At 38.6% G+C, this 44,907-nt stretch carries 44 protein-coding genes and 1 riboswitch; of the genes, 13 read left to right on the top strand and 31 right to left on the bottom strand.

The genetic code is table 11. The features are described 5' to 3' along the window. Positions 1 to 251 precede the first annotated feature (251 nt). The gene (locus tag ACFX4X_RS19305) at positions 252 to 416 is read right to left on the bottom strand and encodes a hypothetical protein (protein WP_377385447.1); all 165 of its coding nucleotides are present in this window, start codon (positions 414 to 416) and stop codon (positions 252 to 254) included. Positions 417 to 717: 301 nt separating this feature from the next. Continuing rightward, entirely contained in the window at positions 718 to 1,173 is a 456-nt protein-coding gene (locus ACFX4X_RS19310; RefSeq protein ID WP_377385450.1) for an SRPBCC family protein, read from the bottom strand. 204 nt (positions 1,174 to 1,377) lie between these two features. Between ACFX4X_RS19310 and ACFX4X_RS19315 the strand changes: the two genes are divergently transcribed. Further along, complete coding sequence (locus tag ACFX4X_RS19315; RefSeq protein WP_377385453.1) at positions 1,378 to 2,640, top strand: ATP-binding protein; 1,263 nt, start codon at positions 1,378 to 1,380, stop codon at positions 2,638 to 2,640. Positions 2,641 to 2,799: 159 nt separating this feature from the next. Here the strand turns inward: ACFX4X_RS19315 and sspL are convergent, their stop codons facing one another. Beyond that, a complete protein-coding gene (gene sspL, locus ACFX4X_RS19320; RefSeq protein WP_061464729.1) occupies positions 2,800 to 2,931 on the bottom strand; it encodes a small, acid-soluble spore protein L in 132 nt (43 codons plus the stop codon). A 198-nt stretch (positions 2,932 to 3,129) separates the two neighbouring features. On the opposite strand from sspL, the gene ACFX4X_RS19325 reads away from it, so the two are divergent. Further along, complete coding sequence (locus tag ACFX4X_RS19325; protein ID WP_377385458.1) at positions 3,130 to 3,345, top strand: DUF3951 domain-containing protein; 216 nt, start codon at positions 3,130 to 3,132, stop codon at positions 3,343 to 3,345. 104 nt (positions 3,346 to 3,449) lie between these two features. On the opposite strand, the gene ACFX4X_RS19330 is transcribed toward ACFX4X_RS19325, so the two are convergent. Then, positions 3,450 to 4,367, bottom strand: a complete 918-nt coding sequence (locus ACFX4X_RS19330; protein ID WP_377385461.1) for a response regulator — start codon at positions 4,365 to 4,367, stop codon at positions 3,450 to 3,452. After that, on the bottom strand, positions 4,364 to 5,635 hold the full coding sequence (locus tag ACFX4X_RS19335; protein ID WP_377385464.1) for a sensor histidine kinase: 1,272 nt from the start codon (positions 5,633 to 5,635) through the stop codon (positions 4,364 to 4,366). Before ACFX4X_RS19335 ends, ACFX4X_RS19330 begins: the two co-directional genes overlap by 4 nt. A 200-nt stretch (positions 5,636 to 5,835) precedes the next feature. Here ACFX4X_RS19335 and ACFX4X_RS19340 point away from each other — a divergent pair, with 200 nt between their 5' ends. Continuing rightward, positions 5,836 to 7,107, top strand: a complete 1,272-nt coding sequence (locus ACFX4X_RS19340; protein ID WP_377385467.1) for a cation:dicarboxylate symporter family transporter — start codon at positions 5,836 to 5,838, stop codon at positions 7,105 to 7,107. Between the two features lie 1,372 nt (positions 7,108 to 8,479). Here the strand turns inward: ACFX4X_RS19340 and ACFX4X_RS19345 are convergent. Both ACFX4X_RS19345 and helD read right to left on the bottom strand, forming a co-directional pair. Beyond that, positions 8,480 to 8,695 carry a hypothetical protein gene (locus tag ACFX4X_RS19345; RefSeq protein ID WP_377385470.1) on the bottom strand — a complete coding sequence of 72 codons (216 nt, stop codon included), beginning with the start codon at positions 8,693 to 8,695 and terminating at the stop codon, positions 8,480 to 8,482. A 79-nt stretch (positions 8,696 to 8,774) separates the two neighbouring features. Next, complete coding sequence (gene helD / locus ACFX4X_RS19350) at positions 8,775 to 11,111, bottom strand: RNA polymerase recycling motor HelD (protein ID WP_377385473.1); 2,337 nt, start codon at positions 11,109 to 11,111, stop codon at positions 8,775 to 8,777. A 602-nt stretch (positions 11,112 to 11,713) separates the two neighbouring features. Between helD and ACFX4X_RS19355 the strand changes: the two genes are divergently transcribed. From ACFX4X_RS19355 to ACFX4X_RS19370, 4 genes are all read left to right on the top strand, one after another. Then, entirely contained in the window at positions 11,714 to 11,980 is a 267-nt protein-coding gene (locus tag ACFX4X_RS19355) for a hypothetical protein (protein WP_377385476.1), read from the top strand. 305 nt (positions 11,981 to 12,285) lie between these two features. Continuing rightward, the gene (locus tag ACFX4X_RS19360) at positions 12,286 to 13,140 is read left to right on the top strand and encodes a DUF1835 domain-containing protein (RefSeq protein ID WP_377385479.1); all 855 of its coding nucleotides are present in this window, start codon (positions 12,286 to 12,288) and stop codon (positions 13,138 to 13,140) included. A 791-nt stretch (positions 13,141 to 13,931) separates the two neighbouring features. Then, complete coding sequence (locus ACFX4X_RS19365; RefSeq protein ID WP_377385482.1) at positions 13,932 to 14,381, top strand: hypothetical protein; 450 nt, start codon at positions 13,932 to 13,934, stop codon at positions 14,379 to 14,381. Positions 14,382 to 14,583: 202 nt separating this feature from the next. Next, positions 14,584 to 14,829: a type 2 periplasmic-binding domain-containing protein gene (locus ACFX4X_RS19370; protein WP_377385485.1), complete on the top strand. Its 246-nt coding sequence runs from the start codon at positions 14,584 to 14,586 to the stop codon at positions 14,827 to 14,829. An 83-nt stretch (positions 14,830 to 14,912) separates the two neighbouring features. On the opposite strand, the gene ACFX4X_RS19375 is transcribed toward ACFX4X_RS19370, so the two are convergent. From ACFX4X_RS19375 to ACFX4X_RS19395, 5 genes are all read right to left on the bottom strand, one after another. Next, a complete protein-coding gene (locus ACFX4X_RS19375) occupies positions 14,913 to 15,470 on the bottom strand; it encodes a competence protein ComK (protein ID WP_377385488.1) in 558 nt (185 codons plus the stop codon). Positions 15,471 to 15,625: 155 nt separating this feature from the next. Beyond that, positions 15,626 to 16,657, bottom strand: a complete 1,032-nt coding sequence (locus tag ACFX4X_RS19380) for a DNA sulfur modification protein DndB (protein ID WP_377385491.1) — start codon at positions 16,655 to 16,657, stop codon at positions 15,626 to 15,628. Further along, positions 16,644 to 17,750 carry a DNA sulfur modification protein DndB gene (locus ACFX4X_RS19385; RefSeq protein WP_377385494.1) on the bottom strand — a complete coding sequence of 369 codons (1,107 nt, stop codon included), beginning with the start codon at positions 17,748 to 17,750 and terminating at the stop codon, positions 16,644 to 16,646. The genes ACFX4X_RS19380 and ACFX4X_RS19385 overlap by 14 nt, the downstream gene beginning before the upstream one ends. Before the next feature lie 343 nt (positions 17,751 to 18,093). Further along, complete coding sequence (locus ACFX4X_RS19390; RefSeq protein ID WP_377385497.1) at positions 18,094 to 18,411, bottom strand: protealysin inhibitor emfourin; 318 nt, start codon at positions 18,409 to 18,411, stop codon at positions 18,094 to 18,096. Positions 18,412 to 18,443: 32 nt separating this feature from the next. Continuing rightward, positions 18,444 to 19,502, bottom strand: a complete 1,059-nt coding sequence (locus ACFX4X_RS19395; RefSeq protein WP_377385500.1) for a M4 family metallopeptidase — start codon at positions 19,500 to 19,502, stop codon at positions 18,444 to 18,446. Positions 19,503 to 19,885: 383 nt separating this feature from the next. On the opposite strand from ACFX4X_RS19395, the gene ACFX4X_RS19400 reads away from it, so the two are divergent. Further along, on the top strand, positions 19,886 to 21,229 hold the full coding sequence (locus ACFX4X_RS19400; protein WP_377385503.1) for a PepSY-associated TM helix domain-containing protein: 1,344 nt from the start codon (positions 19,886 to 19,888) through the stop codon (positions 21,227 to 21,229). Between the two features lie 27 nt (positions 21,230 to 21,256). After that, entirely contained in the window at positions 21,257 to 21,727 is a 471-nt protein-coding gene (locus ACFX4X_RS19405) for a FixH family protein (protein ID WP_377385506.1), read from the top strand. Positions 21,728 to 22,160: 433 nt separating this feature from the next. Here ACFX4X_RS19405 and ACFX4X_RS19410 read toward each other — a convergent pair whose 3' ends face one another. The 4 genes from ACFX4X_RS19410 to ACFX4X_RS19425 all read right to left on the bottom strand — a co-directional run bounded on the left by ACFX4X_RS19410 (position 22,161) and on the right by ACFX4X_RS19425 (position 25,449). Next, positions 22,161 to 23,066 (bottom strand): DUF4405 domain-containing protein, encoded by a 906-nt coding sequence (locus tag ACFX4X_RS19410; RefSeq protein ID WP_377385509.1) that lies wholly within the window; start codon positions 23,064 to 23,066, stop codon positions 22,161 to 22,163. A gap of 294 nt (positions 23,067 to 23,360) precedes the next feature. After that, the gene (locus ACFX4X_RS19415) at positions 23,361 to 24,560 is read right to left on the bottom strand and encodes a phosphoglycerate dehydrogenase (RefSeq protein ID WP_061464770.1); all 1,200 of its coding nucleotides are present in this window, start codon (positions 24,558 to 24,560) and stop codon (positions 23,361 to 23,363) included. Positions 24,561 to 24,702: 142 nt separating this feature from the next. After that, a riboswitch (ZMP/ZTP riboswitch) is annotated at positions 24,703 to 24,781 on the bottom strand. A gap of 230 nt (positions 24,782 to 25,011) precedes the next feature. Then, positions 25,012 to 25,191 (bottom strand): hypothetical protein, encoded by a 180-nt coding sequence (locus tag ACFX4X_RS19420; RefSeq protein WP_377385512.1) that lies wholly within the window; start codon positions 25,189 to 25,191, stop codon positions 25,012 to 25,014. 48 nt (positions 25,192 to 25,239) lie between these two features. Then, positions 25,240 to 25,449 (bottom strand): ATP-dependent metallopeptidase FtsH/Yme1/Tma family protein, encoded by a 210-nt coding sequence (locus tag ACFX4X_RS19425; RefSeq protein WP_377385515.1) that lies wholly within the window; start codon positions 25,447 to 25,449, stop codon positions 25,240 to 25,242. 187 nt (positions 25,450 to 25,636) lie between these two features. Here ACFX4X_RS19425 and ACFX4X_RS19430 point away from each other — a divergent pair, with 187 nt between their 5' ends. Together ACFX4X_RS19430 and ACFX4X_RS19435 are read left to right on the top strand one after the other, a co-directional pair. Continuing rightward, positions 25,637 to 26,416 carry a VOC family protein gene (locus ACFX4X_RS19430; protein ID WP_377385518.1) on the top strand — a complete coding sequence of 260 codons (780 nt, stop codon included), beginning with the start codon at positions 25,637 to 25,639 and terminating at the stop codon, positions 26,414 to 26,416. 39 nt (positions 26,417 to 26,455) lie between these two features. Further along, positions 26,456 to 26,971: a GNAT family N-acetyltransferase gene (locus ACFX4X_RS19435; RefSeq protein ID WP_377385521.1), complete on the top strand. Its 516-nt coding sequence runs from the start codon at positions 26,456 to 26,458 to the stop codon at positions 26,969 to 26,971. A gap of 356 nt (positions 26,972 to 27,327) precedes the next feature. Here the strand turns inward: ACFX4X_RS19435 and ACFX4X_RS19440 are convergent, their stop codons facing one another. The 4 genes from ACFX4X_RS19440 to ACFX4X_RS19455 form a co-directional block, all read right to left on the bottom strand. Continuing rightward, on the bottom strand, positions 27,328 to 27,744 hold the full coding sequence (locus ACFX4X_RS19440; protein WP_377385560.1) for a VOC family protein: 417 nt from the start codon (positions 27,742 to 27,744) through the stop codon (positions 27,328 to 27,330). A gap of 242 nt (positions 27,745 to 27,986) precedes the next feature. Then, positions 27,987 to 28,478 carry a PTS sugar transporter subunit IIA gene (locus ACFX4X_RS19445; protein ID WP_317778255.1) on the bottom strand — a complete coding sequence of 164 codons (492 nt, stop codon included), beginning with the start codon at positions 28,476 to 28,478 and terminating at the stop codon, positions 27,987 to 27,989. Positions 28,479 to 28,544: 66 nt separating this feature from the next. Beyond that, positions 28,545 to 28,970, bottom strand: coding sequence for an iron chaperone (locus ACFX4X_RS19450; RefSeq protein WP_377385524.1), 426 nt, complete (start codon positions 28,968 to 28,970; stop codon positions 28,545 to 28,547). 135 nt (positions 28,971 to 29,105) lie between these two features. Continuing rightward, positions 29,106 to 29,753, bottom strand: a complete 648-nt coding sequence (locus ACFX4X_RS19455; protein WP_377385527.1) for an alpha/beta hydrolase — start codon at positions 29,751 to 29,753, stop codon at positions 29,106 to 29,108. Positions 29,754 to 29,978: 225 nt separating this feature from the next. Between ACFX4X_RS19455 and blaOXA the strand changes: the two genes are divergently transcribed. Both blaOXA and ACFX4X_RS19465 read left to right on the top strand, forming a co-directional pair. Beyond that, positions 29,979 to 30,770, top strand: coding sequence for a class D beta-lactamase (gene blaOXA, locus ACFX4X_RS19460; protein ID WP_377385529.1), 792 nt, complete (start codon positions 29,979 to 29,981; stop codon positions 30,768 to 30,770). A 228-nt stretch (positions 30,771 to 30,998) separates the two neighbouring features. After that, positions 30,999 to 31,640, top strand: a complete 642-nt coding sequence (locus ACFX4X_RS19465) for a DUF1796 family putative cysteine peptidase (protein ID WP_377385532.1) — start codon at positions 30,999 to 31,001, stop codon at positions 31,638 to 31,640. 354 nt (positions 31,641 to 31,994) lie between these two features. On the opposite strand, the gene ACFX4X_RS19470 is transcribed toward ACFX4X_RS19465, so the two are convergent. The 11 genes from ACFX4X_RS19470 to ACFX4X_RS19520 form a co-directional block, all read right to left on the bottom strand. Next, positions 31,995 to 33,752 carry a SulP family inorganic anion transporter gene (locus ACFX4X_RS19470; RefSeq protein ID WP_377385535.1) on the bottom strand — a complete coding sequence of 586 codons (1,758 nt, stop codon included), beginning with the start codon at positions 33,750 to 33,752 and terminating at the stop codon, positions 31,995 to 31,997. Between the two features lie 31 nt (positions 33,753 to 33,783). Beyond that, positions 33,784 to 34,362, bottom strand: coding sequence for a beta-class carbonic anhydrase (locus ACFX4X_RS19475; RefSeq protein ID WP_377385538.1), 579 nt, complete (start codon positions 34,360 to 34,362; stop codon positions 33,784 to 33,786). Positions 34,363 to 34,734: 372 nt separating this feature from the next. Continuing rightward, positions 34,735 to 35,469 (bottom strand): PepSY domain-containing protein, encoded by a 735-nt coding sequence (locus ACFX4X_RS19480; protein ID WP_377385541.1) that lies wholly within the window; start codon positions 35,467 to 35,469, stop codon positions 34,735 to 34,737. A gap of 27 nt (positions 35,470 to 35,496) precedes the next feature. Further along, positions 35,497 to 36,840 carry a sensor histidine kinase gene (locus tag ACFX4X_RS19485; protein WP_318681861.1) on the bottom strand — a complete coding sequence of 448 codons (1,344 nt, stop codon included), beginning with the start codon at positions 36,838 to 36,840 and terminating at the stop codon, positions 35,497 to 35,499. After that, complete coding sequence (locus ACFX4X_RS19490; protein ID WP_317778246.1) at positions 36,837 to 37,538, bottom strand: response regulator transcription factor; 702 nt, start codon at positions 37,536 to 37,538, stop codon at positions 36,837 to 36,839. The genes ACFX4X_RS19485 and ACFX4X_RS19490 overlap by 4 nt, the downstream gene beginning before the upstream one ends. A gap of 181 nt (positions 37,539 to 37,719) precedes the next feature. Next, complete coding sequence (locus ACFX4X_RS19495; protein ID WP_377385545.1) at positions 37,720 to 38,601, bottom strand: PhzF family phenazine biosynthesis protein; 882 nt, start codon at positions 38,599 to 38,601, stop codon at positions 37,720 to 37,722. A 167-nt stretch (positions 38,602 to 38,768) separates the two neighbouring features. Beyond that, positions 38,769 to 39,071, bottom strand: coding sequence for an EamA family transporter (locus ACFX4X_RS19500; protein WP_377385548.1), 303 nt, complete (start codon positions 39,069 to 39,071; stop codon positions 38,769 to 38,771). Positions 39,072 to 39,217: 146 nt separating this feature from the next. Next, a complete protein-coding gene (locus ACFX4X_RS19505) occupies positions 39,218 to 39,448 on the bottom strand; it encodes a DUF3953 domain-containing protein (protein ID WP_061464794.1) in 231 nt (76 codons plus the stop codon). A 235-nt stretch (positions 39,449 to 39,683) separates the two neighbouring features. Continuing rightward, positions 39,684 to 40,133 carry an NUDIX hydrolase gene (locus ACFX4X_RS19510; RefSeq protein WP_377385551.1) on the bottom strand — a complete coding sequence of 150 codons (450 nt, stop codon included), beginning with the start codon at positions 40,131 to 40,133 and terminating at the stop codon, positions 39,684 to 39,686. Positions 40,134 to 41,061: 928 nt separating this feature from the next. Further along, positions 41,062 to 44,229: a bifunctional cytochrome P450/NADPH--P450 reductase gene (locus tag ACFX4X_RS19515; protein WP_377385554.1), complete on the bottom strand. Its 3,168-nt coding sequence runs from the start codon at positions 44,227 to 44,229 to the stop codon at positions 41,062 to 41,064. Between the two features lie 171 nt (positions 44,230 to 44,400). Next, a complete protein-coding gene (locus tag ACFX4X_RS19520; RefSeq protein ID WP_377385557.1) occupies positions 44,401 to 44,700 on the bottom strand; it encodes a TetR family transcriptional regulator C-terminal domain-containing protein in 300 nt (99 codons plus the stop codon). Positions 44,701 to 44,907: the final 207 nt, after the last annotated feature.

Consider the following 44,907-nt stretch of genomic DNA (forward strand, 5'->3'; position numbering starts at 1 on the left):
TCCAAGACGGACACATCCTCTCAAAAATCATTGTAAGGACTTAACTAAAATGTGTCCATGAAACTATACTAACTCCACTATTCTAATCAAATATTAACATATAAATTATGTATAAAGTTACATAAATTGTATTTATTGTATATTTGGACATTAATGAAACGGCTCGGAGGAATTTGCTTAGGATTGGTGTGCTAACAACTAAGCCTAATTGATCTATAAGTCCATCAAACACTAATTCATGTATGGTTCTCTTAAAAGGTGTCAGCACCTTCAAGTTCCTCGAGTAAATCCATAGGCAAATCATCCATATTTTCATTTACATCATTACTTAAATTTGTCTCTGCCAATACAGCATTTAAATTAAACATACTCAATAAAACACATAAACTCCCTACCCTCATCAACTGCTTTTTCATTTTCTTCTCCCCATTTTTAATTTTTATTCCTATAATGGCATAATAGCCAAAAATTCAAATTAATCGATCCCAAAATTGAACTCAGGATTTTCATATTCGGAATATTTCTCCTTAAAAATAGTAGAGGGGTTAAAAAGAGGTGAACCCATTACACCTCTCATGTGATACCTTTTTCCCCACAAAAAAAACTGGCACCAGAGGTGCCAAGGTTTGAAAGATTAATACACTAATAAAAAGAATCCATCTTGAAAAAATTGTTCAAGTGGATTCTTATGCACAGATTTTAAGTAAACTTAAATCATTACCTACCCGTTTCTGCTTCAGCTACATTTTTGACACGTTCTAAAAATTCAACTACCACTTTATCGGTGGCAAATAATAAAAGTAATTTCAAAAACCACTTTATCGGTCGGCTGGTGACTGTATATGTAAAGGAAGTCTTATTATCATTGATTTTTTTTAGTTCATAAAAAGCTGTAATTTCAAACATTTTAGCAAGTGTAAAGCCTACTTTTAGCTTTTTTTCATTAGTTTCATTCAAATATTCTAATGTTTCTATATCATACTCTTCTGTACGTTTTCCTTCTCGATATTTTTGGCGATATACGCTTCCAACCACTTCTTCCGTTATTTTAACGGGCTTGTGTTCAACTACTTGAGACATGATTTTTTGCATATTTTCTACAGAACCATCAAGAAACTTCCAAACCTGTTCAATTGGAGCGTCAATTTCTGTTTCTCTTGTCCATCTTTTCAATGAAAATCACCTCTACCTATATTATATTTCCTTTATTATGTAAAACAAAATTTACAATTGATAAATCGGTAAATACCTAGAGGCGCTTTAAACAACTTTTTTTGAATTTAAATGTCCTTCTGTAAATAAATCACTTTATTAAACGCTCCTTTTTAGTGTTATTCTTGTATAATAGACCAAACTGTTAATTTCCGGGAGAATCCAATGAATTTTATTAATCAAAACATATTAGATAATCTCTTTTATATTTTAGTAAGTATTTTGATTTATTATACTTTATTAGATCATGTCAAAAAGTTAAGTCAGTACCCCAAGACCCTTATCACTGCATGCATGAGCATTCCTATTATATTATGTATGAAGTTTCCTATTTATATAGATGAATACTGTATCCATGATCTCCGGCAAATTCCTTTTATAATAGGGACACTTTATGGTGGTTGGCCTGTAGGGGCTGCCCTGTTAGTCATAATATTAACTCTTAGGTTTGCTTTTTATGGTTTCAATTCCCTTACGTTAATTGTTTATATGGTTATATTTATTATAACGGCTCTATTTTCTTCAAAATTCAATACTTTTAATAGAAAAAATAAGCTAAATAGCTCCATACTATTAATTTTGTTTCTAGGAATACTTACCAGCCTTATTTCACTCATTATGTCTGAATATTTTCAAATAACGGAGGCGTATGTATTTTACTTTATTATCCTCCCTCCTTTCATTATCGGTTTGGCTGTGTATATCATGGAAATTTTAAAAGATGCGATTTTAATCCGAACACAAATGATAAGGCTTGAAAAAATGGAGGTAGTCAGTCAGCTTGCTGCAAGTATTTCACATGAAGTTAGAAATCCTTTAACAGTTGTGAAAGGATTTGTTCAACTGCTAAAGGCTCCTGATCTAACTCAAGAAGTAAAAGAGCAATATATACAGCATGTTGTTAGAGAGCTTAATAGTGCAGAATCCATTATTTGTGAATACTTAGCATTTGCAAAACCTGCAATCGAAAAGGTGGATAATATTTCAATTAACCGTGAAATAGGATATGTAATTGAAATGATAAAACCATTGGCTAGCATGAATTTAATTACTATATCTGAACAGTTGACTCCAGGCATTACCCGGGGGAATATTCAGCATTTCAAGCAATGCTTCCTAAACCTAATTAAAAATGGTATAGAAGCAATGCCAAACGGCGGGGAACTTAGTATTGTTTCCTATGTAAATAATTTCGACATCATTATCGAAATAAGTGACAATGGAATAGGAATGAACAAGGAACAAATAAATCGTTTTGGCGAACCTTATTACAGTTCCAAAGAAAAAGGAACAGGGTTAGGATCAATGGTAGCTGTTAAGACCATCCAAACAATGAATGGAACACTTCATATAACTAGCCTTTTGAATAAGGGAACAACGATTTCAGTAACACTTCCCGTTTATCATGAAGAGTATTCTGCAAAATAAATGAAGAATCACGCCTCATAAGCCTAAATAACCAATATTCAATGTAGGATATTTTTATAATTCTATGCAAATTGAGCCTTCTTATAGAATATAAAAGCCCCTCTCGTCTAAGAGAAGGGCATTCTTTATGAATTATGACCATATTTTTGCCCAATGCGCTTATTTTGTATTGGACTTTTTTGCCTTGTTTTCAAGCTCGCTTTTTGGCTCAGTGGAGAATTCCACATCTTTTCCATGTCCCTGCGGGTTAACACTTGGTGCGATTCGACCTCTTCCTGTCTTTTTGCTCATTTGCTTCACCTCCAAGTATATTATGTCCGAACTGTTCTAAATTAAAAACGAGTCCTTCTTTGTAATCCGTAATTCCACTGCTCCTTATCTGTACATGCAATAAAAGATATAGAGTAAAATTGGCCCTTTATCATATGTTATAATATGGTAATTACACTTATCTTATTTACTGCATAGATAAGTTCTGGAGGGGCTTGTATGGTTTCGTATCTATTTACTATTATTGTAGTTGGCAGTATCGGATTGATTGGCTACAGGATGATTTTCAAAAAGAAAACTCCTTCTAGCATGTATACACCTTACGATGACATGATTATGGGGAAAAAAGATGATGTTAAAAGAAACTACCATGAACAAGATACAAAACACTATATCGAATATGAAGAAAAAAGCGATAAAGACAAAACCATTTGAACGGATTTGTCTTTATCCTACAATTAATTGTTTTGTAAATTTTCAATCTATTCGGCTTGTGTTTTTGGTTTCAGTCACGTTTTCGTTGTTTAATTTAGGGTTTATTATTTTACCATCTGTCTCGCTTCCATAAACAACACCTGGATAAACTTTTTCAGGTTATTGCGGCTCTGGTTGCTTACTTTTTTGCTTTTGTCTTCTAGCTCCAGCATTTTCTTGCGGACTTCCGAGAAATCAAAAAATGTGGAAGAATAGGCTTCGAATTTTGGATTCAGATAATCCGTCAATCCTAATGATGCGATATGGATGAGCGCCTGGTGAAGAGCGCGGCGGACACGCTGCTCAGAGGCTTTCATTTCTTTCTGGATTTCGGCCTCTCCAGCTTGATCTCCCAGCTTTTCAACAGCGATTCCTGCAAAAATTTCCTTTAAATATGGAAACGTGTAGGCAGAACCGAGTCTTTGCTTTTCATTTTGGAGGAATCGTAAAATGTTTAGTAAATCTTCGCTTCCCACTTCCCCAATCATACCTAAATCGGAAATTAAGGAACGTCCGGCTTCCATTATATTTTTTGTATGTGAGGGGGACACGAACGTTGACTTCGGGGCTGTAAATAAGTTCAACGATTGTTGAATGCCCTGGATCGATTGATCCACCAGTACCCGCTTGTTTACTTTTTTTAATATGTATGAAATTTCAACTTGGTTCAGCGGTTTTGTAATGTAGTATTCCGCCCCTAATTTATACGCCTCTCCAATCAGGTCCTTCGCCTCCACTTGCGAAATCATCACAAACTTTCCTTGAAATCCATCAGCAAGAGCCCTGATCGTTTCAATTCCGTCCCTTATTGGCATGAGCAAATCAATTAGGACAACGTCTGCTTTTTTTAAAAACAACAAGCTATTATTCACTAACGATCCGTCTTCTGCTTCACCCACCACTTTTCCTAAGTCTTCGTCTTCAATCATCTCTGTCAGCATTTCTCGAATGGCAGGATCGTCATCTATAATGAAATAATTCATCTCGTTAACCCTTTCTCTATAATCGCATTAATCGGAAGTTCCACGATGAATACGGTTTCTTTATAGTTATCCATAAGCCTTATATGTCCTCCAAATTTTTCAACAGTTTGTTTCACATATGATAAACCGATACCCGTCGAAGGGTTTCCCGCCGCATCAAATTTCTTTGTAAACCCTGCCGTAAAAATGACTTCCTTCTGCCTCGGTGCAATGCCGGGTCCATTGTCACTGATGCAAAACTCCACGGATTGATCTTTCCTTTTCACATGCAGCGATACGTATCCCTCTTCTTTAATGGCTTCCACTGCATTGGCCAACAAATTATTTATTAATGATAATACCATAAATACATGGTAGGGAGGATGATCCCCATCTATATGCAAGGAAAATGAAATATCTTTGTGAAGGGACTCTGCATATCGTCTATTGGACACGACCATTATGTTACAAAGCTGTCCGATGTTCATATATTCCTGCAGGTTTTCGGTAGACATGAGTTCCGATAACCCCGCATAAATCCGCTGGTTGTCTTTTTTGATTTCATGCACAAGACCAGCAATCTGCAGCGCCGTTTGCGCATCGGGGCCGTTCGTCTCGTCTGATTTTAACCGACGATAAAAATCATAACATGTGCGGGTGATTTCTTCTGCATCTTGCATCGTTTTCTTCAGTTGAACCGTTTCTTCATACAAACTTGAAATGAAAAGCAGCATTTGTTCCTTTTGCATGCGCTGCTCTTTTTCTGCGAACTTTGCTTCTCTCAGCTTTAATATATTAAAAAAACCGAGAACGAAAAAGCTTCGAATGAAGGCGATTAACACGAGTTGGTCAATATCTAGCGATGGTGTGTCCTGATTGGCCAAGAAGGAACGGATCGCCAATTCCGATACACCTGCAGAAAGCTCGATCAATACTCCTAAAAGCCCGATCATAAACGGCTGGTCGTGCCGTTCGTTCAATTTCGTCCTATGAAAGGCGAACGCGAAGATGAAGTAATAGAAAAAGGCGGGAAAATGAAGATACATCGCTTCCTCAACAGATATGTCCCGTATTCCAACTGCCAGTGAAAAACGAAAAACAAACACACTCATCCCCGTTAAAATGCCTGCAATATTCGGGTTGATTCCCCTCCCCCACAGCAAAAACAAGAAAAAGACGGGGGTTCCCAAACTGACTCTGTATGTATCGTCGAATGGATAAAACTTGAATTCACCCGCAAGAGGCACTGCAATCATAATCAATAGTAATATCCTTATTCTCTCTTTCAATATGGTCCCTCCCCAGTCACTTTATAAAAAGATAACACATGAACTGGTAAAAAAGAGAGATGGGTTTTGACTGAAATTTTTATTTTTTCTATCACTTGTAAGTATCAGTAGGTTCCAGTAGTTTTCAGTAGGTTGATTATAAACTTAGAATAATCTAAATATTGAAAGCGTTAACAAACAATTGCATAGGGGGAATTTAAATGAAAAAGTTTGGCTTAGCTACACAAATTTTTGTTGCACTTGTACTTGGTATCGGTGTCGGTGCTTTATTCCATGGTAATGAAACAGCCATGGCCATCATGCAACCGATTGGCGATATTTTTATTCATTTAATTAAAATGATTGTCATCCCGATCGTCATGGCTGCATTAGTAGTCTCAATAGCGGGAGTGGGCGATATAAAAAAACTAGGAAAGTTAGGTGGGAAGACTCTTCTTTATTTTGAGATTGTCACCACAATTGCCATTGTTATTGGAATATTGGCGGCAAACCTGTTCCACCCGGGGTCTGGTTTAGATACAAGCAAGCTTGAAAAAGGTGATATTTCAAAATATGAAGAAACAACAAAGACGGCTGGAAGCGGTGGCTTTGGGGAAACAATTTCTCATATTGTTCCTCAAAATGTATTTGAATCAATGGCTCAAGCGGATTTATTACCGATCATCTTCTTTTCTGTTTTATTCGGCTTAGGTGTGGCTGCGATAGGAGAAAAAGGAAAGCCTATTCTTGGATTCTTTGAAGGTGTGTTGGAAGTCATGTTTTGGGTGACGAATCTAGTCATGAAATTTGCCCCCTTTGGTGTATTTGCGCTGATTGGTGTAACCGTTGCTAAATTTGGTATTGCAACATTGGTCCCTTTAGGGAACTTAGTAGTTGCTGTTTATGTGACGATGGTCTTCTTTGTGTTCGTCGTTCTTGGAATAATTGCGAAAATGTCCGGGACAAGCATTTTTGTTATCCTGAAAGTGTTAAAGGATGAACTGATATTGGCATTTACAACAGCAAGCTCAGAGTCGGTATTGCCAAGGCTTATGGACAAAATGGAGAGTTTTGGCTGCCCGAAATCCATTACTTCATTTGTTATTCCAACAGGCTATACATTTAATTTGGACGGCTCATCGATTTATCAAGCACTTGCTTCGCTTTTCGTGGCACAAATGTATGGGATTGATCTGTCCATTACACAACAGATTACGTTGTTACTAGTATTGATGTTAACGTCAAAAGGAATAGCTGGTGTTCCGGGTGCGTCATTTGTTGTTATTTTAACAACACTTGGTTCTATGGGACTGCCGGTGGAAGGTGTTGCGTTCATTGCCGGTATCGATCGAATTTTGGATATGGGAAGATCAGCGGTTAATGTCGTGGGGAACTCATTGGCGGCGATTGTCATTTCGAAGGCGGAAGGTGAATTTGACCAGGATAAAGCAAACCATTACGTTGATTCAATTAAACAATCAGACGTAGCATAAATTACATTTTAAAAGGAAAATCAGTACTTGAACTATGCCTGCAATATGATGTGTTAACAGAGGAAGAGCTTGATCTTATTTTAAATCCTTACGAGATGACAACCCAGGTATATCTGGGGCTGAGCTGTTTGATAGATCGTAATTTCCGATTTTGATGGATCAGATGTGGTTGATGAATAACGGGAGTCTGGGAAATTGATATAAAAACCCTCCTTTATATAGAGGGCTTCTAAATTTTAAACAATAGTGATTGGAACGGGTGTGCGAGACTCCTGCGTGAAAAGCGTCGTCCAAGGGAGACTCCGAGGCGCAAAGAGCACCAAGAAGGCTCCCGGACCGCCCGCGGAAAGCGAGTGCCCTACGTTCCAAGAACATTCTAATTTTACAAACCCTCAAAAAAACTAAGTCTACAGTCTGAAGCCCGCCTTTATAGAAAGGGCTTCTAAATTTTAAACAATAGTGATTGGAACATAAGGTGCGAGACTCCTGCGGGGAAAGCGCGTCTAGGGGAGACTCCACAGGCGCAAAGGCGCCGAGGAGGCTCCCCGGACCGCCCACGGAAAGCGAGTGCCTAAAGTGGAAAGAACGTTCTAATTTTATAAACCCTCAAAAAAACTAAAATCGATTGTCGAGTTTGTCTACAGTCTGAAGCCCTCCTTTATAGAGAGGGCTTCTAAATTTTAAACAATAGTGATTGGAACGGGTGTGCGAGACTCCTGCGGGAAAAGCGCGTCTAGGGGAGACCCCACAGGCGCAAAGTCGCCGAGGAGGCTCCCGGACCGCCCGCGGAAAGCGAGTGCCTGGAGTGGAAAGAACGTTCTAATTTTACAAACCCTCAAAAAACTAAAATCGATTATCGAGTTTGTCTACAGTCTGAAGAGCCCGTCCTTTATAGAGAGGGCTTCTAAATTTTAAANGTTCTAATTTTACAAACCCTCAAAAAACTAAAATCGATTATCGAGTTTGTCTACAGTCTGAAGAGCCCGTCCTTTATAGAGAGGGCTTCTAAATTTTAAACAATAGTGATTGGAACATAAGGTGCGAGACTCCTGCGGGAAAAGCGCGTCCAAGGGAGACCCCGCAGGCGCAAAGAGCGCCAAGAAGGCTCCCGGACCGCCCGCGGAAATCGAGTGCCTGGAGTGGAAAGAACGTTCTAATTTTACAAACCCTCAAAAAACTAAAATCGATTATCGAGTTTGTCTACAGTCTGAAGAGCCCGTCCTTTATACCAGGAACTTATCAAGATCACGAAAAAAACCTGCATAGAACTAAATTCTACACAGGTTTCAAAAAAGCTGCTGTCCATATTGTATAACCATAAACCAATAATCCTATAAATGTAATTCCCAAATACCCTACTAAGTTGGAGAATCTACTTTAAAGCGCGAGTGTAATTTATTGTGTCTTTGTTCTGAGGAATGTCGCTATTTTCTTTCCGGGAAGGCTGCACTGCTCTTCCTGTATTTCCACTATAGCCTTCTTCAATGGGCCCTGGATAATGATAATGACCATCATTAACTGTTTGAGTTGTTGATTCACCAGTCGCCTGGCTTCCTCCCGTTTCCACTTGTTCTTTCTCGTTATTCAATTCATCTCCTCCTTTTCTAAAGATTCTTTTATAGTATTTGATAAAAGAATAATAAAATTAAAGGAGAAAAAAGGAAGCGCTAATTTGTCAGAAGTAAATGCTTCGTTGCATCGTTGAGCAAGAAAGGACTGGGTTCGCCAACCGTATATATTTGTAAGTCATGCATAGCCCTGGTACATGCGGTGTAGAATAATCTTCGTAAGCTCTCATCACCATATGTTTGCACAGATGCATCATAAATGATGACAGCATCGAATTCGATGCCTTTGGCCAAATAAGCCGGAATGACAACAACACCCTGTTCATATTCATTTGTGCCTTTCTGTACGAGTTTAATTTCACCAATGATACTAATGGCATCGTATGCCGCGGCACTTTCGGCAGCAGATTTACATATTATTGCGATTGTATTATAATCACGACTTTGAAAGTCTTTGACTTTAGACACGATTTTGCGGTGCAATTCATCAAGGTTAGGCACTTGAGTTAGTACAGGCTTCTCGCCTTCACGATCGAATGCCTTAATTCGATGGCCTTCAGGAACTAGTTCACGTGTAAATTCTATAATCTGCTTTGTGGATCTGTAGCTTTGATCCAAGGTTATACTCTCGGTTTCTCCTATTCCGTATAAACTGGCAAGAGTCTGGAAATCTACCCGTTCGCTGGCATGAGCGAATATTGCCTGGTTAAAGTCACCGAGCACCGTCATCCTTGCCGAAGGAAACAACCGTTTCAAAAACTCGAATTGAAATGGAGAATAATCTTGTGCTTCGTCTACAAGCACGTATTTTATAGCGGTATTCGTCTGAAATCCTAGAATTAGCTCCTTCAGCAGCAAAAATGGAGTCGCGTCTTCGTAATGCAGTTTACCTTCGTCCAGCATTTTTTGCGTTGATAAACATATTTCCCTTTCGGCAGGTGTTTTACCCTCATTCCACAGTTCGATCCGTATTTGTTCGTCAAAAAGTTGCTTGTAGATTCCCTTAATATTGATAAAATGTAGTGCTTTTACCCGTTTGCGTAACGACTTCAATTTCTTACGAACAATCATACGCTCGAGCATTTTTTGCTCTTTCTCATATTCGTCAAAGGAATCTTCAGTTTCGCCGCGTTTTTTCTGTAAGTGGGTGTATACCTTTTGATAGTCTTCTTTGCTAAGATACTCGATTTCCTCCTGAACCCAAGGCTTTTTCAACTCAGACTTTTCCGTTTCATCAAGTAACTCACATAACCAGTCTTTCAACTTTTCAACCCTATTGTGAAAACGCAATGTGGTGTCTGTGTTATAAAATCTTTCTAAGATTTGTTTGGCGGAGACGAGCGTTTCCCCCCGAAACTTTAACCCTCTAAAGATCATTCCAGAAAGTTCTAGTGATTGTCTGTATGTTTTGATTATCTCAAAGAAGCGAATCGATGCCTTAAATTGGATACTCGCTGTCCTAGTGCTATAGGAAGGATCATCCGCCGCAGTCAACAAAAATTCTAATTGCTCATAAGGATCCTCAACTTGAAACGAGTCAGTCAGACGATGATCCAAGTATTCCTGGAATGTTACCTGCTGCATATTCTCTTCGCCAAGTTCGGGCAACACATTTGATACGTAGTTATTAAACATTGAGTTAGGGGAGAATAGAATGATTTGGTCGGCTTTTAGCCATTCCCGATTCTTGTAGAGCAAGTAAGCGATCCGTTGGAGGGCAGCTGATGTCTTGCCGCTGCCAGCGGCACCTTGAACAATGAGCAGACGTCCGCGATCGTTCCGGATGATCCTATTTTGCTCCCGTTGAATGGTAGCAACAATACTGTGCATATGCTTATCTGTTCCCTTGCCAAGCACCTGCTGCAGGATCTCATCTCCAATGGTGAGACTCGTATCGAACATTGATTCGATAACGCCTCCCTTGATCATGTATTGCCACTTGTTCTCCAACATCCCAGAAATCATGCCTCCGGGAGTAGAGTATTGTACGGGGCCGGGAGGATAGTCATAATAAACACTCGAAATCGGAGCCCTCCAATCGTAGACAATGAAGTTTTCTCCTGTTGTATCAGTAAGAGTGGAGGTCCCGATATAAATATGTTCCGTAAGTTCGGACCCTTCTTCAGTGATATCGATCCGACCGAAATAAGGAACTTCCTGCATGCGGCGCAGTGTAGACAACCTCTTGAAGGAATATCTATGTGCGCCTTCGCTTTGTGACAAGTCTTGAGCCTGCTGCCTTAAGCCAATGATGGTCTCGAGGTAATCATCAAAAGTATCCATATTAACCTTGAGATCATCCCAAAAGTGTTTACGGATATTAACAACTTCTTTTCTGCGCCGGGAAGTTTCTCCTTCTATTTTGCTGATTTGTTTCGTAATTGTTTCTATCACCTCATCCAAACGTTCTTGCTCCTGCCGAATCTCATTGTTCATATCAGACACTCCTTCAAAAAATAAAAATAGGGGTTGACTAGAGGTGGGTTTTACCTTATACTTATAGTAAGGGGTAAACTGTTTCGATGTATTTAAAAATGTGTTTCTATACTAATTTATCACAATTTCTGAATTATATCAATGTATATTCCACAACAGTTCCCATAATAAATCGTCTTTTTTTAACTCGAATTTAACATTTAAAGTCAGTAACCAGTTGAGCAATGTAGCTTGACTGGTTATTTTTTATGACTATCTACATTTTTAAAGCCTAAATGCTTCGCTAGTCCTGTTTGCATGAAAGCTGCAACACTCACATCAACGGTTTGATTCGTAATAACGATGATCAATCATATCCACATGAACCATTTCTGCCCCAAATGGCCAAATTAATCACAATGCAAACTCCGATGGCAAACAGCCAATCATTTCTTGGAACCTTTATATGACACGGTTTCCTCCAGCCCTTTTCCCTGATGAATAAAGTTCGAAATTGCCCCTGCACCTATTAGATGTTTTCGTTATTATACGGATAGGAATTAGTACGACGTGCGAATAGATTAATGCCTTCAGTAAATAATATAAGCGAAGGAGTGAAATACATGCCACAAGATAATAATGCAGGGAACCTTGATACACGTAGAGATCTTACTAATAATAATGCTGACAACGATATTGATCGTGGTTTGAGCCACGGATTTCAAAGAGAAGAACGTCCTAGCCCTGATCGTGATATCCCAACAATAGAGGGAGTTGCAAACATTAAAGAACGTTTTCCTTCGGACCATGAGAGACTTATGAGCAGAATCAATTTTGGTGATGCACTTATAAAGCGAGAAAATACACATTTTGGACGGTTTGAAAGATGAAAAAAGATGAACTCTTAATGAACTAAATGGGGATTAGTGGAAGATAAACCGCGAGAAAAAGGCTAAAAACCTGTATGCTTTAGCTACAGTTTGTAGATAAAAAGGATTCGGAATGGCTTCATCCCGAAACCTTTTTTACTTTTTATTGGAATTAAAGCAGGTATAGAGAATTTCCGGCCCTTACCAGGAACACTAACGGATGCATTACTTATTATTGGCGCTACTCGTAGCTCCAATAAAATAAAGCTTATTAGATTATTTACCGCAAATGAGTTAAACTTGTACAAAAAGTTGGTGCAAGAGCTGTGATAAATAAGAGTGAAGTTTTACACATTGTTTTTGGACAATCAACTTCTGGATCGTTGAAAATGGGTCTAAGAGAACTAGGTATGGAAAATGAAGAGCAGGTGCTATGTTTTTCGGACATCTTTTCAGTAGGACCTATCTGGAAATTACATGATGAAGTTGGAGTGAAACAAAGAATAGATTGGTTCAGAACACGGTTTTTATCAGAAGATGATTACTATGAAATGGACTATGGGAAAGATTTTAATAAAACTAAGGATTTAGTTTGTCATGTTCCAGAAGAAACCACCATCTTCCTTTGGGCAGGCGATAGTTCCCATGAACAAACAGGAGTTAGATATGTTTTGTATTTATTGAATGAGAAACGAAATAACATCATTTTAATTAATACGACTAAAGCCTATCATGAAGAATTCAAGGGTTCAAATAGGGTATACTCCCCTCTTACTACCGGTGGAATTCCTCCGGAAAAACTGAAGTCGATCTACGAGAAAAATAAAACGAACACCCCTATTTCCATCGAGGATAGAAAAAAACTCCATCAAGAATGGGAGCTTTTAGCTGAGGCACAAGATGTATTACGTATTTGGGATAATGGTGAAGTTCATGGCGTTGATGAAGATTTTTATGACCTATTCATCATCAACAAGGCCCTAAAGGTACACAGCCAACAAAAGAATAGGGATTTTATGAAAAGTGCAAGATTAGTAGGTGAAGTAATTGGTCATCTAGAACAATATTTAGGAGACGAATTTATTGAATACCGGGTTAGGCATCTAATAAATAATGGTACTTTTGACATTGAGGGTGTCCCTGTAGCAATGAGATTCTATAGCATAAAACTACGATCTTAACGTTTTTTAAATGAATGGTTATTCGACCAATATTGCCTTCTATATCTCCTAGAAGGCTTTTCTCCACGCAAGGTTCGGGTAGTATTTTTTTGAGAAAAACACTCAAAAAATCTTCACCCTTTTCCCCTTGCCCTTCGAAATTTGGCAGGCAGGGACATGTCGCCAAGCTGAACATACTCAAAACAAGGTAAAAAAGTGATAAAAGTTTAGGTTTAAACTTTTATCACTTTTTTTATTTTTCTTTTCTACAGAATTCACTATTAGTTAACAATTTGCGAAACGATTTTTATTATTTAATGGTCATTCGGAATTTTCCATTAATCGATAAAATTTATTTAAATTACAAATTTCGATAAATTCATACAAAAATATGAGACAATAGTACTACTCAATGATAGAATAATAGTATTAAAGGGGGGCAAAAAAACGAGATATCTATCTATAGTATCAGTATTTTTATTTTCTTTTAGTTTTACAACAATAGGATTTGCTGAGGAAAATGGTACAAACGGTAGTGAAGAAATACTAACTCAAGAAGAGTTAGATTATTTTGTAAATGAAGTTGGCAATACTCAAGAAGAAGCCGAGGAGTTACCTGTTGAAGTTGCAAGACAATTAATTGAAGAGGAGGCTCAACTTATAGATTCTGGATCAGAAATTATGGATATAGAACCAGAATTTATTAAACCAGGGAAGTTAGTACTTTTGCAACTATCGCTGCAACAACTATAAAACTAGGTGGAACTGTATATAAAGTAACTAGTGATCGTTCAAAAGAAAATAAATTTTATATGTACGGTAACTTTCAATGGTTAAAAACACCTTCATATAATTTAGTTGATAAAATGACTATTGGTTTCCCTTCAAGTTCAGGACTGTATCTGCCAACTAGTGGAGGAAAAGTAACACAACACCAACACAGATATTCTCAAGATCAACAAGGAAATGGACGTTGGATTGATTATGCAATCAAGTATTCTCCAAGTAATTGGGAACCAAGTGCTGGTGTGGCTGGTTCATATGATTTAAAAGCTTCTACTAGTAAAACTAAGCATAAAGGGTATATTGGACAATACGTATATGTTCCCACATCTAAAAATGGTAAAATAAACATAAAAATAGAATATGGTCATAAAAGAATTTCTGGTACACCTTCTGTGTCAGTTTATCCGGCCGGTTTATCTATTACACCAACTCAAACTACAGATACAAGGTCATATGCATTAACTCTGTCTTATTGATCTGTTGTTAGAATGGGAGGGGCTATGAGGCAAATCATTATTAATTTTATTTTTATCCTAGTAATATCAGTAATTTTATTTTTTATACTTAGCTATAATGCATCTTTAGATAGTGATTATATGTTGTCTTTTTTAATTATAATTTTCCTACAAGTATCATTAATAGTAGCTATTCTATTAAAAAGAAGATAATAGAAGGGGTTTGTCGGACATTTTCTCTGAACTCATGGCACTATTCCACAAAGAATATCCCCTTATCACTGTGCGATTTGTGGAGGATGTAACGATCCTCCCCCAAAGTGATTTAGAACAAATTGATGTTAGTGAAGGAAAGATTAAAGTCATTCACCTTAACCCCCGTATTAACTGGCAAATCGGCATCGCTTGGAAAAAGGACAGTTATCTCTCTTACACTACTAGAACTTGGATCGATTTCATTAAAACCTAACCTAGAAGGCAGCAGAAACGATCAATGATATGTTGGAAATACAAGAGACCGCCAATTCGGCGGTCTGCCTCTCATTGATTTTATTATGCCTTCCCTTTCACCCTGTAATGAACCTCCCCAGGTTCTTTGCAAAAGGTGATTCCGCTTCCCGGCTCGTAATAAAAGGTTCTTTTGCCCAAAGAGCGTCCATGGAAGGTCGTATGCAGATAGGATGCTTGGTCCCTTTTGAAGGCAAGCTGATTTTTGCTTAAGGATACAGGAAGGCAATGGCCATAGTCTGTGTGGACCAATGTTTCTTTTTCGTTCATTTCCTCGAGGTCACTAATGTGAATGTAGGAAAACCAGACCCCTCCTCTTTTCCGGAATGAGCGGGAGGAGAACCAGACCATTCCCAGCTGGGCATTTATGCAGACGGGCAGCCTGTATTTACCGCCAAGCACGGATTTGGCTGCTGCAAGACCGCCATCCAGATCCAAGCCAAAGTGGTTTAGCGTGTTATTCAGGATTTCCTGACGCGGTTGTGCAACATGGAATGTGTTCTCTCCCTCCACTACCGTCGTCATCTCGACACCATTTGAATCGTAACGCTCCATCATTCCCACCGTTTCCATATTCAATAAATAGTTTTTTCGTATCATCATTCCATTCACTCCCCATTTCACTATTCATTTTTTAGGAGTATACTGGTTATAGAGGCAGGTATACTCCTGCTCGCAAGCCCTTAGGTGATTGTCTGACCGGACGTACTCACCTAGGGGTTTTTTACTGTTTTCAAAATCACATTTCCCTCACCTCCTCAACAGCTATACAGCCAACGCACTAGCTCTTCGATATTGTTTTTATCTTTGCTTAGGTGAAATAATGGCGGCCGTCCTTTGTACGTTCCTTTAAACTCCTTCCAAATGGGATTGGCAGGGCTCCAGTCCACCTCTTTCAATTTTGACATTCTCGTGGAAATCAGCTGTTGTCTTTGTTCGATATGCTGGTTTTCCATTTTGTCATTGGCATAAAGCGCAACGGCAACGAAAAGAGGGTAGCTGGCAAGCATGCATTTTGTGTAATCTCCCATCTGTTCGGCCGGGTATATGTCGAATAGTTCATTAAGATATAAATGAATGAGTTTGATGTATTCACTGTTAGAAAGCGGACTTGATGAAACTTTCTCTTCGATGTTTACGTGTACCTTCCCAGTCATGAAGATGCCGATGACCTGCCTCAATTGCGATAGCGATAGCAGGTTTTTATTGCCTGGTCGATTGATGGAACGCTTTTCAAGTTCGACACCGGCTGTTTTTAACGATTGATGAGTTTGAAGCACCTGATTGGTAATGACGTTGAGGTTGTTTCGCGAGTCGAATGAAATCCGTTTGGAAAGGGCCACTTTCTTGCCTTTTAGATTGAGATCCAGATAGAGCTGGGATTCTTCCGCTTGTGTAAGCCCTTCAAATACTTGGATGGCAATCGAGCTTTCCTTCATGAGTGAATCCAGTTCGTAAGCTTGTTTCACTTTTTCTTCATCCTTCTTTAACGCTTTAAGGATACTGTCCTCCAATTGTGCGAAAGCCGCAATTCGTTGGGTTCCATCGATGATCGATAATTCGAACGCTTCTCCATTAAGGATGGTTCCTTCCCTGCTGTTGGCAACGAGTGGTGGCAGATAGATATTTTTCGTTAAAGCATTGTCCAACAGATAATTCTTGATCGACCGGACCCGCAGCTGGTTGATTTCCCTAGTGGCGATTTGTCCATTGCGATACATGTGGACCAGTTCCATGATTGAGTAGGAAACCATTTTCCTTCTTTTCCGGTCCAATTCACCTAGAATCATGCAGCCATCCTCCTTCCTGTTCTATTTTTCGTTTGAACACGAGAGCCGTTTTCTGGATGGCGTATGTAGTCGAATGGTTTTTGACTCTTTTTTTAAAGGGATCGTAGATGTGTGAAAACAAGGGATCCTCATGCTTCCATGTGCAGGCTTCTTTCAATGGCAGCATGTGATCGATTGCTTCTTCATAGGGGATTTCATGATGTTTGTGAAGTTGGTGGATCGTTTTGGCAAGGGCTATTTGAATGCCGGAATAGCCGGATGTGAATGTTTTCCGGTCTGCCATCTTCTTCGGAAAGATTTCCAGCCATGATTCGAAAAATGCGGTTGCGATGCTGATGATTTCGTCTTTGGTTACATCACCATAATTGGCTTTGCCCGTTTTCACGGAGACGTTTCCTTCAAATAAAGCGATAAGGCAGCGCCTCATGATCGTCAGCGAAGTCAACGCCGTACAGTTCACTGTTATCCTCGAAAGGGTGGCTTCTATCTCCATCTCACTTTCTAATATCCTGGCAATGTCCCGTGTCAGTTCTGCATATTCATCCCGCTGATCGTACTTCATCACCAATCCTATATGCGGCTCTTTTCGCTTCGTATTAATATCATTGAATAGCTGTCTTTCTTCATGCGTTTCCAGATTTAAATAGATTTGAATGGTGACGGGGTAGGTCTTTAACTTATCAATTTGTTTTTGAAGCTTTTCCGCTTGCTTAAAGTTACCGATTTCTTCTTCCGCTTCCTTCCGCGCCCTTAAGTGACTGATGGCTGAAATTAGGGCGTAGGTCCTGTGCTGACCATCAAGTATGTATATTTTGCTTCCTGGTGGCAGTTCTCCTCCATCGTTCTCTTCCTTGATCGCTCCCCTGCTCGAGAAGATGAACGGGGAAAAGTAAAAGTCCCCTTCCGATACAGAATCAATGATGAACTCCCTGATTTCAGTCCTTCTATTGAGATCAAGCTTTCTTTGAACCGCCTCATCGACTTCGAATATTGCCTCCAATGTGGAGAATTGGATTTGCGAGATCAATATGCTCTTCCCGAATTGGGTACAGCTGTTTCCGGGTATCGTCACTTTCATTTCTTGATATGTCATTCACTTCACCTCTCTGCGACCATTATCCTATTTTATGCATTTTTTGTAAAACCGCTTTGTTTTTACCTCTTTCAAAATTCTTTCCCTATTGTGACTCAATTACCTGTTTGACTGGCTAACTCTTTACAAGCTCTCATTAAAGAGCTATAATTTCTAATTTCCTTTTCAAATCTACGACTCTAGATTGATATTTCCTTGTTATTTTGTGTCCATTTAGAGAACAAACAGCCAAAATCCATGTAAAAAGTGAAATGAAATGACATTTTTGTGAAGTTTTAAGAACACGTAAAAAAAGTCTATCTGAATGATAGACTTTTTTCTTCTAAATTTGATTAAAGTTAATCTATTCTGCCATCTTTATTTCTATGGCTAAGTTACGTAAGTAATCCAATAAGGGCCGTATTTCCTCCGGGGCTGTTGTGTCAGTAAATGAGAAGGACTGTTTCTGCTTTTCATCGGCTATATCCAGCTTGTATGAAAACGAGTCCGCTCCTTGGGCTTTGGCTCCAGCCATTTTACTTAGGTGGGCATTTGGAAGGTCAGCTGTCTTCATTAAATTCAGTAATTCCTCATTTTTTCCCTCTGGCAATTCATCTGTGTCTATCTGAAAGTTCAAGTCGAGGTTGGCAAATCCCCCTATGCAGCTAAATTGGATATGCATGTTAAATGAAGCCTCCTATTCATGGATTATGACTACTCAGGCAGTCCAACCGCTTTAAAAGCATTTTCAATTGTCCCTACAGCTGTTTTCGGAACTTCTCCACTATCAACAAGTTTTTGCGCTGACTTGATGACAATTTGTACGAATTGATTGAAATTTGCCGTTGCAAATAAATTCTGCATCGCATTGAACCAGATCAAAGCCGCTTTGTCCGTTCCGATCTCCATCGATACTAGATAAAAGGCCTTGTTTGGTATGCCGCTATTGATATGGACACCATGATTATCCCGATCTCCTTTATAGAAGTTCCTCATGTGATCAGGCTGCAAATCTTTCCCCATTAACTTATTGTCAAATGCAGTACCTGGTGCTTTCATCGAACGGAGCGCCTGTCCTTTCAGTGATGGTCCCATTATATCAGCACCGATTAGCCAATCTGCATCTCCCGCGGTTTGCTTTAAATGAAATTGTTTTATGGCAATTCCAAACGCATCCGAAAGATGTTCATTCAAGGCCCCAGACTGACCATCATACTCCAATCCACTTGTGAACTGCGTAACCCCATGTGTAAGTTCGTGTCCAATAACATCGAGTGAATTGGCAAAATTGCTAAAGATGACCCCATCGCCGTCACCAAAAACCATTTCATCCCCGTCCCAATAGGCATTCGTGAATTTATTCCCATAATGAACGTTCAGAATGAGATCAAGGCCTTTGTTATCAATTGAATTACGATGCAAGACATCCTTGAAGTAGTCACGCACAACTCCGCTATAATCATATGCAGCGTTAACTACTGGGTCTGCACTTGATCGATCCCCTTCTTTCCTGGCCTCATTCTCCCGGAGTTTCGTTCCTCCCCTGCAATCATAAACATGGCGGGCAGATTCTCCACGAGGACCAGATCCTGCATCAGTTAAAGCGACAACACCATCAATATCATATTCTTTCAAGATTCTGCGCCTGCGCATATGACGGCTTTTCGCTAAACTGACCCGTGCTTCTTCCACATCATTTTGTGCCAAATTCTCAAGAATATAGTTAGGTACGATGAAACACTGACACTTTTTGGAACAATCTCTTTTGTGCATATTCAACACTCCTTCATGTTTTTTTTCGATCATTTACATTTTCGTTATACAATAATGCCAACGCGTCTGTCTTCAACATCCTTCATGGTACTTATCCGTTCAACAAGTGAGTGTTTGATGCTTTTCCTATATTCAACACATTTCTATAGATTACTTTCGCCATACTTACCTCATTTCCCTTCATTCCTTCCTATTGTACTGCTTGCAAACTCTTTCTCGGCAGATTCACTCCTTAGTTACAGTTATTCTTCTTAGTCGATATGCTCATTCATCTTTAACAAATACAAACTTCCAATTTTTTAATAAATTTCATATTTTTCTCACATTTTTCTTTTATCATCTATATAGTGAAATTAATAGTACGACTCGGAGGTCCTGAATAAATGGAAACAAAACAACCAAACACTTCTCTGTATAGAACAGTATGGAGATGGCATTTTTATGCTGGAATTATTTTTGCACCCTTACTTATTATTCTGGCAGTTACTGGCTCCATCTATTTATTTAAGCCACAGATTGAAAACTTGCTTTACCAAGACTATCAAGAGGTTATTCAGCAAGGAGATAAGATACCAGCATCTCAGCAGATTGAGAATGTGAAGAAGCTATACCCTGATGCAGTGGTGACAAAATATCATCCCGGAGATACTGCCTCCCGTTCAAGCGAAGTAAGCATTACTGCTAATAATGAGTCCCTTACCATTTTTATAGACCCGTATACAGGTAAATCTATTGGAGAGTTAAAAGATGAAGACAGACTTATGGATAAGATTGAAGAATTTCATGGTGAACTGATGGCTGGCACCTTGGGAGACAGAGTTGTAGAGTTAGCTGCGTGTTGGGCAGTTGTGTTAATTGTCTCTGGTCTTTATTTATGGTCTCCCAAAAATAAGTTAAGTCTTTCTGGTGTTCTTTTTCCAAGAATAAATAAAGGTAAAAATACTTTCAGAAGAGATTTACATGCAGTACCTGCATTTTGGATATCAGCAGGAATGTTATTTTTAATTATGACAGGTTTGCCTTGGTCAGGTTTTTGGGGAAGTAACTTTCAAACGTTAACTACCAATTCCGGATCTGGGTATCCTCCTTCCATATGGACAGGAAGTGCTCCAACATCCTTAATTAAAACAAAAGATATTGCAGATGTACCTTGGGCAGCAGAAAATTTAGATGTACCTATCTCAGATATTCAAGGTTTTATCCCACTGTCCATTGATGATGTAGTTACGATAGCGAATCGAGAGGGTATGCATCCAAGTTATAGCATTAATATTCCAACAGAAACGGATGGCGTTTATACATTGTCAGCTTTTCCACCGAAAGCACAGGATGAAGCGACTATACATATTGACCAATATTCCGGTGCAGTTCTAGCTGATTATCGTTATGATCATTACGGTTTAATAGGAAAAATAGTTGCTTGGGGAATTACCTTGCATAAAGGGACCCAATTTGGTTTGATTAACCAAATAATCAGCCTTCTTATTTGTTTAGGAATTATGCTTGTTGCATTTAGTGGTTTTTATTTATGGTGGAAGCGAAAGCCGAAAAAAGGATTGGGTGCACCAAAAGCTCCTCCTATAAACAACATGAAATTCTTTCTAATTCTATTAATAGGTCTAGGAATTTTGTTTCCTTTGGTTGGTTTGTCTCTTATTGTCGTTTGGCTAATTGACTGGTTAATTATTAAAAGAATACCTGCAGTTAAGAAGTTTTTGAATGCATGAATCGATATGTAAAGGGTGGCTTTTGCCGTGAAAAATAATATATGTATTTCTTTAATCTTTATTTTCAGCCTATTGCTAAGTGCTTGTTCACTTGAAAAGGATGTCACTAATCTATACAAAGAAGAAACACCACTTGAAGCTGAGATAATTATACCAGCATCCTTTTCGGCTAATACACAGGAGACGATAAAGGCTGTGCTTACTCAAGGTGGTAAAATGGTTGAAAACGCGGATTTTGTTCATTTTGAGATATGGAAACAAGATGGCTCCATCAAATATAGTATGGAACAAGCTGAGGCAGAGGGGAACGGTATTTATAGTTTAAGTAAAAACTTTGATAGTGATGGTCTATACTATATAAAAGTACATGCTAGTAACGATGGTTCAATCATTATGCCTCAAAAACAGTTTATCGTAGGAAAACTTTCTCAAAGTGAATTGAAATTCTTGCAAAAAGGGATTCAAAAACTAGAAGAAAGTCATGAACATCATCATTAAAAAATCCGTTTTTCAATTGAAGACCGGATTTTTTATGGATTACTACCCCGTTTTGTTGGTAATGATATGGGTAAGAATTTTAGCTATTATTTTTTTATGATTGGAGAGAATGGTATACCTATCCCGATTTATGGATTTTGGAATGTAGGCAATACCGAGCAATTTCCTCCTGTTGGAGTCTTTTTAACATCGAATATACTGCATCAACGGAATCGTCACAATTTTTAGGGACATTAGTTGAGCCAGTATATTCCCTACCAATTTTAGTGATTTTTTAAATAGGCTTTCAAAAGTGTATGTACTTCTTGATAATCCAGCTAGGCTTAGGAAGAAGTAAAATTTCCCCTTTTTGTTTTTCCCTCAGGCAGGATGAGAACAAAACGAAAGGTAATAACGAACAAAAGCAGTATCCGGTTTATGTATGAATTGCTTTTTATACACTCGTTAAATCCCCATTACTGGAGTTAGTTTTTTTCTTTTTACTTTTATTTCTCATTATAAATTTTTCCATATAATAAATGATAATTATAAATACAGACATAATGCCAAAATACGTTATGATAACACCTAAAGCATTCGAACTCTCGAATTGGCCTTTTTCCCCTTTTAGGCTACCTTCTGACATTGGTTTTTCAAATTGGCCTTCTCCCGCTTCGAAGCCGCCTTCCGGAGGGTTTGGTCTTTCTCCCCTTTTGAAGTCCCCTTCTTGAAAGTTCGGTTTTTCTCCCCTTTCGAAGCCGCCTTCTGGCATTTGTGAAGAAGAAAGATTAAACACGTTCGCAACTCCTTGCAGCTGCATGATGAAATTTGTTGAGTACATTTGATAGCCCCCAAACACTAATAAAGCAATTGTTGCTGCTCTTGCTAAAATCCCTATGAATGGTTTGGGGGTTCTGAACTTCATCATATTTTTAAAAACATTTATTACCCATTTCCAATGTAATCCAATATGAGCTGCAACTAAAATAAGCACTAAAAACGAAATGGATATATGAGAAATTTTAAACCATTGTTCATTACCAACGTTGATATTTGGGAATACAACTCTTGAAATAAAAATGCCACTGATCATAATAAAGGTCATTGTAATTAATAACATTACGTTTAAAAAATAACCAAATTTTGTTTTAAGAGGTAGCTTGCGGTCAAACAATTTAACCGTGACTTTTTTTACCCATCGCCAATTGAGCAACACATGGATGAAAAATAATACGGCAATTACTAACCCGGCAATTTCATGAAACGTTAATCCTCCTAATACTTGTTTATTGAAAAATAATACGAACGTAACGGCCATTAAAATATCTAATCCAAGCTTCACGAACATCAGCTTTTTCATATCTTATCCTCCCTAAGTAGTTTGTCCTTGATTTTTTTTAACTAACTCCCTATTCATATTGGTGAAACTTATTATGAATAGTTTTTCTTAATTTTTTATTAAGGGAGTTTAAGGAGAATTAACTGGAGGAATTGCATCTTGAAGACACTGAACTTACCAACAATTCCTTTATAACGCTAAACCCATGCAAATTAAAAAGCCTCAACTCCTTAAAGGAATTGAGGCTTGCACTGCTATTTATCATTTGGGCAAGAAAGCATCAGGGCGTTCCTTCATGCTTTCTTCCTGATTCAATTAAATAATACGGGTTGTAACGATGCCTTCGATTTGCTTGATTTTTTCTTCCAAGCTAGGAATGATATCGCCGTTTACTTCACCGTCAATGTCGATGATCGTATACGCATATCCCCCACGGCTTCTGTTAACCATATCAGCGATGTTCAAATTAAAGCCTGATACAGCCAGTGTGATTTGCCCAACCATGTTCGGAACGTTTTCATGGAATGTTGCCACACGACGATTTCCTGTAAAAGGAAGGGAAGTATTTGGGAAATTCACTGAGTTCTTGATGTTCCCTGTCTCTAAAAATCCTTTCACCTGACGTGCTGCCATGATGGCACAGTTTTCCTCTGATTCTTGCGTAGAGGCACCAAGATGCGGAATTGGAACGACATTTTTCATTTTCAGCACGTTTTCATTCGGGAAGTCTGTAATGAACTTGCCAACTTTCCCGCTTTCAAGTGCAGCTTCCATATCATTTTCATTCACTAGCTCACCGCGTGAGAAGTTCAAAATATGAACGCCTGGTTTCATGATGCCAAATGTTTCTTGGTTAAACATTCCTCTTGTGTCATCCGTTAATGGAACGTGTACAGTAATGTAATCAGATTCTGCAAACAACTCTTCAATCGTCATGGCGCGCTGTACATTGCGAGATAAATTCCAAGCTGTATCGACAGAGATGAACGGGTCAAATCCAATTACATCCATGTCTAAATCCAGGGCATCATTCGCCACAAGCGCACCGATCGCACCTAAGCCGATTACACCCAGAGTTTTTCCCTTGATTTCTTTTCCAACGAATTGTTTCTTTCCTGCTTCTACAAGCTTCGGAATTTGTTCTCCTTCGCCTTCTAATGTCTTTGTCCATGCCACACCGGCAAAAAGGTTACGAGATGAAGCCATTAATGATGTCAGTACCATTTCTTTTACAGCGTTAGCGTTAGCACCAGGTGTATTAAAAACAACGATTCCTTGCTCGGTACATTTGTCGACCGGAATATTATTGACTCCCGCCCCTGCCCTTGCGATTGCTTTTAATTGATCTCCGAATTCCATTGTATGCATGTTAAAGCTGCGAACAACGATCGCATCAGGGTTTTCACTGTCATTGTCGACCGTAAAATCGCCTTTATTGAATACATTTAGCCCGCTTTCAGCAATATTATTTAACGTTTTGATCGTTTTCACTTTTTCTAAAAGAATTGTGCTCATCTTGTTTGTCCCCTTTTGATTATGATAGTTTTTTTTCAAATTTCGAAATATTGACAATATTTTTTGCCCATGAAAATCTGCATTCTTTAAAACTTCACTATCCTCTGTTAATAAACAGAAAGAGGCAAGGGATAAAATCCCTTACCTCTGCCCAGGCGAACGGCTACGACACTATGTGTTCCCTCACGGTTATCCGTGTTTCGCCAGTTGCACATAGTCTTTTGATTGATTTTATTCTATCAAATTATTCAGCAAATTTCAATATCAATTTAAAGGTTTTATATGGAAGAAGTCAACACTCAGCATGACCGCTTGCGAATGGCCAACTTAAGCAGGTTTAATAGCCTTTGCCAAATCATGCTCACGCCAGTATTCTTCAATTTCCTCTAATGATTTCCCTTTCATTTCAAACAACACACAAACCATCCAATTGGAAAAGCAAGTTTTTTCATCATTTAGAATGGTTCATTCTTTTGACCAATAGTAAAATAACGAAAAATAGGGTGAAAATGATCATGATCGGAATGGACGTTGAAAAAAAATTGACCCATGCGCTTGTCTCTGTGTCTTGTGGCATGACCACAATTTTTTCTATATCATGTTCTTCTGCAGCGTCATTCATTCTATTCATCGAAATTTCACTATTTGGGATAGTGGCGATAAAATATTGATCCTTTTCCTAACCTTTCAGCCGCCCGCTTATTTCAAAAACTCTTTTTTGGGGCTCCAACTCCAAATATGTTACTTTGCCATCCTCTAAAGTTGTGAAAAATTCATCTTCAGTTAATTCCTCAGTCGGTTCATTGTCATTATTAAAAATAAACACAATCCCCAAGGTAACCAAGAAGATTAGTAAATAAAATATTTTATTACGGAAAATCCGCTTCATCCTACACCTTCCCCCACGAAACAAACTAGGTCAATAGTATCATATAATAGTAATCATTAACAATTATTCCATGTTCATAAAAAGAAGGCCCTGTTGATTTCTTGGACTCGGGCAGGTTAGTTGCAAAATGGATAATATTAGTAAAAAATAGGAGGTATAGCAAACTAGAAGATAAGGGGTGAAAATTTTGATTACTCATTTCGCAGATTTAGAATTACTGACAGTATCTATTGAAGGTGTAAAGCAATGCTACGCTAACCGCCTGCAGCTCCCCATTCTATCAGAATCTAAAGAGTTCATTCAGTTTCAGCTGACGCCCTTTACTACGTTGAGTTTTAAAGAAGCGTTTGAGCCCATTTCTCCAGCACACTTTGCATTTCAAGTCCCATATTCTCAATTTGATGAAGCGGCATCATTTATCCAACAATCCGGATTATTGGTCCTAAGACAAGAACATGGTCAGTATATCGACGAAACGAACGGAAGAAAAAATCTATATTTTCGTGATGGGGATGGCCACCTTCTCGAAATCATTGCCCATGATTATGTAAATGAAGATGAACTGAAGGCATCCGGAATGTTAAGAACACTTTATTTAAGAGAGATTGGCTTCCCTGTGGATTCGGTACCAAGCTTACGCGATTGGCTGAAAAGTAACCTTGGTATGAAAACGGAACAAGATCAAGATATATTTAATTTCGTAATTAGCGGAACAGCACATGCAATAGTGGTTTCAAAACAAAGGCCTTGGATCCCTATTGCCATGAAGGCCTTACCGCCAAAAATGGCGGTGACGTTCGGTACACCCGATAAAAGGTTTATTGATGAACTGACAAAACAAATGGATCACACTTTTTTAGATGACTCTAAGAAACTATTTATACTTCGTGATAGTTATCCTTTTTATATGGAACATACTCCTGAATTCAGTGCGTCAATGGTGAAAAATTTGAATTTACCTATTTGAACCGCGTTTCTCATTTAACCTGTAAAGGGGGAAATCAATTTGTTAATAAGAAAGGCAAACGTTGCTGATGCTGAGGGTATAGCAATAGTCCATGTCGATTGCTGGCGTACCACATATAAAAATATAATGCCAAGTGATTTTTTAGATAAACTGTCTTATGGGAAAAGGAAAGACGTATGGATAGAGAATATATCTAAAGATAGAAACCATGTTTATGTAGCAGAAAATAACGAGGGAGAAATAGTCGGATTTATAAGCGGAGGAAAAAGGGAAACGAATAAAGTTGAAGATTCGGGTGATCTAACTGCGATATATATCCTCGAAGATTTTCAAAGAATGGGGATTGGAAAGAAACTCATCAAAGAATTATTTTTTATATTTAAAAAACTGGGCTTCCATACAATTTTTGTTGAGGTGCTTGAAGATAATAACTCTCGATTTTTCTATGAGGCTTTTGGTGCTGAATTGCTTAAAACCGAAAAAATCAAAATGACTGGTGCTGAATTAAATCTATTGGTTTATGAGTGGAAAGATATTAGCCCTGTATTGTTATGATTAAACTTCATTTAAGATGAATGCTGCTGGATGCGAAGGGTCCTTTTATTTCTAGCAGTTTTCTATGTCATCCTTCTCGAATTAAACCGATAGAATAATAGTGCAAAGTTCTGTGTCCATAAACTAGAAATCCCTTCCCACATTTTATGTGGGAAGGGTTTTCATATTCTTCATCCTTCATATCAGTGCCGAATTTTGTTGGGAACTTCAGTTCTTCTCACCTTCCCCTGCTTTGTCTTACTTGTTAAATATGATGTTATACACTCCAACTAACGGGTTCCTACTTCTAGCAGGCAATCATGTTGACTTCAAAAAAAGACACAGCCCTTAAGTGAGGAGTGTGCCTTGCGTTTGATTTAATTTTGATTAAATCCGCTTTCGTCCATGTAAAAAACTTCCCAAGAATGCCCATCGATATCCAGAAAACTCCAACCGTACATGAAACCATGATCGATGGCTTCATTAAAAGGCCTTCCGCCAGCATCAAGTGCCCGATTCACGACCTCATCCACATCTTCCTTACTTTTAACCGATAGGGCCACGATGGCTTCCGTACTTGCTGCTGGATTCGGGATTTCCTTCTTGGTAAACGTTTTAAAGTAATCTTCAACCAATAACATGACATATATAGACTCACTGATAACCATGCATGTTGCATTTTCATTGGTCATTTGCTCGTTAAACTTAAAGCCCACCTTTGTGAAAAATTCTATTGAGGCATCCAAATCTTTAACAGGCAAGTTTACAAAGATCTTCTCTGCTTGAACTCCCATCAAATTCACCCTCACTTGATTTATTTTATGTTCATTCACCTACTATTCGCTCCATTTTCCGATAATCCTGCCCGCAACAAAAAAAGAATGGATGTATGCATAACAAAAACAATTCAAGAACCATCGCCGACCGTAAACACCCATGGGGCTAATGACTCCGCCGGCTAAACTTGTAGAATCAATGAATGAACCGGGGTTTAATGCCTTATCATTCTCAAAAGAATCCGATTCTACATTAGGCCTTACTTCAAATGAACACTCATAATCGTTGTTTCGTTACTATTTGCTTGGCTGATATTTGTTTTTTCCAGTTTTTCAACTAGCTCGCCATTCATGATAATAATCGGAGTTATGATGCTGGGAACTTTGGATTTTAGAAATTCGATATCAAATGTAACAAGCCTGTCTCCTGCTTTTACACTTTTCCCTTCTGCGACATGGACTTCAAATCCCTCACCTTTAAGGTTAACTGTATCTAAACCTATATGAATTAACAATTCTATGCCATGCTTTGTGCGGAGGCCTAAAGCATGTTTAGTAGGAAAAACCTGGATCACTTCTGCATCAATAGGAGATACAACCACCCCCTCCTCAGGAAGAATCGCTATTCCATCCCCCATTAACTTCCCGGAAAACACTGGATCGGGAACATTTTCAATATTTATAACTTGTCCATTTATAGGAGCAAGCAGATGTTCCACATTTTCTTTTTTACCGAATAATTTTTTGAACATACTATTTCCACCCTTCTCTATCTTTTTGAATCTCACAATCAAATGTTACATAGATAATAGTTTTTGTTATTTTTTCTTTTTCAATTTCCCTTCCGCTTTCTTCTTTTTATTCTCTTCCACTCTAAATGTAACGATTTCGGTTATTAATTCATAAGGAATTGGCTTGTTCAGTGGAAACTGAACGGCCCCTTTTGAACGTTTATAATCAGATAAAGCATATTCAAAAGCAGAGATCGCGCTTGAAGTTGGATAAAGTCCTATATGTTTCTTATAGGCAGCGAAATGTACCAGATTTCCGTATAAAGCAAAAGTAGGCATTTGATAGCTTATCTTTTCTTCTGCATCCGGTGCTGCATTCTTTATGACTGTTCTTATCGTTTTTAGTATCTCCTGAACTTCTTCGGGAAATTGTATAATGTACTCATCAATTGAATTAAATCTATGGGTTCCCTCCATGATTTCTCCTTTCATAAATCCATGATTAGTTATCATTATCCCCCTTCACTCTTAAAAAAAGCACTCCCTCCTAAAGGCCGGGCACCCGTGAGTTGATTGCAGGCTTAATGAATGATCAAAACCATGCATTCAGATTCAACATAACTGGCTATCCGCTCAAGTTCGTTAGTTCTATCCTATCTTTAAGAACTCTTCCATTCTTTTCATTACATCTTCCAGCATCGTAATCGACCTTGAAGCATGCAAAGGTTCAATTTCCAAAGAATGATTAGCATTAGGGACTTGATCCATGCTTATATTCGTTTTATTTTCTATCATTTGAATTTTACCTGGAATATAATGATGATCTTTTTCTCCTATTACTATATGTGCTGAATGATTGCTGCTCAATAGCCCTTCCACAATAGAATCGAACTTCAATAGCGGCGTAAGCAAAATCATTTTGGAATTCATGAACCGCTCACTTTTCATAATTCCGTTGATGATCGGAATGGTGCCAAGTGATTTGCCCAGAAACACAGTTTCTTGATATTCATTATTTTGAAGTATTTCCGTAAGGACGGGATTCATATCATTAACGATCACTTTTGTGATATCCACCAAAGGATGCTTGAATATATCCTGGTCGTAAGAGTAATGAATATGCACGACATCAAACTGTTTTTGAAGCATGAGCATTGTCGAATAATAAAATAACGGCTTCTCATACGTGTAACCCGCACCTGAAAACATAAAACAAACGGCCCGACTTCCATTTTCAATATGTGTGTATGAAACTTCTTTCTCATTATTATTTATTTTTCTTTGATTAACCTTCATGATAGACTCCTCCCATTGAATCGTTTGCTATATATATTCATTAGCTACCCGCTGCAATCCTCCTTGATTGATATGATCTAGTTTTGTACATTTACTGAATCCCCAAATAAGGTTTTGTTTCTAATCGGAAATATGTATACTTTAACTATCAACCTATTTTATGGAAATGATGAAGACCTGTATTTCATATGATCGATCAATCCATGCCTTAAAGGAGAGTGTGTAATGAAAATTAAAACGTTATGTTTCATTCTTGTCCTGCTAGTCACTGGTTCTATGAGCACGATTGATGCAAGTGCAAACGATCAAAAGGTGAAAGAACTGCATATCAGGGAATCTTTCGCTGGTGTGGAAGGCACGACGGTCATCCAAAACTTAAAAAATGATAAAGTATATATCTATAACAAACAGAGAAGTAACGTACGCTACACTCCAGAATCGACATTTAAAGTCGCGAATGCATTAATTGGCTTACAGACAAAAGCGGTGAGCGATGAATATGAAGTGAAGCGATGGGATGGTGTAATCAGGGAATTTGAAGATTGGAACAGGGATCATACTTTGGCTTCAGGCATGAGGCATTCAGTGATCTGGTATTATCAAGAAATGGCCCGCGACATAGGGGCAGAAAAAATGCAGCAATATATAAACCTGATCGACTACGGCAATCACGATATATCCGGTGGAATCGATCATTTCTGGCTGGACAGCAGCATAAAAATATCTGCCCAGGAACAAGTACAATTCATCGAAAACCTTGTAGAGGAAACACTGCCTATCGATAAGCAGCATATGAGAACCGTAAAGAGAATCATGATTAACGAAGAAGCAGACTCATATGTCCTCCATGGAAAAACAGGTACACGCCTTTCCGATATGGGATTGGGCTGGTATGTGGGTTACATCGAAACGGACAAAGGGAAATGGGCTTTCGCAACGAACACGGACGGCAGCGGCAGCAAAGCCAAGACGATTACACTGGATGTCTTGAAAGACCTGGATATCATAAAAGAATAATAGTTCACGCATGCCTCAAACTTGGGCATGCGTTTTGCTTTGTCTTAAAGAGGATATCATCAGTTTTCACATATCCTTTAAAAAGGTAGTTCTCAACGTGCATTGAAAGATAGATAGCCTTGGCTATTCCTGTTCACCAAGACTCTGAAGCCTTTTTTGGGATTGTCCAATCAAAAAAAAAAATTCTCATCTACTATAGTATTGATAATTTGGAAAGGGGAATTAATATTGAAATTAAACGAAATCAAGAAAACTTATGATGTAATCATTCCTTGTGGCAGCGCTTGCTCTCCCACTTTGAACCTAAGAAGACTTGGTTTAAGAAGATTTTCTTTGCCTCTTGACTGGGTCTATACTGAGTCATTTGCAGAAGTGGCTAATCTATATAGAAATCAGTTCAAAGAATATATGGAATTGAGGAATCTTACTTTAGTGGAAGGATCAGCTACTTATTTTGATGATGACATAGTTATAAATGCTGTAAATACCTATTTGATCAGAGATAACCATTATAAAGTTACTTCAGTTCACGATTTCCCCATCCTCCCTGATAAAAAGTGGTTTGAAACATATCCTGATTTCAAAGAAAATTTAAATAAAAGAATAGCAAGATTCAATGAAACAATTAACAATAGTGATTCAATCCTATTTGTTAGATGGTCAACAATTTATGACCATGCCTATTTGTTTCAACAAGCTATGCAAGACATGTTAAAAGAAAAAAAATTTAATGTATTAATATTAATCCCCTCGGATAATGCAACGAGTATTTCCGAATTGGAATGGAACCTAGAAAATGTTTGTGTTTTAAAAGTTCCTAACCAGATTGAAGATGAGGCCATTTGGAATCATGCTTATAGTGGCATATAATTAAATTAACTTCTGTCTTGATTAATCCCTGTGCAAACCATGCTTATATGTTAATGATTTCAATTTTGACGATTTTAGTTATTGTTTTAGGTTTTTCATCTAGCCAAAAATAATCAACGCTTTTTCGCTTCTTTCTTTTTTTCGTTCAAGTAAGTCAACTTGTTTGACAGTCTTAAGACTAATTTTAGCTATCATATATCACATTCATTCCCCTTAAAGGCAGTAATAATTATTTTTTGTTATATTCTTAGATATACTAACTGCTTGTGAAAATTCTTCAAAGGGGAATTGTTTATTAAAGGTTTAAGAGAAAGGCATCTGCCAAAAGCAGATGCCTTATCTTGTTGACAGGAGTCATGTTAATCCCATCTCTTGTTTTCTTTTCTGTTTTAATACCGCAGGCTTTGGAGCCTGCTGGGAGAGTGCCGTACATTCATCAAAAGAAAATTGTTTACACCCTTTACAACGGTTAACATCTAGTTTTGATAAAGCTTTATTAATGGCATCACCCGTACTGGAAAAGAACTGTTCCTCACCTACTAGTTTATTAAAACCTGTTTTTTCGAGCATTTCTTTAGGTTCCTGTTGAATCCCGGAAATCAACACTTGTAGTTGGTGAAACTTGAATTGCTTCACAATGTCGGTGAGAAGTGCTTCTCCCGATGTATCAATAAATGACACATTGCTCATTCTTAATAGGAGGACTTTTGGTTTAGAACGCATGATTTGTTCGATTTCTTCTTGTAGCCTTTCGATTGAACCAAAGAATAAAGGTCCTTCTATCGTATAAATGTGAATCTGTGGACAATTTGAACCGTGTTGAACCATTTCCGGTTTAACTAGTTTATCAGTTGGATCTGGTAAAACCCTTGATAATTTCAATGTACCGCTCATTAGTTTAACAAAAGATAGAATAGCTAATAGTAAACCGATCCCAACACCTGTTGTCAGGTCAATCAAAACTGTTAACAAGAAGGTCACGATTAATACGACCGAGTCCATGGTTTTTGCTTTTAAGATATGCGAAAATTCTTTGCGTTCACTCATGTTCCATGCGACAAACATAAGAATGGGGGCCATACTGGCCAATGGAATGGCCGAAGCATAAGGAGCTAAACTAACTAGCACCAGTAATACCACCAACCCATGTACCACACCAGATATAGGGGAAACTGCACCGTTTTTAATATTCGTTGCGGTACGCGCGATGGCACCTGTAGCCGGAATGCCTCCAAATAAAGGCGTAATCATATTGGTCAATCCTTGCCCAATTAGCTCTTTATTACTGTTATGTTTACTGCCGGTCATGCCGTCTGCCACTACAGCAGATAATAGCGATTCAACTCCTCCAAGCATGGCAATGACTAAAGCAGCCGGCAGGAGTTCAATCACTAGGCTGCCGGTGATCTGGGGAAACTGAAAATGGGGCAATTCATTAGGAATGGCACCATAGGTCGATCCAATGGTCGCTACCTGATCAGGAAAGAAAAAGGCAGCGACTAGAGTTGATACCATCAATCCCAGCAATGCTCCAGGGATTTTTGGTATATACTTTGGAGTTAATATGACGAGCGCTAAACTAATGATAGCCACCAGTACACTGTAGATGTTCACTGTATTAAAATTCAATATGATTTCTTTCATATTTAAAAGAAATGATTCTTCCTTTTTTAAGTTACTGAGTCCAAAGAAATTGGCAATCTGGCCAGAGAAGATAATCACAGCAATTCCAGCAGTAAAGCCGATGGTAACTGGACGGGGAATAAACTTGATGAATCTTCCCAATTTGAACACACCTAAAAGAAAAATCATGATGCCTGCCAAGAAACCGGCGATTAACAGTTTTTCATATCCGTATTGCATCACCACTCCCAACAAGATCGGGACAAAGGCTCCAGTCGGTCCTGCAATTTGATATTTGGACCCTCCCAAAAGGGAGACCATAATTCCAGCAACAATTGATGTGTAAAGTCCGTATTCTGGTCTTACTCCTGAAGCAATGGCAAAAGCCATCGCTAAAGGAATTGCTACAATCCCAACTACCACCCCGGCAACCAGGTCTTTTTGAAAATGGCCTAAGTTGTATCCTTCAAGCCTGCTAGAACGAATCATTCTATCACTCCTTCTTTTATTAAATGTGTATTTAGTCGTTGCTTGCAACCTTGCTATATCCATCTATGATTCGCTCTAATTTACCCGTTTCGGGATGGATGACCATACCGTGAACGGCAATGGAATCTGGTAATAATGGGTGATTTTTGATCAAATGGACACTATTTGTTACACTCTCCTCAACACATTGAAATCCCGACAGCCACTTTGATAGTTCAATACCAGAGTTTGTAAGTACATCAATATGCTCCTGACTGACTTTCTTCTGCTTTGCGGCATCAAGAAGTGATGATGATTGAAGCCCCACCATACCGCATCCGTGATGTCCGATCACACACACTTCCTCCACTTTCAGCTCATAAATAGCGACAAGGATACTGCGCATAATGCTGCCAAAAGGGTGCGAAACAATAGCTCCAGCGTTTTTAATGATTTTCGCATCACCATTTTTTAAACCCATCGCTTTTGGAAGCAGCTCCAACAGACGGGTATCCATGCACGTAATGATGACGATCTTTTTATTTGGATACTTTGTGGTTTGAAACTCTTCATATTTATTTTGATCGACAAACTTCTTGTTATAATCCAGAATTCTAGAAATGATAGACATTACTTATTCTCCCTTCTCATGTTGAAATATGTTGGAAATGTTCTATGTACAATAATCCAGATGCCTTTCATCCAACTTATTTGCCTCCTTTTTATCATTTGGTGCCTTCACCAATGATTTAAGGCGAATCCATGGATAAAACCTTTTTTTAAGCTAATTCCATGTTAGAGCTATTAAATTAGAGTTAAATGATAGAAGGATTAGAAATCAGTGAGAATTATTACAATTTCTTCTCTTTTTTTTTGCATTTTCCTTACTCACCGAACCAAAAAAAGGGTGATGCATATTAGACAGCTAATATGCATCACCCTTTTTTTTTGATTTGTATCATTTCCGTCTAGATTAATAAACCCTTATCCCTAAGCAACTGTTTTATTCAGGACCATCATTATCTTCCACTTCATCATCTTCCCATGTGATTGTTTTTACTTCTTTTGTGTAGCCGTCCACTTGGACTACTGCGTCCCTATCGTCTTCTAATTCAACTTCGACCAAATAATAAGATGTCTGATCTGAAGGTTGATAAAATTCTGTATCGTCAGCAGTTCCTTTTACATGTTTTTCCGCAATCGCAATTGCTTCGTTTTCTGTAATGATACTATCCGCTACCATTGTCGAGTCAATAATAGCTCCTGTATGTGGGTCGAGTATTAATGTGATTTTTTCGTTATTCTTATTTACCACCGCTTTATAATAGGAGTTGTCTTTCTCCTGTACAAAATCAATTTGTTCCAGGTCACCTTGTGAGGAAATACGTGCCTTTATTTCTTTTTGGTTCAGTTGTTTTTGGGGTGTTTTTTCCGTCGTTTCTTCAGCTGTATGAACTATTGTTTCTTTTTTTATAGAACGAACTTCACCGCTTTTCGCATCCATCCTAATTAGATATACCCCTGTTTCAAGCTGCATTTCAATCTGATATTCTTCACCTTCACTTTTCGTTGTCTTTATAATGGTTCCAGGATATTTATCCTTTGCTGTCTGGTACACTTCTTCTTTCGTCAAGTTTTCCGCGGATAATGATGGAGCCCACCATTGAAATCCAACGAATACTAGCAGACCAAAAACGAGAGCTGATCCAACTGTTATCAGCACTTTTCCATTCTTCATCGTGTCCCCCATCCAACGCATTCTGGTTTATTTAAATAAAAGAGTAACGTTCGTTCCCCTGCCTTCGAGACTATCCATTTCAATCCGTACATCAATTGCATCAGCAATTTCCCTTGCCATGGAAAGCCCCAATCCTGATCCGCCTTGCTTTCGGGTTCTAGCTTTATCTACACGATAAAAGCGATCGAACACTTTTGGCAATTCAGCCTTTGCAATTCCATCCCCTCTGTCTTCGATGCGGATATATGCTTCATTACTTGTTTGTCCTATGTAGACTGAGATATGCTCGTCACTATACTTTCTTGCATTGTCCAAAAAAATAAACAAAAGTTGTTTTAACTTTTGAATGTCCGTTAATGCTTCAATTTCATCACCACTATAAATCTCCACTGTTCGATTGTACGCATTTTTATATACTTTCGCTAACTCGGCAATGATATCGGTCAGATTGACGTATTCCTTCTCTATATTCCATTTTTCCTGATGCTTTGCAAGCAGGAGCATTTGCTCAGTCAGCTCTCTCATTCTAATCGCTTCAGAATGAATGGCCTCTATGGATTCATCGAACAATTCAGGCCGCTCCAACCCTTTTCTTTTCAAAAGGCTTGCATAGCTTTCGATGATAGTTAACGGTGTTTTTAATTCATGGGAAGCATTTGATACGAATTGCTCCTGTTTTTCGAAGTTAGTTTGCAGCAAATCAATCATGTGATTAAAGGTTTTTCCCATTTCCACAAGTTCATCTTTTGATTTTTCCTCTAGGCTAAGTCGCTTAAATTGGCCGCTTGTTTGAATCTCCTTCATCGTATCAATCATCGATCGAATCGGACGAGCGATGAAGTTACTAAGAATACTGCTTGATATCATAACAGGAATCATGGCAATGACAGTTACGGCAATTAATACAATGCGAAGAACAGAGAGCATTTCTTCTGTTGCTTGAATGCTTTTGGTGATTTGAAGATTAACTACACTTCCATCCCCCCAAACGATCGGGTTTGAAACGAACACATACTTTTTCTGATGATATGTGATGATCGCGCTCTTCTCACCTGGGTAAAAGCTGCTTTTTCGATTGCTTAACTGCTTTTCAGAATTGGATGTCACAGCTGTTCCTTTTCGTTGCCCTTCTTTTACAATTCCAACCATGCCATCTATAGGCAGATAAGCCCGAAGTAAATCATTTGGTGAAATATGATTAACATTTTTACTAACATCAAATGCAATTTTCTCTGTCTCCGCTTTTGCACGATTAAGTTCGTGCACCATCATCAGGTTACTGAAAACAAAATAAATGGAAACATTCATCAAAAGCAGCAGGAAAATGAATAGTACCGCTGTATATAAATTTATTTTCTTCCGCAGTCTCATTTTGCTTCCTTCATGACATAGCCAACGCCTCTTACAGTATGAATGAGTGGCGTATCAAAGCCATATTCGAGCTTTTTGCGAACATATCGGATATACACATCCACTACGTTTGTTTCTCCATAGAAATCATACCCCCAAACCGCTTCCAGAATTTGATCCCGGTTTAGCACTTGGCGCTTATTCTTCAATAAATAAAGAAGTAGATCATACTCTTTTGGGGTTAGGTCAATTTCACTTTCACCTCTAATGACTTCGCGCGTTTTGACATTTAATTTTAAGTCAGCAGTATTTAGCCATTCACCGTCTTCATCTTCCATTGAAGGTGCCGCAGTCCGCATTCTTAAAACCGCACGTATTCGCGCAAGCAATTCCTCAATTTGGAAAGGTTTAGTGATATAATCATTCGCACCGAGATCAAGACCAGAAACTTTATCTTCAACCGAGCCCTTTGCCGTTAACAGGATGACAGGGGTGACAGTGTTTTTCGTTCGAATTTTACGAAGCAGCTCGATGCCGCTTATGCCTGGAAGCATGACATCCAATAAGATCAAATCCCACTTTCTTGATTGATAGGCTTCAAGGGCTTCATACCCATCCATTGCCCTTCCGGTTTGGTAGCCTTCGATTTCGAGCTCTAATTCAAGCAGTCTCAAGATTTTTTCTTCATCTTCTACGATTAATATTGATTCTTTATTCATTTGGAATGCCTCCTTTGTGAGGATTTTTTTGTGGTATTCTGTCAGGAAAATTCATTCAAAACATTGTTTGTTTTCCTGATCACGAGATTGATAGGGAAGCGAAGTTCAAGAAGAAAAAGGCTGCCTCAGCAACCTTACTTGTTTTGAAGTAAATCACTTGTCAGTTGAAAAGGTCAGGTTATTAAAGAAACCATTCACCTTGAGCAATTTTCACTACTTTACCTCCTACATGAACGTCGATTTCCCCGTTAACATCACCTGCTTTTAAAAACAATAAAGAAGGTCTTTCGATTTCGCATCCTTGTTCTACGCGAATGTCTATTTCACTTTTTTCAAAATACCGGTATTTAACTAAGTAAGCAGCTAAACATCCATTAGAACTGCCAGTTGCTGCATCTTCGGGAATACCATAATAGTCCGCAAAGTCGCGAACATTCAAATCATTTTTCGAATCATACGTTTCTGGAGAAAAAACCATAATGGCTTTTGCATCCGTATGTTCGATTAACTCAAAATATTTTTCTTTATTAATCTTTACTTTTTTAATGGCTTCCAATGATTTTAATGGGACAACAAGCACTGGAAGTCCCGTCGAAACTTCTTGAATGGGAAATCTATCATCTATGTTTTTTTTATGTATATTTAAAATTTCAGAAATTTTATCTGTATCTAAAATCCGGCCAAAAGTTGGTTCATTTTGTTTCATCCATAGAAGCTCTTCTTGATTATTGAATGTTACTGTTATCTGTCCACCTTTAAAGTTTAAGATAATGTTTTCCAATGTTGCTTCTAATACTTCGTTTTGAATGATATATGCAGTTCCTAAAGTCGGATGTCCAGCAAAAGGAACCTCTTCATTAGGTGTAAAAATCCGAACATCATAGCCGCCATCATTTTTTGAATCAGACAAGATAAAGGTAGTTTCGGAAAAATTAATTTCTTTGGCTATTTGTTGCATTTCATTATCCGGAATATTTCCAGCTTTCTTAAAAACCGCGAGTTGATTTCCTGTATATTTTCCATTAGAAAACACATCAACAATAGAATAATTAACTCTCTCCATAAACTTCCCCTCGTTTACATTTTAGTTATTTTAACGAATGTACAAATTATTGCATGTAAAATTTTAAAAAAGAAGACGCTATTTACCCAGTTAGCTCCATAAAAAAAAGAGCTGCCCGAGCAACTCTCATGTTAAAAGCCCTATATACTTTTAGTACAATATTACTCTTATAAATCAACATAATCCTGTCTTTTATTTTTCACATTCGTTTTTGATTTTATATTTAGGTTCGATAAACTCACACCAACTAAAGTTAATCCCCCTCCTCCTAAAGCTAGCATGGTTGGAAATTCCCCTAACAAAAGCCATGAAATAATAAGTGCTACAGCAGGTGTCAAATACAGCGAACTTGTCGCTTCCGATGCCCCAACTTTTGAAGTAATATAAGCAAGGGCAAAATACGGAATCACCGTTGGAAATAGACCTAAATAAATCACAGCATATGTTGATGAAACCCCACTAAAGAACATCCTTTTCACAACCAATTTATCTATATTTCACCATAATATTTAAGCGCATAAGAAAAAGAGCTGCCAGAGCAACTCCCTTCTTGTTAATTCTAAATCCCCAATGATGAACAAAGACCCTATAAAATTTCATAAAAAACCATAGAATTCTATATTAAGAAACCTTGGGTCGCGACATAGAAAACAAATAACGAGACAGCAAGACACATATACCCCCCAAATCCTTTTCGATCCTTTTGAAGTTCGATAAATCCTATCACCAGCATCATTAACCCCAAGAACAACATGGTATACGGTAATAACTCAGAATTCCCAGTAATTAACTGAGTTGCTGATAAAGCAATAACAATGATCCCTAAGATGATTCTAACTATTTTCAAGAAATATTCCCCCTTATCCTAATCCACTAATTATACCATTTTGTATAAAGTGGGCTTTTAGACTTTTTCGTTAGTTCATTTTATCTGTTCACCCAATTGATTTTAGGTGCGATTGCAGGCAATATTATTCCGCCAACCTATGTCATTACTTCACTTAGATTTTCGATGTTCGAGTTCGAGTTTTAGGTTTTCGATTCAATCAACATTCAATTGTCAGATTAAAAAGGGATACTAGTCATAAATTATACGTTTGCCCATTTTTGTAAGTGAATGTGTAGTTTCCTTCTTTTTTCAATAAAACCGGCAAGTACTGTGCAACCATTTCAGCAATTCCAAGGTTCTGTGGATGGAGTATCCAATCAATCGATTTCCATTCCAGAATACCTTCCCGCGTTTTTTTCGGTGTTTCATATATTAAATCTTCATCCGCTTCATACAAATAAACATATATTCCATCAAGTTCACCTTCCGGGGTCTCCCATGTTACCGTTCCTTTAGAAAAAAAGGGCTTTACCTCTATGCCCGTTTCCTCCAATACCTCACGCAGTGCACCTATATCAGGGGTTTCACCTTTCTCGATTTTGCCCCCCACTCCGTTCCAAACACCCATAATTGGAGCTTTCTCCCGATTAAGCATAAGTATTTCATTATTTTTCTTTACAAAACAAACTGTATACTTAAACATTTTATAAAGTGACCCCTTTATCGTTAGTTTCATTAAAACATTGGCTTGTCATCTGCCTCCAGCACACTCTCAAATTTTAACAATGAATAAAGAATCCGTAAACGTCCTGCGTCAAAGAATGAATGAACTCCCCCATTAGATATAAGTTTCATAGCTTCTATTTTTGCGCAAAATAGTTATTTAACTCGTGGAATTTTGCTATTTAATCCTATATTTCGCTGTTTACTGGTGAGGTTACGCTATTTATTCATGAAATTTGCTGTTTACTCGTGAATTAATGCTCTTTACTCGTGAGTTTTGCTGTTTTACTCGTGAGTTTCTTCACTTTACTCGTGAGTTTTGTTGTTTTACTCGTGAATTCGTACTTTACTCATGAAATTTGCTGTTTTACTCGTGAGTTTCCGCTCTTTACTCGTGAGTTTTGTTGTTTTACTCGTGAGTTTCCGCTCTTTACTCGTGAGTTTTGCTGTTTTACTCGTGAGTTTTGCTGTTTTACTCGTAAGTTTTGCTGTTTTACTCGTGAGTTTCCGCTCTTTACTCGTGAATTTTGCTGTTTTACTCGTGAATTAATGCTCTTTACTCGTGAGTTTCTGCTCTTTACTCGTGAGTTTTGTTGTTTTACTCGTGAGTTTTGTTGTTTTACTCGTGAATTGCCGCTCTTTACTCGTGAGTTATGCTGTTTTACTCGTGAATTAATGCACTTTACTCGTGAGTTATGCTGTTTTACTCGTGAATTAATGCACTTTACTCGTGAGTTTCTGCTCTTTACTCGTGAGTTTTGCTGTTTTACTCGTGAGTTTCCGCTCTTTACTCGTGAGTTTCCGCTCTTTACTCGTGAGTTTTGCTGTTTTACTCGTGAATTCGTATTTTATATCATTACTTGTGCAAAAAAAGCAGCGATCCCCTTGGAATCGCTGCTCTCTGTTATTTATGCTCCTGCCCAAACATCCTTGGCATATCTGCCATTATCCTCTAAGGATTGCAGCCATTCTGTGGCTTCTTCTTTAGTTGTTTGATAGAAATGCATATAGCTGTCGATTAATGTTCGTTCAACATCGGGCGCCATTTTGCTTCCGTCTCCGCAGATGTATAGGTGTCCTCCTTCTTTTAATAAAGGAAGAATGTCTTGGGCGTTTTCTGCTAACCGGTTTTGGACATATGTTTTTTCTTGACCGGGACATCTTGAGAAAGCGGTGTGCAGTGTTACAAGTCCCTCTTGTTCGGCTTGCACGAGTTCTTCTTGATAGAGGAAATCGTGTTCAGGATTACGGCATCCAAAGTAAAGGTGGGCCGACCCTAGGGTTTCACCTTTTTTCTTAAGAGCGCGACGAGCCTGAATGAAGCCTCTGAATGGTGCAATTCCTGTTCCAGGGCCAATCATGATGATTGGTTTCTCCGTTTGCTCTGGAAGCTGGAAATTGGATTGCGGCGTATTGATAAAGCAGGCTACCTTGTCGCCCTCGGAGCGTTCTGCCAAATAATTCGATGCAATTCCTTTGTATTCCCCGTTGCCGCTTAAAGCATTCCCACGGACGACGCTGACCGTGATGCTTGCTTCTCCTTCCTTGTGTAGTGGTGAGCTTGAAATAGAGTAGTATCTTGCTTTTAAAGGTGGCAGTAAAGCCAGGAAACGTTCAAATGGGATTTCACATGCAAGGTACGTTTCTGTCAGATCAAGCATGGTCATGCGCTTGTTCAGGATTTCTCGTTTATAGGTACTGTCCTCGAGAAGATTTTCAAGTTCTTTTACATGGGGCGGACATACCGTGTGAGTGGCAAGCGCCCGAATCTGAGACCGGGTGGCTGGTTCTTGGAACTCCACATGATTGGATAGTAACTCCTCGAGTTTTATAGGTTTTCCTGTAGGAAGATGGGCAGCTTTTCCCGAATCCCCAGTCAGATTCACGTAATCTTGGCCTTTTAGGTTAAATCGACTGAGCACTCGCTCGACAAGTTCCGATGGATTTTGCGGAAGTACCCCGAGATGATCGCCTTCCTGATAATGTATTCCCTCTGGCAGAGTTAATTCTATATGCCGTGTACTTCTTCCGCTATCTACATGTTGTAATTCAAAATTCCTTTTTACAATAGAGGTAAATGCATGATGGGTGCGGGCGAGTGGCGTGCCGCTCACATTACTTACGAAGTTCATCGTAATCGAGCTGCTTTCCCGTTCATTCATATTCACTTCGATGTTCAGGGTTTCGGCAAGATTTGGCCAGAGTGCTTCTGTCCATTTCTCGTAATCCCCTTCAAAATCATCGCTTGCATCTCCATAGCCTGTTTCTGACAGCCTCACTGCTCCTTTTTGTTCCAGCCGTTCATCAATGAAAATCGGAATGCGTTGGTACGTATTGGCCCAATTGCGGTCTCCGCAGCCAAAGACCGCATAGTGAACCCCATCCAAAGTGTCATCATGACTTTCCTTCAGCCATGAAACAAAGTCATCCGCATTATCAGTGGGATTTCCATTATAAGATGCCGAAACTATGAGAACGGCCCCTTCTTGAGGAAGTCGATCGGTGTAATCATTCAAAGGGGCAACCCTGGCATTGAAGCCTTGTAGCTTCCCTGTTTCAGCAAGATCACGAGCAATCCCTTCAGCTGTTCCCATGTTTGATCCAAACAGGACGAGTAATGGTGTGCCATGCGCAGATTCGATGGAAGATGCCGTGGCTCCTTTGTCCGCAGACTTTGGTTCTGAAGAAGCAACGGTAAACGACATCGCCGGCTTTCTAGGTGAAACGCGCATGGTCAATCCGTCCGGTTTGAGAGTCAAGGTTTCTTTAACATCCAATTGATAATCTTCATGATCAATCAAGTCAAAGTGCTGTAAAACCATTCCGAGCACCAATGTCGCTTCATGAAGCGCAAACTGCTGTCCGATACAGGCTCGCTGCCCGTTTCCAAACGGTTTATAAGCATGATAAGGGATGGAATCCAAATTCTCGAACCGCTCAGGAATGAATGATTCAACGTCATCACCCCAAACGGATGGATCACGGTGAAGCTCAGGAATAAGCAGCGTGAACACATCACCTTTCTTCACATTGTATTTTTCGTCCAAAATGGTATCTTCTTTCGCATAAACGGAAAACGCCGGAGCTGTCGGCCACAGACGAAGCACTTCATTCAGCACCATACGGACATATTTCAGCTTTTTCACTTGTTTGTAATCAGGAACATCGTCACCCAGCACTTCATCGACTTCCTGCTGTGCTTTTTTTAACTTGTCTCTGTTATTCATGAGGAAATAGATGGCGAACGATAGGAGGCCGCTCGTCGTTTCATGTCCAGCTATTAAAAAGGTAATGATTTGAAAACGGATATTTTCATCATCCAGTGATACGCCCGTTTCAGGATCGACTCCTTTCAACATATGTGAAAGAAGGTCATCTTCTCCCTGATCACCATTTTGTTTTCGTTCAGCAATCATTTCATCCACTAGAGAGAACATATATTGAATGTCTTCCCTGAATTGTTTTTTAGACTTGACCATCAGTTTATCTTGAATGCCAAGTCGCTGCGTTTGGCTCATCGCTTCATCCAACGCACGCACCATACTGGTGACAAAAGGATGGGTGGTCTCCCGATAAAAACTGTTAAAGCGGTAATTGAACCCGCAGAGACCGATCGTATCCAAGGTCAAACGTGTCATATCTTCAGGAACATCAATCACATCAGCCGGATTCACGCGAGCCCATTTTTGAATGAGTTGGATTGCAAGATCCACCATTTTAGCATGATACCCCTTCATTGCCTGCTGGCTAAAGCTGGGCAGCAGGATGTTATGGGCCTTTTTCCAATTCGGCTCCGCCGTTTCACTTGTGAAGAGACCATCGCCACCAAATGCTCGCACTTTTTGCAGTGAAGGACCGACTTTCTTATCAAACCTTGTTTCATCACAAATTTCTTTAGCGAGGGCAGCACTGGATACGAATGTAGAGATGCGACCAGGAAATTGGAATTGAAAAACCGGTCCAAGTTCTCGTGCCAGCTTCATATATGACTGAAGCGGTTTATCCTTATCTATTATAGGCAGGCTGCCTAGGGGGCCGTATGACTTTGGCTGTGGAAACTGAGTTGTATTTTCCATTTTATTAGCACCTCTTTTATTAGATTAAAATGCGAAATGAACGTTCATTCCGCTTAGTTGTTGAAAATGTCTCAAACGTGCAACCGGACAGAATCCCAAAAACTTTCTTCCACATCTACCAAAAGTTTTGATTCAGGTTCTAGCTTCCCAATGCGGACAAGCTGCGCAAGCTCAAGAAAATGCTCCGTAAATGATGGCAATCAAAGCTGAGGAAGGCAGCTCCTTAATTTCTTTTTTCTCTTTTCCTGAATCAAAGAAAGTTTTAAATATATTTAAAAAATGGGCTCCACTATGAATCTTTATAAAATAAAGAGCTTGATCCTGCCCTGTCGTAGAATGAACCATTGATTTGAAAATATGGTGGAACTGATTGGGAATCGAATCATCATGATTCACCCTTTTTTTATAAGATGCGGAATGAATGTTCATTTCTGTTAATGTAAGTGTATACTCATTAAAATTCCATCTCAATCGCGCATAGTACCCATATTTTGTGAATTCTTTATAATCAAATAGAGACAAAAGGCCTGTATATCTTATTTCAACGAGTTAAACCGTCACTAAACAACATCTTTTGACTCATGCAAAAAAGAGCTGATCGTGAAGTGAACCCAAAAAGTTAGACACTTTATTTAATTAGGCAGCCTTGAGGGCATGAACCCGGTAATCTACCGGGCT

Origin of the sequence: Peribacillus sp. YIM B13481 (assembly GCF_042787985.1) — a bacterium.
GTDB classification, from domain to species: domain Bacteria; phylum Bacillota; class Bacilli; order Bacillales; family DSM-1321; genus Peribacillus; species Peribacillus simplex_A.

What these genes read in the sequence shown, in the direction of transcription:
- ACFX4X_RS19305 (WP_377385447.1), bottom strand. Translation starts at nt 416, where the DNA reads ATGAAAAAGCAGTTGATGAGGGTAGGGAGTTTATGTGTTTTATTGAGT.
- ACFX4X_RS19315 (WP_377385453.1), top strand. Translation starts at nt 1,378, where the DNA reads ATGAATTTTATTAATCAAAACATATTAGATAATCTCTTTTATATTTTA.
- sspL (WP_061464729.1), bottom strand. Translation starts at nt 2,931, where the DNA reads ATGAGCAAAAAGACAGGAAGAGGTCGAATCGCACCAAGTGTTAACCCG.
- ACFX4X_RS19325 (WP_377385458.1), top strand. Translation starts at nt 3,130, where the DNA reads ATGGTTTCGTATCTATTTACTATTATTGTAGTTGGCAGTATCGGATTG.
- ACFX4X_RS19330 (WP_377385461.1), bottom strand. Translation starts at nt 4,367, where the DNA reads ATGAATTATTTCATTATAGATGACGATCCTGCCATTCGAGAAATGCTG.
- ACFX4X_RS19340 (WP_377385467.1), top strand. Translation starts at nt 5,836, where the DNA reads ATGAAAAAGTTTGGCTTAGCTACACAAATTTTTGTTGCACTTGTACTT.
- helD (WP_377385473.1), bottom strand. Translation starts at nt 11,111, where the DNA reads ATGAACAATGAGATTCGGCAGGAGCAAGAACGTTTGGATGAGGTGATA.
- ACFX4X_RS19355 (WP_377385476.1), top strand. Translation starts at nt 11,714, where the DNA reads ATGCCACAAGATAATAATGCAGGGAACCTTGATACACGTAGAGATCTT.
- ACFX4X_RS19365 (WP_377385482.1), top strand. Translation starts at nt 13,932, where the DNA reads ATGTACGGTAACTTTCAATGGTTAAAAACACCTTCATATAATTTAGTT.
- ACFX4X_RS19375 (WP_377385488.1), bottom strand. Translation starts at nt 15,470, where the DNA reads ATGATGATACGAAAAAACTATTTATTGAATATGGAAACGGTGGGAATG.
- ACFX4X_RS19380 (WP_377385491.1), bottom strand. Translation starts at nt 16,657, where the DNA reads ATGATTCTAGGTGAATTGGACCGGAAAAGAAGGAAAATGGTTTCCTAC.
- ACFX4X_RS19385 (WP_377385494.1), bottom strand. Translation starts at nt 17,750, where the DNA reads ATGACATATCAAGAAATGAAAGTGACGATACCCGGAAACAGCTGTACC.
- ACFX4X_RS19390 (WP_377385497.1), bottom strand. Translation starts at nt 18,411, where the DNA reads ATGCATATCCAATTTAGCTGCATAGGGGGATTTGCCAACCTCGACTTG.
- ACFX4X_RS19395 (WP_377385500.1), bottom strand. Translation starts at nt 19,502, where the DNA reads ATGCACAAAAGAGATTGTTCCAAAAAGTGTCAGTGTTTCATCGTACCT.
- ACFX4X_RS19400 (WP_377385503.1), top strand. Translation starts at nt 19,886, where the DNA reads ATGGAAACAAAACAACCAAACACTTCTCTGTATAGAACAGTATGGAGA.
- ACFX4X_RS19410 (WP_377385509.1), bottom strand. Translation starts at nt 23,066, where the DNA reads ATGAAAAAGCTGATGTTCGTGAAGCTTGGATTAGATATTTTAATGGCC.
- ACFX4X_RS19415 (WP_061464770.1), bottom strand. Translation starts at nt 24,560, where the DNA reads ATGAGCACAATTCTTTTAGAAAAAGTGAAAACGATCAAAACGTTAAAT.
- ACFX4X_RS19420 (WP_377385512.1), bottom strand. Translation starts at nt 25,191, where the DNA reads ATGAATAGAATGAATGACGCTGCAGAAGAACATGATATAGAAAAAATT.
- ACFX4X_RS19425 (WP_377385515.1), bottom strand. Translation starts at nt 25,449, where the DNA reads ATGAAGCGGATTTTCCGTAATAAAATATTTTATTTACTAATCTTCTTG.
- ACFX4X_RS19440 (WP_377385560.1), bottom strand. Translation starts at nt 27,744, where the DNA reads ATGGGAGTTCAAGCAGAGAAGATCTTTGTAAACTTGCCTGTTAAAGAT.
- ACFX4X_RS19445 (WP_317778255.1), bottom strand. Translation starts at nt 28,478, where the DNA reads ATGTTCAAAAAATTATTCGGTAAAAAAGAAAATGTGGAACATCTGCTT.
- ACFX4X_RS19450 (WP_377385524.1), bottom strand. Translation starts at nt 28,970, where the DNA reads ATGATAACTAATCATGGATTTATGAAAGGAGAAATCATGGAGGGAACC.
- ACFX4X_RS19455 (WP_377385527.1), bottom strand. Translation starts at nt 29,753, where the DNA reads ATGAAGGTTAATCAAAGAAAAATAAATAATAATGAGAAAGAAGTTTCA.
- blaOXA (WP_377385529.1), top strand. Translation starts at nt 29,979, where the DNA reads ATGAAAATTAAAACGTTATGTTTCATTCTTGTCCTGCTAGTCACTGGT.
- ACFX4X_RS19470 (WP_377385535.1), bottom strand. Translation starts at nt 33,752, where the DNA reads ATGATTCGTTCTAGCAGGCTTGAAGGATACAACTTAGGCCATTTTCAA.
- ACFX4X_RS19475 (WP_377385538.1), bottom strand. Translation starts at nt 34,362, where the DNA reads ATGTCTATCATTTCTAGAATTCTGGATTATAACAAGAAGTTTGTCGAT.
- ACFX4X_RS19480 (WP_377385541.1), bottom strand. Translation starts at nt 35,469, where the DNA reads ATGAAGAATGGAAAAGTGCTGATAACAGTTGGATCAGCTCTCGTTTTT.
- ACFX4X_RS19485 (WP_318681861.1), bottom strand. Translation starts at nt 36,840, where the DNA reads ATGAGACTGCGGAAGAAAATAAATTTATATACAGCGGTACTATTCATT.
- ACFX4X_RS19490 (WP_317778246.1), bottom strand. Translation starts at nt 37,538, where the DNA reads ATGAATAAAGAATCAATATTAATCGTAGAAGATGAAGAAAAAATCTTG.
- ACFX4X_RS19495 (WP_377385545.1), bottom strand. Translation starts at nt 38,601, where the DNA reads ATGGAGAGAGTTAATTATTCTATTGTTGATGTGTTTTCTAATGGAAAA.
- ACFX4X_RS19500 (WP_377385548.1), bottom strand. Translation starts at nt 39,071, where the DNA reads ATGTTCTTTAGTGGGGTTTCATCAACATATGCTGTGATTTATTTAGGT.
- ACFX4X_RS19510 (WP_377385551.1), bottom strand. Translation starts at nt 40,133, where the DNA reads ATGTTTAAGTATACAGTTTGTTTTGTAAAGAAAAATAATGAAATACTT.
- ACFX4X_RS19515 (WP_377385554.1), bottom strand. Translation starts at nt 44,229, where the DNA reads ATGGAAAATACAACTCAGTTTCCACAGCCAAAGTCATACGGCCCCCTA.